Source organism: Campylobacter concisus, from assembly GCF_902460625.1.
GTDB classification, from domain to species: domain Bacteria; phylum Campylobacterota; class Campylobacteria; order Campylobacterales; family Campylobacteraceae; genus Campylobacter_A; species Campylobacter_A concisus_AD.
Genome location: NZ_CABPUT010000005.1, coordinates 15,645 through 71,315 on the forward strand (window position 1 = coordinate 15,645; position 55,671 = coordinate 71,315).

The 55,671-nt window shown below is 37.2% G+C and carries 59 protein-coding genes and 1 tRNA gene; 46 read left to right on the forward strand and 14 right to left on the reverse strand.

The genetic code is table 11. The features are described from left to right. Nucleotides 1–112: 112 nt before the first annotated feature. From obgE to F3G69_RS04245, 24 genes are all read left to right on the forward strand, one after another. Nucleotides 113–1,171 carry a GTPase ObgE gene (gene obgE, locus F3G69_RS04130; RefSeq protein ID WP_103599989.1) on the forward strand — a complete coding sequence of 353 codons (1,059 nt, stop codon included), beginning with the start codon at nt 113–115 and terminating at the stop codon, nt 1,169–1,171. A 46-nt stretch (nt 1,172–1,217) separates the two neighbouring features. Next, nucleotides 1,218–1,553 (forward strand): EF-hand domain-containing protein, encoded by a 336-nt coding sequence (locus F3G69_RS04135; protein ID WP_149714503.1) that lies wholly within the window; start codon nt 1,218–1,220, stop codon nt 1,551–1,553. 16 nt (nt 1,554–1,569) lie between these two features. After that, the gene (gene fmt, locus F3G69_RS04140) at nt 1,570–2,475 is read left to right on the forward strand and encodes a methionyl-tRNA formyltransferase (RefSeq protein ID WP_149714504.1); all 906 of its coding nucleotides are present in this window, start codon (nt 1,570–1,572) and stop codon (nt 2,473–2,475) included. 24 nt (nt 2,476–2,499) lie between these two features. Beyond that, entirely contained in the window at nt 2,500–3,288 is a 789-nt protein-coding gene (gene thiD / locus F3G69_RS04145) for a bifunctional hydroxymethylpyrimidine kinase/phosphomethylpyrimidine kinase (protein WP_149714505.1), read from the forward strand. Between the two features lies 1 nt (nt 3,289). Next, complete coding sequence (locus F3G69_RS04150; RefSeq protein WP_149714506.1) at nt 3,290–3,925, forward strand: biotin--[acetyl-CoA-carboxylase] ligase; 636 nt, start codon at nt 3,290–3,292, stop codon at nt 3,923–3,925. After that, nucleotides 3,922–4,704: a ParA family protein gene (locus tag F3G69_RS04155; protein ID WP_103580395.1), complete on the forward strand. Its 783-nt coding sequence runs from the start codon at nt 3,922–3,924 to the stop codon at nt 4,702–4,704. Before F3G69_RS04150 ends, F3G69_RS04155 begins: the two co-directional genes overlap by 4 nt. A gap of 15 nt (nt 4,705–4,719) precedes the next feature. After that, nucleotides 4,720–5,580 carry a ParB/RepB/Spo0J family partition protein gene (locus F3G69_RS04160; RefSeq protein ID WP_103582421.1) on the forward strand — a complete coding sequence of 287 codons (861 nt, stop codon included), beginning with the start codon at nt 4,720–4,722 and terminating at the stop codon, nt 5,578–5,580. Nucleotides 5,581–5,675: 95 nt separating this feature from the next. After that, nucleotides 5,676–6,098 (forward strand): FoF1 ATP synthase subunit B', encoded by a 423-nt coding sequence (locus tag F3G69_RS04165; protein ID WP_103599994.1) that lies wholly within the window; start codon nt 5,676–5,678, stop codon nt 6,096–6,098. Between the two features lie 9 nt (nt 6,099–6,107). Then, nucleotides 6,108–6,620 carry a F0F1 ATP synthase subunit B gene (locus F3G69_RS04170; RefSeq protein WP_103599995.1) on the forward strand — a complete coding sequence of 171 codons (513 nt, stop codon included), beginning with the start codon at nt 6,108–6,110 and terminating at the stop codon, nt 6,618–6,620. Beyond that, nucleotides 6,620–7,150, forward strand: coding sequence for a F0F1 ATP synthase subunit delta (locus F3G69_RS04175; RefSeq protein WP_103599996.1), 531 nt, complete (start codon nt 6,620–6,622; stop codon nt 7,148–7,150). The genes F3G69_RS04170 and F3G69_RS04175 overlap by 1 nt, the downstream gene beginning before the upstream one ends. Before the next feature lie 14 nt (nt 7,151–7,164). Beyond that, on the forward strand, nt 7,165–8,682 hold the full coding sequence (gene atpA / locus F3G69_RS04180; RefSeq protein ID WP_103599997.1) for a F0F1 ATP synthase subunit alpha: 1,518 nt from the start codon (nt 7,165–7,167) through the stop codon (nt 8,680–8,682). Between the two features lie 9 nt (nt 8,683–8,691). Beyond that, nucleotides 8,692–9,579 (forward strand): ATP synthase F1 subunit gamma, encoded by an 888-nt coding sequence (gene atpG / locus F3G69_RS04185; RefSeq protein WP_103599998.1) that lies wholly within the window; start codon nt 8,692–8,694, stop codon nt 9,577–9,579. An 11-nt stretch (nt 9,580–9,590) separates the two neighbouring features. Next, nucleotides 9,591–10,988: a F0F1 ATP synthase subunit beta gene (gene atpD, locus F3G69_RS04190; RefSeq protein ID WP_085657716.1), complete on the forward strand. Its 1,398-nt coding sequence runs from the start codon at nt 9,591–9,593 to the stop codon at nt 10,986–10,988. An 18-nt stretch (nt 10,989–11,006) separates the two neighbouring features. Beyond that, nucleotides 11,007–11,396, forward strand: coding sequence for an ATP synthase F1 subunit epsilon (gene atpC / locus F3G69_RS04195; RefSeq protein ID WP_084041261.1), 390 nt, complete (start codon nt 11,007–11,009; stop codon nt 11,394–11,396). Then, nucleotides 11,397–11,981: a MotA/TolQ/ExbB proton channel family protein gene (locus F3G69_RS04200; RefSeq protein ID WP_051288435.1), complete on the forward strand. Its 585-nt coding sequence runs from the start codon at nt 11,397–11,399 to the stop codon at nt 11,979–11,981. It begins immediately after the preceding gene. Then, a complete protein-coding gene (locus tag F3G69_RS04205) occupies nt 11,982–12,380 on the forward strand; it encodes a biopolymer transporter ExbD (protein ID WP_021090535.1) in 399 nt (132 codons plus the stop codon). Nucleotide 12,381: 1 nt separating this feature from the next. After that, nucleotides 12,382–13,329: a TonB C-terminal domain-containing protein gene (locus tag F3G69_RS04210; protein WP_149714507.1), complete on the forward strand. Its 948-nt coding sequence runs from the start codon at nt 12,382–12,384 to the stop codon at nt 13,327–13,329. A gap of 24 nt (nt 13,330–13,353) precedes the next feature. Further along, the gene (gene tolB, locus F3G69_RS04215) at nt 13,354–14,610 is read left to right on the forward strand and encodes a Tol-Pal system protein TolB (protein ID WP_103600000.1); all 1,257 of its coding nucleotides are present in this window, start codon (nt 13,354–13,356) and stop codon (nt 14,608–14,610) included. A gap of 64 nt (nt 14,611–14,674) precedes the next feature. Continuing rightward, entirely contained in the window at nt 14,675–15,181 is a 507-nt protein-coding gene (locus tag F3G69_RS04220; RefSeq protein WP_021090913.1) for an OmpA family protein, read from the forward strand. Nucleotides 15,182–15,198: 17 nt separating this feature from the next. Continuing rightward, a complete protein-coding gene (locus tag F3G69_RS04225; RefSeq protein ID WP_149714508.1) occupies nt 15,199–16,041 on the forward strand; it encodes a tetratricopeptide repeat protein in 843 nt (280 codons plus the stop codon). A 56-nt stretch (nt 16,042–16,097) separates the two neighbouring features. Next, the gene (locus F3G69_RS04230; RefSeq protein ID WP_223154487.1) at nt 16,098–16,700 is read left to right on the forward strand and encodes an FKBP-type peptidyl-prolyl cis-trans isomerase; all 603 of its coding nucleotides are present in this window, start codon (nt 16,098–16,100) and stop codon (nt 16,698–16,700) included. Between the two features lie 9 nt (nt 16,701–16,709). Then, on the forward strand, nt 16,710–17,639 hold the full coding sequence (gene fabD, locus F3G69_RS04235; protein ID WP_149714509.1) for an ACP S-malonyltransferase: 930 nt from the start codon (nt 16,710–16,712) through the stop codon (nt 17,637–17,639). Beyond that, the gene (locus tag F3G69_RS04240) at nt 17,636–18,319 is read left to right on the forward strand and encodes a 5'-methylthioadenosine/adenosylhomocysteine nucleosidase (RefSeq protein ID WP_149714510.1); all 684 of its coding nucleotides are present in this window, start codon (nt 17,636–17,638) and stop codon (nt 18,317–18,319) included. The genes fabD and F3G69_RS04240 overlap by 4 nt, the downstream gene beginning before the upstream one ends. Then, the gene (locus tag F3G69_RS04245; RefSeq protein WP_103600004.1) at nt 18,316–19,074 is read left to right on the forward strand and encodes a tRNA 2-thiocytidine biosynthesis TtcA family protein; all 759 of its coding nucleotides are present in this window, start codon (nt 18,316–18,318) and stop codon (nt 19,072–19,074) included. The genes F3G69_RS04240 and F3G69_RS04245 overlap by 4 nt, the downstream gene beginning before the upstream one ends. Nucleotides 19,075–19,347: 273 nt before the next feature. Here the strand turns inward: F3G69_RS04245 and recO are convergent, their stop codons facing one another. The 7 genes from recO to bamA all read right to left on the reverse strand — a co-directional run bounded on the left by recO (nt 19,348) and on the right by bamA (nt 26,016). Continuing rightward, nucleotides 19,348–19,962, reverse strand: coding sequence for a recombination protein RecO (recO, locus tag F3G69_RS04250; RefSeq protein ID WP_103600005.1), 615 nt, complete (start codon nt 19,960–19,962; stop codon nt 19,348–19,350). Next, a complete protein-coding gene (locus F3G69_RS04255) occupies nt 19,963–20,886 on the reverse strand; it encodes a tRNA dihydrouridine synthase (RefSeq protein ID WP_149714511.1) in 924 nt (307 codons plus the stop codon). Beyond that, nucleotides 20,883–21,881, reverse strand: a complete 999-nt coding sequence (locus tag F3G69_RS04260; RefSeq protein WP_149714512.1) for a uroporphyrinogen III synthase HEM4 — start codon at nt 21,879–21,881, stop codon at nt 20,883–20,885. The genes F3G69_RS04255 and F3G69_RS04260 overlap by 4 nt, the downstream gene beginning before the upstream one ends. A 9-nt stretch (nt 21,882–21,890) precedes the next feature. Next, entirely contained in the window at nt 21,891–22,247 is a 357-nt protein-coding gene (gene dksA / locus F3G69_RS04265; protein WP_035167251.1) for an RNA polymerase-binding protein DksA, read from the reverse strand. Nucleotides 22,248–22,257: 10 nt separating this feature from the next. Continuing rightward, nucleotides 22,258–22,713 carry a 23S rRNA (pseudouridine(1915)-N(3))-methyltransferase RlmH gene (locus F3G69_RS04270; protein WP_084041273.1) on the reverse strand — a complete coding sequence of 152 codons (456 nt, stop codon included), beginning with the start codon at nt 22,711–22,713 and terminating at the stop codon, nt 22,258–22,260. Between the two features lie 2 nt (nt 22,714–22,715). Beyond that, nucleotides 22,716–23,630, reverse strand: coding sequence for an acetyl-CoA carboxylase, carboxyltransferase subunit beta (gene accD / locus F3G69_RS04275; protein ID WP_149714513.1), 915 nt, complete (start codon nt 23,628–23,630; stop codon nt 22,716–22,718). A 130-nt stretch (nt 23,631–23,760) separates the two neighbouring features. Further along, nucleotides 23,761–26,016: an outer membrane protein assembly factor BamA gene (gene bamA / locus F3G69_RS04280; protein ID WP_149714514.1), complete on the reverse strand. Its 2,256-nt coding sequence runs from the start codon at nt 26,014–26,016 to the stop codon at nt 23,761–23,763. 89 nt (nt 26,017–26,105) lie between these two features. On the opposite strand from bamA, the gene F3G69_RS04285 reads away from it, so the two are divergent. From F3G69_RS04285 to ribD, 11 genes are all read left to right on the forward strand, one after another. Continuing rightward, nucleotides 26,106–26,936: a prephenate dehydrogenase gene (locus tag F3G69_RS04285; RefSeq protein WP_084108777.1), complete on the forward strand. Its 831-nt coding sequence runs from the start codon at nt 26,106–26,108 to the stop codon at nt 26,934–26,936. Between the two features lie 62 nt (nt 26,937–26,998). Further along, nucleotides 26,999–28,369, forward strand: a complete 1,371-nt coding sequence (gene pgp6 / locus F3G69_RS04290) for a peptidoglycan metallopeptidase Pgp6 (protein ID WP_072594694.1) — start codon at nt 26,999–27,001, stop codon at nt 28,367–28,369. Between the two features lie 62 nt (nt 28,370–28,431). Next, nucleotides 28,432–29,316 (forward strand): UDP-3-O-acyl-N-acetylglucosamine deacetylase, encoded by an 885-nt coding sequence (lpxC, locus tag F3G69_RS04295; protein WP_084108771.1) that lies wholly within the window; start codon nt 28,432–28,434, stop codon nt 29,314–29,316. Between the two features lie 41 nt (nt 29,317–29,357). Then, nucleotides 29,358–29,759 (forward strand): glycoprotease, encoded by a 402-nt coding sequence (locus tag F3G69_RS04300; RefSeq protein WP_149714515.1) that lies wholly within the window; start codon nt 29,358–29,360, stop codon nt 29,757–29,759. Nucleotides 29,760–29,767: 8 nt separating this feature from the next. Beyond that, nucleotides 29,768–30,652, forward strand: a complete 885-nt coding sequence (thrB, locus tag F3G69_RS04305) for a homoserine kinase (RefSeq protein ID WP_103592976.1) — start codon at nt 29,768–29,770, stop codon at nt 30,650–30,652. Nucleotides 30,653–30,914: 262 nt separating this feature from the next. Beyond that, a complete protein-coding gene (gene infB / locus F3G69_RS04315; protein WP_103600011.1) occupies nt 30,915–33,563 on the forward strand; it encodes a translation initiation factor IF-2 in 2,649 nt (882 codons plus the stop codon). Then, on the forward strand, nt 33,560–33,925 hold the full coding sequence (gene rbfA, locus F3G69_RS04320; protein WP_149714516.1) for a 30S ribosome-binding factor RbfA: 366 nt from the start codon (nt 33,560–33,562) through the stop codon (nt 33,923–33,925). Before infB ends, rbfA begins: the two co-directional genes overlap by 4 nt. Further along, a complete protein-coding gene (gene rimP, locus F3G69_RS04325) occupies nt 33,918–34,334 on the forward strand; it encodes a ribosome maturation factor RimP (protein WP_149714517.1) in 417 nt (138 codons plus the stop codon). Before rbfA ends, rimP begins: the two co-directional genes overlap by 8 nt. Nucleotide 34,335: 1 nt before the next feature. Beyond that, the gene (locus F3G69_RS04330) at nt 34,336–35,985 is read left to right on the forward strand and encodes a formate--tetrahydrofolate ligase (protein ID WP_103600013.1); all 1,650 of its coding nucleotides are present in this window, start codon (nt 34,336–34,338) and stop codon (nt 35,983–35,985) included. A 98-nt stretch (nt 35,986–36,083) separates the two neighbouring features. Further along, nucleotides 36,084–36,548, forward strand: a complete 465-nt coding sequence (locus F3G69_RS04335; RefSeq protein ID WP_149714518.1) for a hypothetical protein — start codon at nt 36,084–36,086, stop codon at nt 36,546–36,548. A 15-nt stretch (nt 36,549–36,563) separates the two neighbouring features. Further along, nucleotides 36,564–37,625 carry a bifunctional diaminohydroxyphosphoribosylaminopyrimidine deaminase/5-amino-6-(5-phosphoribosylamino)uracil reductase RibD gene (ribD, locus tag F3G69_RS04340; protein WP_103600015.1) on the forward strand — a complete coding sequence of 354 codons (1,062 nt, stop codon included), beginning with the start codon at nt 36,564–36,566 and terminating at the stop codon, nt 37,623–37,625. On the opposite strand, the gene F3G69_RS04345 is transcribed toward ribD, so the two are convergent. The 3 genes from F3G69_RS04345 to F3G69_RS04355 form a co-directional block, all read right to left on the reverse strand. Further along, the gene (locus F3G69_RS04345; RefSeq protein WP_149714519.1) at nt 37,622–38,485 is read right to left on the reverse strand and encodes a VIT1/CCC1 transporter family protein; all 864 of its coding nucleotides are present in this window, start codon (nt 38,483–38,485) and stop codon (nt 37,622–37,624) included. The two genes, ribD and F3G69_RS04345, sit on opposite strands and share 4 nt — an antisense overlap. A 56-nt stretch (nt 38,486–38,541) precedes the next feature. Beyond that, a tRNA-Leu gene (locus tag F3G69_RS04350) sits at nt 38,542–38,626 on the reverse strand. A 46-nt stretch (nt 38,627–38,672) separates the two neighbouring features. Next, entirely contained in the window at nt 38,673–38,975 is a 303-nt protein-coding gene (locus F3G69_RS04355) for a F0F1 ATP synthase subunit C (protein ID WP_004317263.1), read from the reverse strand. A 205-nt stretch (nt 38,976–39,180) separates the two neighbouring features. Here F3G69_RS04355 and F3G69_RS04360 point away from each other — a divergent pair, with 205 nt between their 5' ends. The 7 genes from F3G69_RS04360 (at nt 39,181) to pckA (ending at nt 48,707) form a co-directional block, all read left to right on the forward strand. Further along, nucleotides 39,181–40,527, forward strand: coding sequence for a sodium-dependent transporter (locus F3G69_RS04360; RefSeq protein WP_149714520.1), 1,347 nt, complete (start codon nt 39,181–39,183; stop codon nt 40,525–40,527). Next, nucleotides 40,524–41,855: a sodium-dependent transporter gene (locus F3G69_RS04365; protein ID WP_149714521.1), complete on the forward strand. Its 1,332-nt coding sequence runs from the start codon at nt 40,524–40,526 to the stop codon at nt 41,853–41,855. The genes F3G69_RS04360 and F3G69_RS04365 overlap by 4 nt, the downstream gene beginning before the upstream one ends. Then, nucleotides 41,855–43,195, forward strand: coding sequence for a sodium-dependent transporter (locus tag F3G69_RS04370; RefSeq protein WP_103629127.1), 1,341 nt, complete (start codon nt 41,855–41,857; stop codon nt 43,193–43,195). Before F3G69_RS04365 ends, F3G69_RS04370 begins: the two co-directional genes overlap by 1 nt. Nucleotides 43,196–43,204: 9 nt before the next feature. Continuing rightward, the gene (locus F3G69_RS04375; RefSeq protein ID WP_149714522.1) at nt 43,205–43,714 is read left to right on the forward strand and encodes a TRAP transporter small permease subunit; all 510 of its coding nucleotides are present in this window, start codon (nt 43,205–43,207) and stop codon (nt 43,712–43,714) included. Next, a complete protein-coding gene (locus F3G69_RS04380; protein ID WP_054196248.1) occupies nt 43,714–45,102 on the forward strand; it encodes a TRAP transporter large permease in 1,389 nt (462 codons plus the stop codon). The genes F3G69_RS04375 and F3G69_RS04380 overlap by 1 nt, the downstream gene beginning before the upstream one ends. A gap of 122 nt (nt 45,103–45,224) precedes the next feature. Further along, nucleotides 45,225–47,027, forward strand: coding sequence for a biotin/lipoyl-containing protein (locus F3G69_RS04385; RefSeq protein ID WP_149714523.1), 1,803 nt, complete (start codon nt 45,225–45,227; stop codon nt 47,025–47,027). 105 nt (nt 47,028–47,132) lie between these two features. Beyond that, the gene (gene pckA / locus F3G69_RS04390; protein ID WP_180997278.1) at nt 47,133–48,707 is read left to right on the forward strand and encodes a phosphoenolpyruvate carboxykinase (ATP); all 1,575 of its coding nucleotides are present in this window, start codon (nt 47,133–47,135) and stop codon (nt 48,705–48,707) included. Nucleotides 48,708–49,042: 335 nt separating this feature from the next. On the opposite strand, the gene F3G69_RS04395 is transcribed toward pckA, so the two are convergent. Genes F3G69_RS04395 through F3G69_RS04405 form a run of 3 tightly spaced genes read right to left on the reverse strand, consistent with a single transcriptional unit; the run spans nt 49,043 to nt 51,623 of the window. Further along, the gene (locus F3G69_RS04395; RefSeq protein ID WP_103600024.1) at nt 49,043–50,398 is read right to left on the reverse strand and encodes a cation:dicarboxylate symporter family transporter; all 1,356 of its coding nucleotides are present in this window, start codon (nt 50,396–50,398) and stop codon (nt 49,043–49,045) included. 11 nt (nt 50,399–50,409) lie between these two features. Beyond that, the gene (locus F3G69_RS04400) at nt 50,410–50,904 is read right to left on the reverse strand and encodes a peptidylprolyl isomerase (protein WP_103559636.1); all 495 of its coding nucleotides are present in this window, start codon (nt 50,902–50,904) and stop codon (nt 50,410–50,412) included. A gap of 11 nt (nt 50,905–50,915) precedes the next feature. Then, the gene (locus tag F3G69_RS04405; RefSeq protein ID WP_021090734.1) at nt 50,916–51,623 is read right to left on the reverse strand and encodes a YebC/PmpR family DNA-binding transcriptional regulator; all 708 of its coding nucleotides are present in this window, start codon (nt 51,621–51,623) and stop codon (nt 50,916–50,918) included. A 152-nt stretch (nt 51,624–51,775) separates the two neighbouring features. Between F3G69_RS04405 and F3G69_RS04410 the strand changes: the two genes are divergently transcribed. From F3G69_RS04410 to F3G69_RS04425, 4 genes are read left to right on the forward strand one after another with little or no spacing between them, the layout of a single operon-like run. After that, complete coding sequence (locus tag F3G69_RS04410) at nt 51,776–52,330, forward strand: GNAT family N-acetyltransferase (RefSeq protein WP_149714524.1); 555 nt, start codon at nt 51,776–51,778, stop codon at nt 52,328–52,330. Beyond that, on the forward strand, nt 52,327–52,530 hold the full coding sequence (locus F3G69_RS04415; RefSeq protein WP_149714525.1) for a heavy-metal-associated domain-containing protein: 204 nt from the start codon (nt 52,327–52,329) through the stop codon (nt 52,528–52,530). Before F3G69_RS04410 ends, F3G69_RS04415 begins: the two co-directional genes overlap by 4 nt. A 1-nt stretch (nt 52,531) precedes the next feature. Continuing rightward, nucleotides 52,532–54,709 (forward strand): heavy metal translocating P-type ATPase, encoded by a 2,178-nt coding sequence (locus tag F3G69_RS04420; RefSeq protein ID WP_149714526.1) that lies wholly within the window; start codon nt 52,532–52,534, stop codon nt 54,707–54,709. Nucleotides 54,710–54,712: 3 nt separating this feature from the next. Further along, a complete protein-coding gene (locus F3G69_RS04425) occupies nt 54,713–55,252 on the forward strand; it encodes an oxidoreductase (RefSeq protein WP_149714527.1) in 540 nt (179 codons plus the stop codon). 2 nt (nt 55,253–55,254) lie between these two features. Here the strand turns inward: F3G69_RS04425 and F3G69_RS04430 are convergent. Further along, nucleotides 55,255–55,671: hypothetical protein (locus tag F3G69_RS04430; RefSeq protein ID WP_223155873.1), on the reverse strand; the 417-nt coding region annotated here is incomplete at its 5' end.

The window sequence follows — 55,671 nt, forward strand, 5'->3', positions numbered from 1 at the left end:
ACTCTATATTTCGAGCTTCATGGTGCTTATATTTGCTTTATTTTAATCAAGATATCACGATTTAATTTCAGTAAAGTTGGATATAATCCAAATAAAAAATTTAAGGTAAAAAATGTTTATAGATAGTGCAAGATTGACTTTAAGTTCGGGACATGGTGGAGCTGGAGCTGTGAGTTTTCGCCGTGAAAAACACGTCATTTTAGGTGGTCCTGATGGCGGAGATGGCGGAGATGGCGGAGATGTTTATTTTGTTTGTGACAACAATACCCATACTTTAGCAAACTATAAGGGTAAAAGAGCCATGAAGGCTGGCAATGGTGAAGCTGGCATGGGTAAGCGAATGACTGGCAAAAAGGGCGAAAATTTAGAACTCATAGTCCCTCCTGGCACAGCTGTTTATGATGCACAGACAAATGAGCTGCTCTGCGATATAGTTAGCGAGGGTCAAAAGACACTATTTTTAAAGGGCGGTAAAGGCGGACTCGGAAATTTCCACTTTAAAAGCTCTATCAATCAAGCTCCAGAATACGCACAAAAAGGCATGCCTGAAGAGAGCATTGAAGTAAGGCTCGAGTTAAAGCTCATTGCTGATGTTGGTTTGGTGGGCTTTCCAAATGTTGGTAAATCAACGCTTATTTCAACAGTATCAAATGCCAAACCGCAGATCGCAAACTACGAATTTACAACGCTTACGCCAAAGCTTGGACTTGTTGAGGTCGATGAGTTTAGTGGCTTTGTCATGGCTGACATCCCTGGTATTATCGAGGGAGCGAGCGATGGACGCGGTTTGGGTGTTAAATTTCTAAAACATATCGAGCGAAATAAAATTTTACTTTTCATGATAGACGGAGCAAACTATAGAAGTATGAGCGAGCAGTTTAGTGTGCTAAAAGAGGAGGTCGCTAAATTTTCAAGCGTGCTTGCTAGCAGAGACTATGCTATCGCTATCACCAGAGTCGATGCGGCGGAAAATTTAGATGAAAACATAAAAGAATTTATAAAATTTTTAAAGCTAAATCCAGAGCAAAACGGTAAATTTATCTACAAACAAGATTTACTCAGCTTTGATCATTCAAAACCATATTTTATTTTGCCGATCTCATCAGCGACAAACGAAAACATTGACGAGCTTAAATTTGCACTGCTTGAGCTGCTAAAAAATGAGCTTTGAGTTGCGACTTTTTAGTGCTTTGGGCATAGAAATTTGAGAGTATAAAATGAAGAAAATTTTTTGCTTTATGCTATTTTGTCTTGGTGTATATAGCTGTGATCCAGCGGATCCGGCATATATGTTTTTGGATTACAATGACATAGATCGTGACGGCATGCTAAATTTAGATGAGTGGACATCTTGCAAAGTGCCATCAGTGCTAAAAATAGCACCAGATCTATGCGCTAGTGAGGAATTTAAGAGGCTGGATCTTGATCGTAGTGGCAAAGTTAGCATTAATGAGCTAGGAAGTTTGATATTTCAAAAGATTGACTGGCAAGAAGATCCATGCGCCTCTTGGCCGCCAAGCAGTCAAAAAGCAGATCAAAATAAAAGTCGTTGAAATTTAAAGGAAAGTGATGAATGTAGTTTTCATGGGGACGCCTGATTATGCCGTTAGGATACTCAGGCACCTAAAAGAAGCTGGCTTTAATATAAAAGCGGTCTTTACCCAGCCTGATAAGCCAGTTGGCAGAAAGCAAATTTTAACCCCAAGTGAGGTCAAAATTTACGCACAAAACGAGCTAGCAGGCGTGTCAGTCTTTACCCCAAATACGCTAAAAGATGAGGCGGTAGTTAGCGAGCTAAAGGCATTTGAGCCTAAATTTATCGTGGTGGCAGCTTATGGCAAAATTTTGCCCCAAAGCGTTTTAGACGTCGCCACCTGTATAAATTTACACGCTTCTATCTTACCAAAATATAGAGGTGCGAGCCCTATACAAAGTGCGATCCTATCAGGCGAGAAGCAAACTGGCGTGACTGCAATGCTAATGGACGCTGGCCTTGATACTGGCGATATGCTGGACTTCATCTACACGCCTTGTGAGACGAAGATGTCAAGCGAGCTTTTTAGTGAGCTAGGCGAGCTTGGCGGTGAGCTAATAGTAAAAGTACTTAAGAATTTTGAAAATTTAAAACCACAAAAGCAAGATGACGCACAAGCTACGCACTGCAAAAAAATAAGTAAAAGCGACGGGCTTTTTAGCTTTGATGAAGATGCGGGGCAAATTTATAATAAATTTCGTGCGCTTACACCTTGGCCAGGGATTTATTTAGAGAGTGGGCTAAAAATTTTATCGCTTGAGCTAAGTGAAAAAAATGGCAAAAGCGGAGAAATTTTAAGCGTAGAAAAAGACCACGTTGTGGTTGCTTGCAAGGTCGGGGCGGTCAAAATTTACGAGCTTCAAGAGCCAAGCAAAAAGCCAACAAACGCAAAAGCATATATAAATGGCAAGCGTCTTAGCGTTGGCGACAAGATAGAGTAATAATCAAATTTAATAGGAGAAAATATGAAAAATGCGCTAAGTATAGCAGGTGTTGATCCAAGCGGTGGAGCTGGAGTTTTAGCTGATATAAAGGTATTTATAGCACACGGCGTCTATGCGATGGGGGCGATTACGGCGGTCACTGCTCAAAACACAAAGGGCATATTTGGCATGCAGCTAGTTGAAACTAAGCTCATCGAGGATCAGATAAGAGCGATATTTGATGATATAAGAGTTGATGTGATAAAAATAGGCGTCGTCCCAAGCGTGGATATCATAAAATGCGTAGCAAAAACGCTAAGAGAGATCAGAAATTTACCGCCAGTCGTGCTTGACCCAGTTATGAGCTGTAAAAATGGCGATATCTGGCTAGAAGGTGCGGCAAAAGATGCGATCGTGGAGGAGCTTTTCCCACTTGCAAGCGTGATCACGCCAAATATCTTTGAAGCACGTGAAATTTTAAAGCGTGAGCTAGAGGGCGAGAGCGAGCTAAAAGAGGCTTGCAAGGAGCTTTTGAAATTTGGCACAAAGAGCGTTTATCTAAAGTGTGGCGAGCTTGACGGCAAGTCGCTTGATATATTTTATGATGGCAGTGAATATGAAATTTTTAGCGATGAGCGCATAAAAACTACTGCGACTCACGGCTCAGGCTGCTCGCTATCAAGTGCGATTGCTTCAAATTTAGCAAATGGTCAAAGCCTAAAAGAGAGCGTAAAAAATGCGCATGATTATATCTTTAACGCTATCAAAAACGCGGTCATCATCGGTGGCGGACAAAATCCGGTAAATCACTTCTATAAATTTAAGGTGTGATTTGAAAGTAGAGTTTTTTCAAAGTCTGCCTTCGACACAGGAATTTTTGATAGACGCCCTAAAAAACGGCGAGATAAAAGCTCCACATATGGTTGTGGCGTATAATCAAACCAAAGGCATCGGCAGCCGCGGTAACAGCTGGGAGGGGCTTGGCGGAAATTTATTTATGTCATTTTGTATAAGCGAAGATGAGTTGCCAAGCGACATACCACCACCTTCGATCTCGATATATTTTTCTATGTTGATGCGTGAAGTCTTGAGCGAACTTGGCTCAAAGTGCTGGTTAAAATGGCCAAATGACTTTTACGTGGACGAGCGCAAAATAGGCGGCACTTTGACAAATAAAGTCGATGAAATTTATATTTGTGGCATGGGGATAAATTTAACGAGTGCGCCTGAAAATGCGGACATTTTGGATATAAAAACTAGCGTAGATGAGCTAGTTTGGGGCTTTGTTAGCATGCTTGATAAAAAGATTTTATGGAAGCCAATTTTTAGCAAATTTAGGATAGACTTTTGCAAGTCAAAAGGTTTTATTACGCATATTGCAAATAGAGCTGTTTCGCTTCAGGATGCTGAAATCTGCGAGGATGGAGCGATCTTACTAAATGGGGAAAAGGTATATTCTTTAAGATGAGCGAGATAATAACAATAGCTAATCAAAAAGGCGGCGTTGGCAAGACCACAACAGCCGTAAATTTAGCCGCATCACTGGCGGTTGCTGAGAAAAAAGTATTATTGATAGACATCGATCCACAAGCAAACGCGACAACTGGACTTGGCTTTAGTAGAAGTGACTATGAGTTTAACATCTATCACGTCTTAACAGATAGAAAAAAGCTCTCGCAAATCGTCTTAAAAACTGAGATCCCAACACTTTTTTTAGCTCCGTCAAATATAGGGCTTGTCGGTATTGAACAAGAATTTAACGATCAAAATAAGGATTATAAACTGATCCTTAAAAATAAAATTTCAGAAGTTGTAAACGATTATGATTTTATCATCATCGATAGTCCTCCAGCACTTGGAAGCATTACGATAAATGCTCTTAGTGCAAGCGATAGTGTGATCATCCCTATCCAGTGTGAATTTTACGCACTTGAGGGTTTGGCACAGATCCTAAATACAGTTAAGATCATCAAAAAAACGATAAATCCAAAGCTTAACATAAAGGGTTTTTTGCCAACTATGTTTAGTTCGCAAAATAATCTCTCAAAAGAGACAATTGCAAATTTAAAACAGCATTTTGAAAACAAGCTCTTTAAAAGTAAAGACAGCAAGGATGAATTTGTGGTCGTTCCAAGAAATGTGAAACTTGCTGAAAGCCCAAGTTTTGGTAAGCCAGTGATACTTTATGATATAAAATCGCCTGGCTCAATCGCGTATCAAAATTTGGCATATTGTATTTTAAACTAAAAAATAAGGAAAAAAATGGCTAAAAAAGGTGGATTAGGGCGAGGACTTAGCGCGATACTTGAAGATGTAGAGCAAGCCTACAGCAAAGAGATTGCAAATTTAAATGACTCTGAGATAGTCGAAGAGATAAATATAGATGAAATTTTACCAAACCCATACCAGCCAAGAACACATTTTGACGAGGAAGCTTTAAAAGAGCTAAGTGCCAGTATTAAAAGGCACGGACTGATCCAGCCAATAATCGTCATCAAAAAAGATGATGGCTATATGTTAATAGCTGGCGAGCGCAGATACCGCGCTACAAAGATGCTTGGAGCAAGCAAGATAAAGGCAATCATCGCTGATATCAAGTCTCAAAATTTAAGAGAGCTTGCGCTTATCGAAAATATCCAACGTGAAAATTTAAATCCAATCGAACTTGCAAAGTCGTATAAAGAGCTCATAAATGAGTATAAGATCACACAAGATGGCTTGGCAAATATCATTCATAAAAGTAGAACTCAAATAACAAATACGATGAGGCTTTTACTTCTTAGCGACTACACACAAAAACTTTTACAAGAAGATAAGCTAACGCAAGGTCACGCTAAAGTTATAGTTGGACTTAGTACTGAAGAAGAAAAGATGGTTGTTGATACGATTATTGGTCAAAAGCTAAGCGTTAGAGACACAGAAATTTTAGTAAAAAAGATAAAAAATAAGGAAGAGATAAAAGACAAAAAGCCAAAAATTTCTGAGGAAATGAGTAAAAAACTATCAAATTTACAAGAAATTTTTAAAAATTTAAAGATAAAGACAAAAGTAAAATCTAGCAATCTAGTTTTAGAATTTAATAATATTTCACAGGTGGAAGAATTTATTGCTAGGCTAAAATAGAATTACAAATTTATTTTTATTTTTAGTAATTTATTGTAAAATCAGACTTTAATTTGAATATTAAATAAAACTTAATGATAAAATAAGGAGAGTGGATGTTAGAAATAGATGTGCCATTGATGCTTTTAACGGCTGTCGTTTTCTTGGTATTGATCGCTATTTTGAATTCCTTGCTGTATAAGCCAATGCTCAAATTCATAGATGACAGAAATGCCTCTATAAAAAATGATGAAGAGAGTACTAGTAAAAATGCAAGTGATCTAAGTGTTCATGAAAAAGAGATTGAAGAGATTATATTAAACGCAAGGACTGAAGCCAATAAAATAAGGCAAGAAGCCTTAAATTTGGCAAAAGAAGAGTCTTTAAAAGAAGTAAATGCTGTAAAAACTAGTTTAGAGGCTGATTACAATGAATTTTTAAATGCTCTAAACTCCCAGAAAGATAACTTAAAGGCAGATCTATCAGCTAAACTACCTGAACTTAGAGCGGCTTTAAATGCCAAGCTCTCTAAAATTTAAAGGAATTTTATGAAGATAAAAATTTTATTTTTTCTAGCACTTCCATTTCTAGCTTATGCTAGTGGGCATGGCGGAACAAATTACGATATAGTAGAGAGAACGCTAAACTTCTTACTTTTCTTTGCTATTTTGGTATATTTTGTAGCTAAGCCACTAAAAGCTCTTTATCAAAGCAGAATTGACAGGATCGCAAATAAGCTTGAAAGTATCCAAGAGAAGCTACGCGATTCTAAAGCCAAAAAAGATGATGCTCTAAAACGTGTTGAGGAAGCTAAACAAAATGCAAATTCCCTAATCGAAACTGCTAAAAAAGAGGCTTTAAATTTAGCTGCTAAGGTTAAAAGCGACGCTCAAAATGATATAGCAAATCTTCAAAAGAGCTACAAAGAGCAAAAAGAATTTGAAGAGCGCAAGATGACAAAAGGCGTTGTAAATGAAATTTTGAGCGACATTTTCTCAAGCGATAGCCTAAAAGTCGATCAAAAAGAGCTTGTAAATATTATACTTAAAAAGGTTAGCTAATGAATGAAGTAGTAGCTAAAAAATACGTAAAAGCGATCTTAAGCGATGTAAAATCCAATGAACTTAATGCATTTGTTGAAAATTTATCAGAGCTAGCTGTTGCTTTTGCTGGCGATAAATTTAAAAGCATTATAAGTTTGCCTACTTTAAAGGCTTCACAAAAGGTTGATTTTGTACTATCTTTGGTTAAAAGTCAAGATGTCAAATTTGCAAATTTTATTAAGCTTCTTGGCGCAAATAAAAGACTGGAGCTTATCCCAGCGATCTTAAACGAGATGAAGATAGAGCAATCTTTGCTTGAAAATACATATCGTGGCGAGGTTATTGGAAATTTTGACCTAAGCGCTGAGCAGCTGAAAGCTTTGGAAGAGAATTTCTCTAAGAAATTTAACTCTAAGATTAAGCTTGATGGCTCAAAGAGCGATTACAACGGCGTAAAAGTTGAGTTAGACGATTTAGGTGTCGAGGTAAATTTCTCTATCGACAGACTAAAAAGTCAAATGAGTGAATATATATTAAAAGCAATTTAAAAAGGAGTGAAAGCGTGAGTGTAAAAATTAAAGCTGACGAAATTAGCACGATAATCAAAGAGCGTATCGAAAATTTTGATTTAAGTGTTGATGTAGAAGAGACCGGTAAAGTCATCTCAGTCGCTGATGGCGTTGCTAACGTTTATGGTTTGAAAAACGTTATGGCTGGCGAAATGGTTGAGTTTGAAAGCGGCGAAAAGGGTATGGCTCTTAACCTTGAAGAGAGCAGTGTTGGTATAGTTATCCTTGGAAAAACTAGCGGTATCACAGAAGGAAGTTCTGTAAAAAGACTTAAAAAACTTCTACGCGTTCCAGTTGGCGATGCATTGATCGGCCGTGTTGTTAATTCACTAGGTGAGCCAATCGACGCAAAAGGCCCAATTGAAGCTACCGAATCTCGCTTTGTTGAAGAAAAAGCAAAAGGTATCATGGCTAGAAAGAGTGTTCATGAGCCACTTCAAACAGGTATTAAAGCGATCGATGCACTTGTGCCAATCGGTAGAGGACAAAGAGAACTAATCATCGGTGACCGCCAAACTGGAAAAACAACAGTTGCTATCGATACTATCATCAACCAAAAGGGTCAAGATGTTATTTGTATCTATGTAGCTATCGGTCAAAAACAATCAACCGTTGCTCAAGTCGTTAAAAAACTTGAAGAATATGGCGCTATGGACTACACGATAGTTGTAAATGCTGGTGCTAGTGACGCAGCTGCGCTTCAATACCTTGCTCCTTATGCTGGTGTAACAATGGGTGAATATTTTAGAGATAGCTCTCGCCACGCATTAATCATCTATGATGACTTGTCAAAACATGCGGTTGCTTACCGCGAGATGTCTTTGATCTTAAGAAGACCACCAGGTCGTGAAGCTTACCCAGGCGACGTTTTCTACCTTCACTCAAGACTTCTTGAAAGAGCAAGTAAGCTAAATGACGCACTAGGTGCGGGATCTTTAACAGCTCTACCTATTATTGAGACTCAAGCAGGCGACGTTTCAGCTTATATCCCAACAAACGTTATTTCTATTACAGATGGTCAAATTTTCCTTGAGAGTGACCTATTTAACTCAGGTATCCGCCCAGCGATCAACGTTGGTCTTTCTGTATCTCGTGTCGGTGGTGCAGCTCAGATCAAAGCTATTAAACAAGTTTCTGGTACACTAAGACTAGACCTTGCACAGTACCGCGAGCTACAAGCGTTTGCTCAATTTGCAAGTGACCTTGATGAGAGCTCAAGAAAACAACTAGAGCGCGGTCAAAAGATGGTTGAAGTACTAAAGCAGCCTCCATATTCTCCGCTTCCAGTTGAGAATCAAGTGGTTATAATATTTGCTGGTGCTAAGGGTTATTTAGATGATGTTGCAACTGCAAATGTAACAAAATTTGAGGCTGAGCTATATCCATATATTGAGGCAAAATACCCTGAAATTTTTGAGCAAATCAGAACTAAAAAGGTTCTTGATAAAGAAGTAGAAGAAATTTTACATAAAGCGTTGAAAGATTTTAAAGCGACTTTTGCCGCTAACTAGGGCTAAGATATGTCAAATTTAAAAGATATAAAACGAAAGATCAAGAGCGTCCAGAACACTCAAAAGACGACGCGTGCGATGAAGCTTGTCTCAACAGCAAAGCTTCGCAAAGCCGAAGAGGCTGCTCGCTACTCTAGAGTTTACGCTCTTAAGATCAATGAGGTTTTATCAGAGATAGCTTATAAGATCAATCAATATGCTTCAGTTATGACTGAGAGTAAATTTTTTAACACAACAAAGAGTGTAGAAAAGGTTGATATTATATTTGTTACCGCTGATAAAGGGCTTTGCGGTGGCTTTAATGTCCAAACTATAAAGACAGTTAGGCGCATGATTGATGAGCTAAAAGCCAAAAAGATCAAGGTCAGACTAAGAGCTGTTGGTAAAAAAGGTATAGAATTTTTCAATTTTCAAGGCCTTGAGCTACTCGAGACTTACGTCGGAGCTAGCTCTTCTCCTACATATGAAAAAGCTCAAAAAATCATAAAAGATGCCATCGATGACTTTACAAATGGCATAACTGATAAAGTCGTGCTAATACACAATGGTTATAAAAATATGATTTCTCAAGAGATTAGAGTAAATGATATTGTGCCTATTGAGCCGTCTAAGATAGTTGCTGTTGAGACAAATTCTTTGATGGAATTTGAGCCAGAAGATAACTATACTAAGATTATGGATGAATTGCTCAATAAATATTTTGAGTATAGTATGTATTATGCCTTGGTTGACTCTTTGGCGGCTGAGCACAGCGCTAGAATGCAAGCTATGGATAATGCAACAAACAATGCTAAACAACGCGTCAAACAGTTAAATCTTGCTTACAATAAAGCAAGACAAGAGTCTATTACCACTGAGCTTATTGAGATCATCAGTGGTGTTGAATCAATGAAATAAAAGGAGTATGAATGAAGGGTGTTATTAGTCAAGTTATGGGCCCTGTGGTCGATGTTGACTTTAATGACTACTTGCCGAAGATCAATGAAGCTATCGAAGTTTTCTTTGAGGTTGAGGGCAAGAAACATAAACTAATATTAGAAGTTGCTGCTCACCTAGGTGATAATAGAGTTAGAACGATCGCTATGGATATGAGTGAGGGCTTGACTCGTGGCTTAGAGGCTAAAGCACTTGGTGCACCTATTAGCGTCCCGGTCGGCGAAAAAGTTTTGGGAAGAATTTTTAACGTCGTCGGTGATTTGATCGACGAGGGCGAGGGAGTAAATTTTGATAAGCATTGGTCTATCCATCGCGATCCTCCTCCATTTGAAGAGCAAAGCACAAAGAGTGAAATTTTTGAAACTGGTATCAAGGTAGTCGACCTTCTAGCTCCTTACGCAAAGGGCGGTAAAGTAGGCCTATTTGGTGGTGCTGGTGTTGGTAAAACGGTTATTATTATGGAGCTTATCCACAACGTTGCGTTTAAACATAGCGGTTACTCTGTATTTGCAGGCGTTGGTGAGAGAACTCGTGAAGGAAATGACCTTTATCACGAAATGAAAGAAAGTAACGTTTTGGATAAAGTTGCCTTGTGCTATGGCCAAATGAACGAGCCACCAGGAGCAAGAAATCGTATCGCACTAACTGGTCTTACAATGGCTGAGTACTTCCGTGACGAGATGGGACTTGACGTTTTGATGTTTATCGATAACATCTTCCGTTTCTCTCAGTCTGGTGCAGAGATGTCAGCTCTACTTGGACGTATTCCATCAGCTGTTGGTTACCAGCCAACTCTTGCAAGTGAGATGGGTAAATTCCAAGAGAGAATCACGTCAACTAAAAAAGGTTCGATTACATCTGTTCAGGCTGTTTACGTTCCTGCGGACGACCTTACTGACCCAGCACCTGCTACTGTTTTTGCTCACCTTGATGCTACGACAGTTCTTAACAGATCGATCGCAGAGAAAGGTATCTATCCGGCTGTTGATCCGCTTGATTCAACATCAAGAATGCTTGATCCTCAAATTTTAGGAGCAGATCACTATAAGGTAGCTCGCGGCGTTCAAGCTGTGCTCCAAAAATATAAAGATCTTCAAGATATCATCGCTATCCTTGGTATGGATGAGCTTAGCGAAGAAGATAAGTTAACAGTTGATAGAGCAAGAAAGATCGAGAGATTTTTATCTCAGCCATTCTTTGTTGCTGAAGTATTTACAGGTAGCCCTGGTAAATATGTAAGTCTTGACGAAAATATAGCTGGCTTTAAGGGAATTTTAGAGGGTAAATATGATCACTTACCAGAAGCAGCATTTTATATGGTTGGAAATATAGATGAGGCTTTAGCTAAAGCTGAGAAACTTAAGGCTTAAATTTAAAAAGGAAGCGTAATGGATAAATTACATTTAGAGATCGTAACTCCTCAAGGTCAGATATTTAATGATGACGTGAGTAGTGTAGTGCTTCCAGGTAGCGAGGGTGAGTTTGGTGTTTTGCCAAACCATGCCTCATTAATATCTCTTTTAAAAGCAGGTATTATAGATATAGAACATAAAAATAAAAAACATGATGTTGTTGCAATTAACTGGGGCTATGCAAAGATTGACGAAGGCAAGGTAGTAATACTTGCTGACGGTGCGATTTATGTCTCTGGCGATAGTGAAAGTGAGCTTGCAAATTCATTGGAAGCTGCTAGAAATTTGATAGAGAGCATGAGTAGTGATACAAATGCTTTTGCAGCAACTATATCTAAAATGGAAAATGTAGTGAGAACTAGATAAGTGGGCGGTATAGATTTATTTTTAAATTACATTCAAAGAAGTAGTTTTATTACAATTATTGTTTTAACTTGGCTGTCAATATATTTTATAGTTAGTTTTACAATTCTTTTTTCAAGAATGGCTGGTATTGGAGCTTGGCAAAAACGTGAGCAAAATGCACTTGAAGCACTGCTTATGGGTGCTAAAAATATTCCAAATGATTCGTCTTTGAGAAAATGTGCAAATGGAAGAATCTCAAGAGAAAAGCTAAATGTATGTATAAGCATAGCCGAGAAAAATGCTACAAGTGGACTAACGTGGCTAAGTGTAATAGCATCTACTTCGCCTTTTATCGGTCTTTTTGGAACCGTTGTTTCTATTTTAGAGACATTTTCACAGCTTGGAAATGGCGGAGGTTCATCACTTGGTATTATCGCTCCAGCTATTTCAGAGGCACTTGTTGCAACTGGTTGCGGAATTTTTGTTGCCATCCCAGCATATACATTTAACTTACTCATAAAAAGAAAAGCTTATGAATTAATGAGTGTTATTGAGCGTCAGGCTGATGTAATGATAGCACTTAAAAAAGATGATGAGATACTATAAATGGCCGTTAAATTTACCGATGAGACACCAGAGCTAAATATAACTCCTCTTGTTGATATTATGCTTGTTTTACTAGCCATTTTGATGGTTACTATGCCAACCATAACATATCAAGAGGATATTACTCTTCCGGATGGTTCAAAGGCAAAAACTTCAACATCTAAGCAAAAAGACCTTATAGTATCTATAAATTCGCAAGGACAAGTTAGAGTTGATCAGAGTACTATGAGCCTTGCTGAGTTTCCTGATAATATCGCATTAATGAGTACAAAATATGATAAAACCTCGCCTATCTATATAAAAGCTGACAAAAATTTAAAATACGATGATGTTATGTTTGTATTAAAGACTTTGAAAGGTGCTGGTTTTAATAAAGTAGCTTTAGAGACAAACGGTTAAAATGTCAAATAAAGTTAAATTTCCAACGCTTAGTTCGTTTCTTGTAGCATCTTGTATTTACGTTATTATTATACTTGTTTTGTTTATAAAGCTTACTTTTTTTGCAGAACCTCCTAAAAAATATACCGATGATAAAGATGCTATTATGGATGTGGTTATGGTTGATAGAGAAGTTGATCAAACCATTAAAGCTCCAAAACAAGCAGATGAAGTAGTTAAGGAGACAAAGCCTGAACCTAAAAAGGAATCTGAAGAAGATAAACAAGAGACTACAAATAAGCCTGTTGTACCAGATGAACCATTGCCTACCCCAAGCTTACCAACTCCTCCAAAAGAGGAACCAAAACCTGAGCCTAAAAAACCAGAACCAAAACCAGAAATTTTAAAACCAAGTGAAGAACCCAAAGAAGATATTAAGCCAGAGCCAAAACCTGAGCCTAAGCCTACACCAAAGCCAGTTGAAAAGCCAAAACTAAAAGAGCCAAATATAAAAGACCTCTTTAGTGACATAGACCCTACAAAACTCAAAAAAGATGATGGTATAAAAAAGGCCGAAAATAAAGTGCAAAGCCGTAAAAAAAGCGAAGCTTCTAGTTCAAAAGCCGCAAAAGAAGCTAGTGATATAATAAAGAGTTTAAAGATAGATCAAAATCCAACTGCTCCAAAATCACAATCTACTGGTACTTACGATCCACTAATGGGTGCGATAACAAAACAAATTCAAAGAAGATGGCAAAGCTATAAGGCTGATTCTGCAAATTTGGCTAAAGTTAAAGTTATGATAGATCAGAGCGGAAATTTTAGCTATGAAATTTTAGAGCTATCATATAATGAAGAATTTAACGCAAAAGTAAGAGAGTGCTTAGAAAAACTTACAATGGAGAAATTTCCATTCAATCCAGACAAAAGCACTACTTTTAATTTAAATTTAGAAGATAAAATAAACTAAAATTTATAAAATTATGGAGTAGAGATGAAGAAAATTTTTCTTTTTTTATGTGTTGCTCTAGGGCTTTATGCTGCTGATGCGACCATATCTGTTGTAAATCAAGGTATTGCCTTGCCAAAGATAGCTTTGCAAGATGCAACAACTGCTGTTAGCGATATGGCTTTTAAAGATAAATTCTTTAAAGTCATGCTAGGAGATCTAAAGGTTAGTTCCGATTTTGAAGTAATCGAAGATCATGTGCCTTCTACCTATGAAGGGGATGCGACTACTAATACAATGAGCGATAAAGGCGTCGAGCTTATCTTTAGATATGCTCTTGAAGGCTCTATGGGCTCACCTCTTACTTTGAGAGTAAAACTGATAAATGCTAAAACAGCAACTACAAGATATGAGAAGGTTTATACTATGCCAGATGGCGCAAAGTATCCGTTTTTGGCGCATAAAAGTATAGTTGAGCTTACTAATGAGCTCAATTTACCACCAGTTGGCTGGATGGAAAAATTTATTATTCTTTCAAAATATACTTCAGCTCGCCAAAGCTCTATCATAGTTGCAGATTATACACTTACATATCAAAAGACCATAGTAAGTGGCGGACTAAATATTTTTCCTAAATGGGCTGGAGCTGATCAAAGTAAATTTTACTATACATCTTATGTAAATAATAAACCAACTTTATTTAGATATGATCTAAATTCTGGCACAAAAACAAAGATAATTGATAGCATTGGCATGCTCATAGCCTCAGATGTTAGTAAAGATGGAAGTAAAATTTTATTAACTATGGCACCAAAAGATCAACCAGATATATTTATCTATAATACAAATAGCAAAAATTTGACGCAGATTACTAATTATCCAGGTATAGATGTAAATGGAAATTTTGTAGATAATGATAGTAAGATAGTTTTTGTATCAGATAGGCTTGGTTATCCTAATGTTTTTGCAACTCCTGCGATTTCTGGCGGAAGCGTTGAACAAATGGTATTTCATGGTAAGAATAATAACTCTGTAAGCACATTTGAAAATTATGTTGTTTATTCAAGCAGGGAAGCAAGCGGTAGTTTTAATATATATCTAATTTCAACTCAAACGGATTTTATACGACAGCTTACAGCAAATGGCAAAAATAACTATCCAAGATTCTCAAGCGATGGGCAAAGTGTTGTCTTTATAAAAGAGCTTGGCGGTCAAAGTTCACTAGGTGTTGTTAGGCTAAATGAAAACAGAAGTTTTCAGTTTCCTTTAAAAGTAGGAAAAATTCAATCTATAGATTGGTAATATTCTGATAAAATTTAAAATTTTTGTGATATAATTCGACCAAATTTCTAAAAAAGGATAAGGAATGAAAAAAGTAGTTCTAGCAAGTGTTGCAGTTGCAACTTTATTGTTGAGCGGTTGTAGCTCAAAAAACCCTGAAGTTGATATGAATTCAAATTCAAATCAATCTGCAGACAATTCAGGTAGCATGAGCGATGCTGATAGATTAGCAGCTCTTATTGCTAATATCGAGAGTCAAGTTAAAAGTGTATACTTTGACTTTGATAAATTTAATATAAAAGCTGATCAACAAGGTGTTGTTAGCTCAAATGCATCAGTATTCAACCAAGCTGACGCTCAAGCTCTTTCTATAAAAGTAGAAGGTAACTGCGATGAGTGGGGTACAGATGAGTATAACTATGCTCTTGGTTTAAAACGTGCTAAAAGTGCTAAAGATGCTCTTGTAAGAAATGGCGTTAGTGCTGATAGAATCGCTGTAGTTAGTTTTGGAGAAAGCAATCCAGTTTGTACAGACAAGACAAAAGCTTGCGATGCTCAAAATAGACGTGCAGATTTCAAAGTACTTCCATAATTTATAATTAAATAATAATGAACAAAAAAATAATTGTAGTGGCTCTGATTGGAGCCACTATCTCCATTACCTCTGGCCAAGAGATTTCAGCTTTTGATGCAGGCAATATGGATAGTGCGAATCCATATGGTCTAACTGATAATGAAAAAGTTACCTTAAATAATAAGCGAAGCGTTCAAAATATTGAAGAGAATATGAATAATGTTTTAGAACAACTTCAAGGTTTGCAAAGCTTGATTGAGAGCATGAGTGCTAGAATGAATAAGCTTGAGCAAAGAATAAATGATATAGAGACGAAGGTAAATGGTGGCATAAGTGATTCTGGTGTAAGTTTGACATCACTGAAGGCTTATGTCGATGAAACTAGAGATATACAAGACAAAAACTACAAAAATATTACTGCTGCCTTAAATAAATTAGGTGCAATAATGGATAAAAATGCTGCCCAACCAAAGCAAAATGCAAATCCAAAACAACAAAGTAAGCCAACTTCAAATTTTAGTGGAAAAAGCGATAAAGATATTTTGGCTGATGGCATTAAACTTCTAAATTCTGGCAATAGCACAGAAGCAGCTGGATATTTTGAATATTTAAATAAAAAAGGCTATAAAACTGGTGCAACAAATTATTATTTAGGTGAAGTTGCTTACAGTCAAAAATCATACAGCACAGCTATACAATACTACAAAAAAAGTATACAGGACGAAGATAAGGCTGACTATACACCAAAACTTCTATATCACACAGCTATAAGCTTTGATAAGATAGGTGATACGCAAAGTGCAAATAGATTTTATAAGGCTCTAAAAGTCGGTTATCCAGATAGCAAAGAAGCCAAAGCCTCTCCCAATAGAAACTAAATTTTAATCTTTTTTAGATATAATCTCACATTAATCAAAAAATCAAATCTAAGGAGATTATTGTGAGTAAAGATCAAGTTATAACTATGTTTTACGAACTAAAAGATGCCAACACTGGTGAAATTCTAGAGTCAAACATGCAAGAAGGTGGACAAATTTCATTTATAACAGGGCATGGTCATATTATAGAAAAGCTTGAAGAAGAAGTAAGCAAATTAAAATCAGGTGAAAGAGCAACTATAAGTGTAAAGGCGGCAGAGGGTTGTGGTGAATATAATAATGAAGCCATTCAGTCGTTACCAAAAGAGCAGTTTGCTGGTATAGATTTACATGAAGGAATGGAGCTCTTTGGTCAAAATGAGGATGGCTCAAGCGTTCGTGTTATTGTTAAAGAGATCAAAGATGACGAAGTAACAGTTGATTTTAATCACCCATATGCTGGTAAAGATTTACTATTTAATGTTGAAGTTTTAGAAGTTAGAGATGCAACAGAAGATGAAAAAGCAACAGGCATGGTGGCTGGGGCTCATACTTGCGGTTGCGGTGGTCACGATCATGAACATGAGCATGAGTGCTGCGGGGGTCATGGACACGGGCATGGACACGGACACGAGGATGGTGGTTGCGGTTGCGGTGGACACGGACATCACCATCACTAAGAAGCTAAAATGAAAAAATTTGCTTTTGTTTTTGCGGGCCAAGGCTCGCAAAGTATTGGTATGGGAAAAGACTTTTACGAAAATTTTTCTACTGCTAAGTTACTTTTAAATGATGCTTGTAATGATACTGGCATTGATTATAAAGAGCTTTTATTCACACAAAACGATAAGTTAGATAAAACAGAATTTACTCAGCCAGCTATTGTTTTAAACTCGTTAATGACTTATTTGGCTTTTTCAAATTTTATTAAAGAAAAATCAGAATTTAGTCTTGGGCACTCACTTGGAGAATTTACCGCTCTTGCAGTTAGTGGAGCATTTAATTTTATTGATGCGATTAGGCTTGTAAATTTACGTGGTAAATTTATGCAAGAAGCCTGCGTCGGCAAAGATGCTGGCATGATGGTAGTTCTTGGACTTAGTGATGAAGTGGTTGAAGAAATTTGTAAAAAAGCAAGAGAAGAAGGTTTGCAAATTTATGCTGCAAACTATAACTGCGATGGACAAATCGTTGTCGCTGGCGTAAGAGCCGATCTTGCTAGCTATGAAGCAAAATTTAAAGAAGCTGGCGCAAAAAGAGCAATGCTTTTAAATATGTCAGTAGCAAGCCATTGTCCGATACTTGAGCCAGCTAGTGTTAGGTTGGCAAGTGAGCTTGAGAGTACTTTGGCTGCCAAATTTTCTCCAGTTGTCTCAAACGTAAATGCTAAAATTTATACCGATAAAAGTGAAGCACTAGTTCTGCTAAAAGAGCAGCTAATAAAACCAGTTTGCTATAAACAAAGCATTAAAAACTATGAAAATAATGTTGATTGTTTTATCGAGCTTGGTGCTGCGACGTTAAAGGGCATCAATAAAAAAATTACTGAAAAGCCAACTTATAGTATTACTGATATGGCAAGTCTTGAAGAAGTTGTGAAAATTTTGGAGGAGAGATGATAGCGATACTAGGAGCTATGCAAGAGGAGATAACACCGATCCTTGAAATGGTTGGTGAATATAAAACTGTTCAATATGCAAATAATAAATTTTACTTAGCAAACTACAAAGGAAAAGAGCTAGTTATTGCCTATTCAAAGATAGGCAAAGTAAATGCAGCTATAACAGCAACTTTGATGATAGAAAAATTTAAGGCCTCAAAATTGCTCTTTACCGGCGTAGCTGGCTCACTTGATGAGAGTTTAAAAATAGGCGATATGCTTTATGCTACTAGCTTAGTGCAACATGATCTTGATATTACGGCTTTTGGCCATCCTTATGGCTATGTGCCAGGCACAAGTATCTTTGTCGAAAGTGATGTAGGGTTAAATGAACTGGCAAAAAAGATAGCTGATAAAAAAGATATGAGCTTAAGTGCTGGTATTATTGCGACTGGAGATCAGTTTATCTGCGATAATGAAAAGAAAACTTGGATTAAAAAGATATTTAATGCGAGCGCAACAGAGATGGAAGGTGCTAGCGTTGCACTAGTTTGCGAAACACTTGGTGTGCCATTTTTTATACTAAGAGCTATCAGCGATGGAGCTGGTGATGCAGCAGAGTTTGACTTTGATAAATTTTTGCAAGATTCAGCAAATGTTAGTGCAAAATTTATACTTGAAATGGTAGAAAGCTTATGATAGAGCTTAGTAAAAGGCTTCTTAGGCAAGTTGGTCAGACAAATGCTAGATACAAGATGATAGAGGGCGGAGATAAGATATTGCTTGGCCTTAGTGGCGGTAAGGATAGCCTTGCACTAGCTCACGTACTAAAGCATATCCAAAACGTTACACCTGAAAAATTTGAGTTTAAAGCAGTAACGCTAAGCTACGGCATGGGTGAGGACTACGCTTATCTTACGAAGCATTGCAATGAGCACGGAATAGAGCACGAAGTAATAGATAGCTCAATCTTTGAAATTTCAAAAGAGAAAATCCGTAAGAATTCTAGCTTTTGTAGTTTCTTTTCTCGTATGAGAAGAGGTTATCTTTATACTTACGCTTTAAAGCATGGTTTTAATAAACTCGCGATTGCTCATCATTTAGACGATGCAGCGGAGAGCTTTTTTATGAATTTTACCTATAATGGTGCACTAAGGACGCTTGCTCCAAAATATACTGCAAAAAATGGCATCACGGTTATTAGGCCATTTATCTTTGTTCGCGAGAGACAGCTTCGCGAAAATGCTATCAAAAATGAATTAAGAGTCATTGGCGATGAAGCATGCCCTGCAATGAGATTTGACGTAAAGATGCCGCATGCTAGGTATGAAACCAAACAGCTTTTAGCAACCTTAGAAAAAGAAAATCCAAAGCTTTTTACTTCGCTAAAAGCATCATTTGAAAATATCCATACTGATACTTTTTTTGCTCTCAATGAAGGCAGTGAAGAGTAAAATTTTACTCGCTTTTTGGGACTAATCCCAAGAAGCAAGCTATAAATATCTCTATTTTAATTAGCTCGTATCAAAATAAATAAAAAATGTATGAATAGATGAAATTCTTGTACTTGTGCATAAATCAAAACTATCATATACAACAAATACAAAAGCATTTAGTGCGAAAAAGCTACTGGTTAGAATTTTATAACTTAGAAAATTGGAGCTTAAAAAATAGTCATATGCTTTAAGAAGTAATATAAAAAATGTTTAAAATAGCAAGTATAGCTCTTAAAGGCCGTCAAGTAAAATTTTATAAAGGCGGTTTATCTCATCGTCATTTAGCTCAATCGTACTTTTTGTATCAAACAAATTTTTTATCTTACCAGCGTCAAATTCGCTCCTATCAAGGCAGTGCTTGTGAGAGGGCAAAAAGCCACGAGTTAGGCAAAGCTCGTTTTCTATCTCCTCGTCGCAGATGAAGCACTCAAGCTCGCTGTGAAGCCTACCTTCATATTCTAAAATTTTAACGTAGCTTTCGATGATAAGGCGTTTTGGATTTTGTAGCTGCATCTGTTTGGCACAGCGATCAAGCTCGTTAAAGTAAATTTCATCGAGCTGCTCGACCTCTTTTAGATGATCATAAAGTAGGCGCATGAACTGCTGCCAAATGATGAGTTTATCACGCTCTAACAGCCATTTAAAGCCAAGATGAAGTATGCTTCTAAGCTTTGGTAGAAATTTTGCCTCTTGCTCTAGCTCAAAGTCGATCTTGTAGCCAGTCATGATATTTGAGTGGCGTGCACCAAAAAATCTATACGACTTTACGAGCAAATTTGGCGTTAGCACAAAGACTAAAAGGTCCTCGTCTCTGACCTTTTGCACACGCAGGATGTAGCCTTGCATCTAGGCAAAAAACTCCCTTATGCGCTCTCTCATCGCTGTCACGTCTTTGATAAAATTTATATCATTTCTAAAGGTTGTTGCGCCGTCGATGCCTTTGCTGTATTGATGCAAGTGCTTTCTAAATATGCAAAGTCCATGCTCTCCGTAGTGCTCGATCATCGCATCAAAGTGAGCTAGGATGATCTTTTGTTTTAGTGCCTTATCTACGCTAGTTTTGGTCTTTATCTCGTGAAATATCCAAGGATTACCAATACTTGCTCTACCAATCATTAGGGCGTCGCACTTTGTAAGGTTTAAAATTTCATCTGCATTTTGCGCATTTATATCGCCATTTGCGATGACTGGAATTTTTACACTCGCCTTTACTCTAGCGATCGCTTCGTAATCAACCTTTGCACTATATCCGCCAGCTCTTGTGCGTCCATGTACTGCGATGTAGTCTGCGCCGGCTTCTTCGCAAGCTTTCGCGATTTTTTCTTCATTTTTATCGTTAAAGCCAAGTCTAAATTTAACGCTTAGGCTTTCCTTGTTTGAAGTGCTTTTTATGGCTGAGATTATACTTTGAAGCTTATCAAGATCGTTTAGTAAAGCAGAACCCGCTCCTTGTCTAACGACCTTTGGCACAGGGCAGCCGCAGTTTAGATCAAGCCCATAAATTCCATCAAATTTATTGATGATCTGCACAGCTTTTTTTATATTTTCTATGTCATTACCAGCTATTTGAACGACATAAGGCTCTTCGTTTGGGGATTTTTTAAGCATTTCAAGAGTTTTGTCACTGCTCTCATAGACCAAGGCATTTGCGCTGATCATCTCGCTAACAGTGACATCGCAGCCAAATTTCTTAACTACGCTTCGTAATGGTAAGTCAGAAAAGCCAGCAAGAGGTGCTAAGAAAAGTGGCTTTTTGCTAAAGTCTATCATTTAAAAAATAACGAGCTAGGCACCATTTTGCCGTTATCTCGTAAAAACAGTAAGACCTTTATCTCTTTAAACTCATCTGGATCGCTACCTTCGATAGCCTCTCTTACTTTATCAAGCATCTGAAGCTCAAATAGCGCATATACGTAGGCTTCATCAGCGTCAGCATGGATGCTTTTTAGTTTTTCAAAGATGCCGATAAATGCATCTGGTTTTAGTTTATTTTTAAGCATTACGGCTGCTTTATCGTATTGAGCTTTTGTTATTTTGGCATTGTTTAAAAGATCAAAAATTTCATCACTGCTTAGATCGATCTCGTCATTTACAAATCGGGTAATAATAAGCATTATATCTTCACTTGCTAGCTCAAAATTTAATCTTTTGATCTCGCTAAAAGAAGCTACTTTTATGAGTTTATCAAATGCAGCTTTTTTAAGGCTCTCGTTTTGATCTTGATTTTTAAGTATGTCAAGATAGTAAGTAGGTAGTTGCTCGATTTTATTTAGCTCATTTAGGATATTTAACTTGCTATCTTTTGCTAATCTAAATTTCTTTAGATCGACGATTTCTTTATTTTTTATACTTTTTATAGTTTGTAAGATATTGTTTATCTCAGCATCATCTACACCGACATCTTTAAACTCGCCTACTGGTGAGATAGAACGAGTAAGCTGTGAGGCGATCTTGTAAGTGTCGGTTTTGAAGTCTTTGTTGCTCTCAAAGCCAAGAAGCGTCTCTTTAGCTAAGTCTTTATAAAGCTGGCTATCTTTTTTGATCCATTTTTTATATCTATAAAAAGCATATCCATGATAAGCGATATGAAGTAGGGCAAGAAGTGCTAAAACAGCTACTGGAAGAGCGACCCAAATAGCAATTGGCAAAGTTATAGTTTGGCCTAAAAGCTCAAATGTGTAATCAGAACTATTAAGAGAATAAGTAAGTCCTGCAACAACTACTATGTAGATTATGCAATAGACGAGAAATTTTCTAGTTTTCATGTTTTCTCCTTAGTTTTTTGCTGTTTTTTCGATTATTTCACGGCAAGTTATGCAGTATTTTGCATGTGGTTTTACCTTTAGTCGCGGTATACTGATCTCCTCTTCACACATATCACAAATTCCATAAGTTTTGTTTGCTATCTTCTCTAGTGCTTCATCTATTTCTGATAGCTCCGCTCTTTGTTGCGTCGAGATCGAATGCTCGATTAGCTGGTCTGTATTCACTGAGGCTATATCAAACTCATCGCTTACACCACTATCTCTTAAACCATTTACTTCAACAGATGAATCATAGATATTTTTTTTGATCTGTAATTTTCTTTCTTCAAGTAATTTTTTAAAAAAATTTAGCTCAGTTTGTGTCATTTATATTCCTTTATTTGTGGTATGGGTGGTTTGCATTTATGCAAAGTGCTCTAAAAATTTGTTCAAAAAGTACAAGCTTGGCAACCTTATGCGCCATAGTCATCTTGCTCAAACTTACGATTTTTTGTGCTTTATTCTTTAAATTTTGGCTAAGGCCATAAGCTCCACCTATGAAAAAGTTAATTTGTGAATTTGAGTTTAAAATTTGTGCGAATTCTTGGCTGTCAAGTTGCAAGCCATTTTCATCAAGCATTACGCAAAAGCCTTTTAAATTTGGCTCGTAAATTTCATCATAAGCTCTTAATGCTTCGCTTTTTCCAGTACTTTGAGCTTTTGCTATTTTTTCATTGAAAAAGACTTTATCGTTTATCTTGGCAAATTTTGCACTCATTTTTATATATTCTTGTATTTCGTTTTCAAAGTTGTCACGTGATGATTTTTGAATGCTAAAAACTGAAATTTCCAAATTTAGCCTTTGGTTTTTAGCTTTAGTTCAAAGTTGTTTTCACTCTCGTCTTGTTTATCTTTTTGATGCATTGTCTTGTTATTTGTGAGAAATTTAACCATATCGCTTATATATTTTTTATGTTCGCTTCTTGGCACGATAGCATCGATTAAGCCATGCTCTAATAAAAACTCAGCTCTTTGAAATCCCTCTGGTAAATCAGCACCAATGGTTTGTTTGATAACTCTTTGACCAGCAAAGCCTATTAAAGCGCCAGGTTCAGCGATTATTAGATCTCCAAGCCAAGCAAAAGAGGCACTAACACCACCCATCGTCGGATCAGTAAGTACAGAAATATATGGTAGCTTCGCCTCATCAAGCAGTTTTAAAGCCGCTGAAGTCTTTGACATCTGCATCAAAGAAAATGTGCTCTCTTGCATTCTAGCTCCACCTGAAGCACTCACTATGACTAAAGCTTGGCGTTTTTCTATTGCTCGTTTTATCGCTCTTACGATCTTTTCACCCTCAACTGAAGCCAATGAACCACCCATGAAGCCAAAATCAAAAACAACTAGCTGGATCTCTTGTCCGTCGCATTTACCTTCGCCGCATATCACTGAGCTTGTGCGTCCTGTTTTTTCTTTATTCTCTGTAATTCTTTTTTTGTATGATTTTTTATCAACAAAATTTAATGGATCTACCGGTTTTAAATTCGCGTCAAATTCTACAAAGCTATCTTCATCACAGATCAAATTTATGCGATCAGTAGCTTTTAATCTCATATGATAGCCACATTTCGGGCATACATTAAAACAAGCTTCAACTTCTTTGTAGTACATCAGTGAGTGACAGTTATCGCATTTTACCCAGTGTGTAGGTGCCTCTTCTGGACGAGGTTGAGCTTTTCTTATCTTTGAAAAAATATCTGAGAAATTCATATTTTTACCCACTTATATTAAAAATTGTGGGATTATATCTAATGTTTGCCTTGCTTTTTCTTATATGACTTAAAGTTTGTTTATTTGTGGAGATTTAAGGGGCAAGCTAGCCCCTTTAAAAAGTATCTTCTTAGAAGCGTCTTCCAATGGTAAATTCAAATGTATTTGTATCATCGCCCTCTTTAGGTTTAAGAGCTTTTGCAAAGATTAGTTGAAGTGGTCCAATAGGAGTTATCCACTCGATGCCAGTACCGACTGATGATCTTTTTATCTCATTTAGGCTATTCTCACCGATCATGCCATAGTCGTAAAATACAACGCCACGCATTTTGACACGATCTATTATAGGGAAGCTTACTTCAGCTGAATTATTAAATGAAGTTTCGCCGCCATATTCGTAGTAGTCGCCATTATATTTTACCTTTGGAGATACAGTTCTGCTCTCGTAACCACGTAAGCTTCTTATACCACCAAGGTAAAGTCTTTCGTTGATTGGAGTATATCCTCTTTCCCAAATTTTGCCAAAGCTTGCTTTGTATCTTAAGATAAGATCGTAGTCGATGTACTCTCTAAGGCCTAGGTAGTAGTTAAAATTTGTGCGATTTTTGATAAAGTCTATATCGCCACCAAGCCCAGCTATCTCAAATGATGTGCTAGCTATGATGCCACGTCTTGGTAAGTAATAATCATCAGTGCTGTTATATGTTAAAGCCGGAGTTATAGCGCTTTTTATAGCTTTACCTTCTCTATAAATTTCTTTTTTGGTTTTTGTGTTGATATCTCTTAGTTCATCATCTTTTAAAGTAATTTTACTTTGCTCAATGTTGTAAGTAAGTGATGCGCTTAAATTTCTAGTTAGTTTTCTACCTAGTGTTGTGCTGAAACCATAGCTTCTCTCTTTATATGTTCTCCAGTCATAGTCATTTGCGTAAAGTGTTCCACCAAGGCTATACTCTGAGTCGAAAATTCTTGGGTTTGTAAGACTTATCTGACCTGAAAGCTCTCTGTCGCTCTTATCTACGCTTACTTGTCCTTGAAGACCAGAGCCAAAGATATTTGTATCAGAAAGTGCTGCGTTTAGTAGTAGTCCGTCACTGCTGCCGTATCCGATACCACCGCTTATTGAGCCAGTTGAAGCCTCTTTTACTTTTACTTTTAGATCGACAGTATTTTTATCAACTGGATCTTCTTCTATCTCAACATCATCAAAGTAGCTTGTTCTTTTTAGCGCATCTTTTGAGTCTTGAAGGTCAGTTCTACTATATAAATTTCCTTCAGTTAGATAAAGTTCACGTCTTACAACGCGGTCAACAGTTCTATCATTTCCTGAAATTTGAACATTTCTTATATATACTTTCTCGCCAGGATCGACTTCATAATCAATATCGACAGTTTTATTTTCATCAAATTTATCAGTCTTTGGATAGACTTTTACAAATGCATAACCTTTGTCAGCAACCATATCATCGAGCTTTTTCATATCTTGGCGAAGTCTTGCTGAGTTCATCGTATCGCCAGCCTCAAGCCTAAAGTCATCTATAATCTTTTTGGTATCAAGCTCTAGCTCTTCAGGTGCTGTAATACTTACATTTGAAACCTTATAAGGCTCACCCTCATGAACATAATAAGTAAGATCAGCTGTGTAGTTATCAAACGATGAATTTAAATAAGGTGACGAAATAGTCGCGTCTAAATAGCCTTTTTGGAAATATTTGTCTTGTATTCTTGCTGGATCATTTTCAAGCTCAAAAAGTTTAACTTTACCGTCATTTCTGCCCCAAAGCCAACCCATAAATTCTCTACTTTTATTTGCAACTACTGGCTCAATGTCGTCATAATCAAACTCTTTTGCACCGACTAAATTTACATTTTTGATTATCATATTTTCGCCGCGGTTTATGTTGAGTGTTATAAAAAGTGAGCTGTCGTTATCTGCAACTGGTTGTTTTTCTACGTCTACAACGGTATCAAAATAACCCTTTGACTCATAATACTGACGAATTCTCTCTTTAGTTTTTTCTATTGTAAGCTCATCATACATATTGCCTGGTTTGATGTTGATTAGCGACTCGATCGCAGTTTTATCATTTGTTACAACACCTTTTAGATCAACTCTCGCAACACTTGGCTTCTCTTTTACAGCTACTAAAAGATTACCATTGCCTGTATCTTCTATGTAGATATCGTCGAAATAATTTTGTTTGTATAAATTTGTGATCGCCTTATCGCTAAGCTTTGGAGTCAAATCCTGACCGACTTTTAGGCCCATTATTTGGCTTGCTACTTCAGGCGAAAGGTGAATTAGGCCTTTAAAATTTATTGACTGGATTGTTTGTGCGCTTAGGCCACTGAAAGCTAATGCTAATAAAAATAATTTCTTTTTCATTAAATTTAACCTAGAGTTTTAGTATGAATGCGTATAATATCATATTTTATTTTTAATAAATTTAAATTTTATAATTTTGAAGGTTTTTTATGAAAATAGGTATCATCGGACTTGGTCTTATGGGTGGCTCACTTGGGCTAGCATTAAAAGATGAAAAACTGATCTCTTGTGTCAGCGGATATGACAAAGACGAAAATCATAGCAAAAAGGCCTTAGAGCTTGGCTTGGTGCATGAAATTTTAAGCATTGACGAGATGAAAAAGAAGTGTGACATCATCTTTTTGGCTGTGCCAGTCGAGGCTATCGTGAGCATCGTGCAAAATTTAACCGATATTAGCGAAGATACAACTATCATTGATTTTGGATCAACCAAACAAAAGATCATCGAGGCTGTTCCAGAAAAAATTCGTAAGAATTTCATCCCAGCTCATCCAATGGCAGGTACCGAGTATTCTGGTCCAGAGGCTGCTTTCAAATCACTTTACACAGGGGCAACTGTTATCGTTTGTGACTTTGCAGAAAGCGCAGAAAAACATGTAAAAAGAAGCGTTGAACTATTTTCTTGCCTTGGTATGAAGATTATTTTTATGAGTGCAAAAGAACATGATCATCACGTGGGTCTTATTTCGCATTTGCCTCATGCGATTGCATTTTCTCTAGCGAGTGGAATTTTAAAAGAAGAGGATAAAAGGCACATCGTAGCACTTGGCGGACCTACATTTAAGGGCATGATACGTGTTGCAAAGAGTTCGCCTTTTATGTGGAGCGATATCTTTAAGCAGAATAAAAATAATGTTGTTGAAGCTATAAATATGTTTGAAAAAGAGCTAAATTTGTGCAAAGATCTCATCAAAGATGAACGCTGGGACGAACTTTTTGCCTGGATGAGCGACGCTAGGGCTGTAAGAGAAATTTTGTAATTAACTAAAAATTTATTGATTTACGTGTAAAATTTTGCAAATTAAATTTAAGGTAAAAATATATGTATAGACGTGGGATAGGCGGTTTTGGTATTGTTGTGCTTTTGCTAATTTTAATTTTAGCCGGTGGTTTTGGCTATGCTTTGATGTCAAAAGATTTTGAGCGAAATGAGCCGATAATCGGTGTTGCTGATAAAGTTTATTGGAATCTTAGAACCCCAATGAATATCAAATTTAAAGATGATAGTGGTATAAAATTTGTACGAATTAGTATGAATGATGGGAAAAATGATCTAAATTTATTAAATCAAATCATACAAAATCCAAGTACCGAGCTTGATGTAAATTTAACCTTTCCAAAGACTGGCTTTTTTGCTCAAAAAGATACTTATGAGATGAATATTGAAGCTGTAGATACTAGTAAATGGAGCTTTTTTACTGGCAATAAAGCTAGCAAAAAGGTTGAGGTAGTGCTTGATACTTCAAAACCTGATCTTTACGTACTTTCGCAGTCATATTCTATCTCAAAAGGCGGTAGCGCGGTTGTTGTCTTTAGAGCGACTGATAATCAGCTAAAAGAGGTCTATGTTCAGACAAATTTTGGTAAAAAATTTAAGGCTGTACCATTTTATAAAGAGGGCTTTTATGCAGCACTTGTTGCTTGGCCAGTTCAGGTTGAAAATTTTAGTGCTGAGGTCATTGCAAGAGACTTTGCAGGCAACGAAAGTAAGTCACATGTTAGGTATTTTTACGAAAATGTAAAGTATAAAACTTCAACTATTGCATTAAATGATAGATTTTTAGATGGTAAGATAGTTGATCTAACTGATCAATATGCAAAAGATCCAAGCGCACTTTCAAGACTTGAGAAAATGAGATTTGTCAATGAAACGCTTAGAAATTCAAACGAAGAAAAAATAACAGCACTTACTACAAATCCTGGCGATGAGATGTTAACTGGCTTTAGTGTGACACCATTTTATCCACTAAGAAATGGTAAAAAAGTGGCTGACTTCGCCGATCACCGATACTATACATATAATAACGAGCAAGTAAGCGAATCTTGGCATATGGGAATAGACTTTGCAAGTGTGGCTGCAGCTCCTATAATAGCTAGTAATGCCGGCCGTGTCGTACTTGCATCTGAAAATGGAATTTATGGATTAAATATTGTGATCGATCATGGATTTGGGCTTTATTCGCTTTATGGACACTGCTCAAGCACTAGAGTAAAAGAGGGCGATATGGTCGCTGCTGGTGATCAGATAGGTACAACTGGAACGAGCGGCCTTGCACTTGGAGATCACCTTCACTTTGGAATTTTGGTCCAAGGCGAAGAGGTAAGACCTCAACAATGGATGGACAAAAAGTGGATAAAAGACAATATCACAAGTGTTTTAGATGCTGCAAAAGCGATGATAGACAAGAACTAAAAAATTTGCAAAATTGATTTTTTAGTGCTATCATAAGCGGATTAAAAATATAAGGAAAATTCTTGAAACAAACTACTATCGCAAGACGCGTTGAGACCGTTGGTATAGGGCTTCATAAAGGTGAGCCGATAAGACTTATACTAGAACCTCTTGATGCAAATTCTGGTATTATTTTGCACCGCGAAGATCTTGGTATTAGTTTTAAAGCCGAACCTAAAAATGTGATAAATACGCAGATGGCAACCGTTGTTGGTAACGAAAAGGGCTTTATTAGTACGATCGAACACCTGATGTCAGCCATAAATGGTTATGGCATTGATAATATTAGAATCTCTGTTGATGCAAATGAAATTCCAGTCATGGATGGCAGTGCAATAAGCTTTTGCATGCTACTTGATGAAGCTGGCATAAGATATCTTGATGCTGGCAAAAAAGTAATTCTTGTTAGGCGCGAAGTTGAAGTCGTTGAGGGTTCTAAATTTGTACGAACTTCACCTTCAAGAAGTCCAAAATTTGACTATACGATAAAATTTGATCATCCAGTTATTGGTGAACAAAGATATGTTTTTGATTTTAGCAAAAGCTCTTTTATAAAAAATATAGCTCGTGCTAGAACTTTTGGCTTTTTGAAAGATTTACAACGTTTACAAGCTCAAAATTTAGCCCTTGGTGCATCACTTGATAATGCCGTGGCAATCGATGATACGCATATCCTAAATCCAGAAGGCTTGAGATTTGAAAATGAGTTTGTAAGGCACAAAATTTTAGATGCGATTGGTGATTTGAGCTTGCTTGGAGCGCCTTTGTTGGGCGATTATACAGCATTTGCTGGAAGCCATGACCTAAATCACAAATTAACTCTTGCTTTGATGTCCGATGAGAAAAACTACGAGATCGCAACTCTAAATGGCGAACTTCTAAAAGAGTATCAAAAGGTATTTGCATAGAAAATATTGAAATTTTAGTTGTCTCTTTATCGACTCCGCTCTTGGTTGGAGTTTATAAAGACGGCGTAAAATTTGATGAAATTACGACTGATGAACATGTCAGTGAAGCTTTGATAAAAATCTTAGAAAATTTATCCTCTAAATTTAATATCACAAAAATTATCTATGCAAATACGCCTGGAAGCTTCATGGGGCTAAAGGTGGCCTATGTAATATTAAAAACATTTTCTTTGGCTAAAGGCTGCAAATTTTACGCCGTTAGTGGCTTTAGTTTAAATGGTCACCAAGCTATAAGAGCAAATAAAAATTTAAGTTTTGTTTTAAAAGATGGCAAAATTTCACTTGAAAAAGTGGAGCCAGTAGGATTTAGGTTGCCTTTAAATTTAGATGAATTAAAACTAAATTCAGATACACTTCCAGATTATATCATCCAAGCAGTTTAGGAGAAATTTTGAACATCTTAGTGCCTGCAACAAGTGCAAATTTGGGTCCTGGTTTTGATGCTTTGGGGCTTAGTTTGAAGCTTTTTAATAGTGTGAAAATCGAGTCAGCAAAATTTAGCTCAGTGTCGATAAACGGCGAAGGCAGTGGAAGTGTAAATTTAAAGAGAAACAATATATTCTTAAGTATTTTTAATGAAATTTTTTTTGAGCTAACTGGTAAAAATGAAAATTTTAGAGTCGTTTTTGAAAATAATATCCCATTTTCAAGGGGGCTTGGCAGTAGCTCTGCTGTTATCGTTGGGGCCATTGCTTCAGCGTACGAAATGGCTGGCTTTAAGGCAAGCAAAGAGACAGTTTTAAATAAAGCTATCATCTACGAAACCCATCCTGATAATATCTCACCAGCAGTTCACGGTGGATTTATTAGCGCGATCGTAAAAAATGGCAATGTTTACGCAAATAAAATAAGTTTAAGCGACGAGATAAAGGCGGTAGTTGTTATCCCAAATAAACCAATGAGTACATCCTCGTCAAGACAAATTTTACCAAAGAACTATACAATGAAAGAGTGTGTGAATAACTTATCTCATGCCGCTTTTTTAACGTCTTGTTTTTATGAAAAAAAGTATGATCTCTTAAAAATAGCAAGCAAAGATTTGATGCACGAAGAGCGTAGAATGCACGCTTTAGAAGAGCTTTTTGAAGTTAGAAAAGTAGCTTATGAAAATGGCGCTTTAATGAGCACGCTTTCAGGCTCAGGTTCAAGTTTTTTAAATATCGCTTACAAAGATGACGCTAAAAATTTACAAGATATTTTAAAGAGTAAATTTAGTGATTTTAGGGTTGAGGTTTTTTCATTTGATAACGATGGATACGAAATTACGCAAAGCTAAAAACAAGTTTAAAAAGATATAATGAACAAAAATAATCCTGTAAGGACATGTGTCGCTTGTAAAATTAAAATTTCTCAGAGCTTGCTAAAAAGATACCGCTTGGTAGGTAAAAATTTAGAGCATGGCAAAGGAAATGGTCGTAGCTTTTATCTGTGCGACAAATGTATACAAAAAGATATAAAAATTTTAAAAAAAATAATTGATAAACAAACTAAAGGTGCTTTTATTTGTGATGCACCGAAGTTAAAGGAGATACTCTTAAATGAGCAATGTTAGGATTTCAGAGATCGCAAACGAGCTTGGCTATCCAAGTAAAGAGATAGTAGAAAAAGCTCAAGAGCTAGGATTAAAAGTCAAAACTCACTCAAATGCAGTTAGCCTTGAAGAGGCCGAAGCTATATATGAATATGTTCAAACTGGCGTGATACCAGATAAATTTAAAAAGAAAAAGAGTGAACCTAAACCAAAAAAAGAGCCTAAAAAAGAAGTAGAAAAAGAGTCAGTAAAAAAAGAAGAAAAACAAAAAAGTGAACCTAAAAAAGCTACTACTAAAACTGAGTCAAAGTCGGTAAAAGCTGAGCCTAAGAAAGAGGCACAAATTTTAGAAGAAAAACAAAAAATTGAGCCTAAAAAAGAAGAAATCAAAGTAGAGCAAAAACAAGTCGAAACTCCAAGGCCAAAAGAGAGCTTGGCCGATGTGACTCAAAAAAGACGTGGTCTTGTGATAGTAAAAAAGAAAAAAGATTATGAAGCGCCAATTGCTACAAAAGAAGAGAAAAAGCCTGAACCAAGCATAGCTAATATAAGCGATTTTAAAAGTATGTTTTCAGCAAATGATGAAAATTTAGCTAAGAAAAAGAAAAAAGATAAAAAAGTAGTTGTTGCAAGTAAAAAAGATAGTACTCAGAAGATGGACCTACTTGGCGGAAGTGACTTTGGTGATATCGTGTTAGAAGATGAAGATGTGGTTGTTCTTCCTGATTTTAGTTTTAAAACCCCAGCACCAGTACCTGCACAAAAGACAAAACAGCCAAATGTTATGAGAACTACGGTCAACAATACGATAAATTCATTTGGCGAAGGCGGCATTCAAAGAAGAGCTAGAAAAAAACACAAAAAGCCTGAAAATAAACAAAATAATGAAGCTGTGACGTCTATAAATATTCCAAAAGAAATTCGTGTTTATGAATTTGCTGAAAAGCTAAATAAGCAGCCAAGTGAGATTATTGGTAAGCTTTTCATGCTTGGTATGATGACAACAAAAAATGACTTTTTGGATGAAGATGCAATAGAAATTTTAGCTGATGAGTTTAATGTAGAGGTTAATATCATCGATGATCAAAAAGAATTTGACTACGTAGCAGCCTATGAGGAAGAGATAAAAGACGATGAAAATCTCCAGCCAAGAGCACCAGTCATAACTATCATGGGCCACGTTGATCATGGTAAAACTTCATTACTTGATTACATAAGAAAATCACGTGTAGCAGCAGGAGAGGCTGGTGGTATCACTCAGCATGTCGGTGCTTATATGGTAAATAAAAACGGCAAAAATATCACATTTATCGACACTCCAGGTCACGAAGCGTTTACTGCTATGCGTGCAAGAGGTGCTGGCGTGACTGACATAGTTATCATCGTAGTTGCAGCAGATGATGGCGTAAAACCACAAACAAAAGAGGCGGTCAGCCACGCAAAAGCCGCAGGCGTACCGATAATCATCGCTATAAACAAAATGGATAAAGAGTCAGCAAATCCTGACCTGGTAAAGACTGGTCTTGCTGAGCTTGATATCATGCCAACAGAGTGGGGCGGAAAGTATGAATTTGTGCCAATCTCTGCAAAAACAGGTATGGGTATAGATGATCTTTTAGAGATCGTGCTTTTACAAGCTGAGCTTTTAGAACTAAAAGCAAATCCAAAGGCAAACGCAAAAGCAACTGTTATCGAGAGCTCACTTCAAAAAGGTCGTGGTCCAGTCGCTACTATCATCGTTGAAAATGGTACGCTTCATGTTGGAGATACTGTCGTAGCTGGTGTTGCATATGGAAAGATAAGAAGCTTGCTTAATGACCAAGGTAAGCCTTTGCAAGATATAAAACCAGGCGAATGCGGTGTGATAGTAGGTCTTAGCGAGATAGCAGAGGCAGGCGAGACATTAATAGGTGTAAAAACTGATAAAGAGGCTCGTGAATACGCGCAGAAAAAGGCTGAATATATCCGCCAAAAAGAGCTTAGTAAGAGTACAAAAGTTAGTATTGACGAGCTTAGTGCTAAGATTGCTGAGGGCGAGTTAAAGACACTTCCAGTTATTATTAAAGCTGATGTTGGTGGTTCACTTGAGGCACTAAAAGCAAGCCTAGAAAAACTAGCAAATGATGAGATCAGAGTAAATGTAATCCACTCAGGCGTTGGCGGCATCACACAAAGCGATGTGGCACTTGCTAGTGCGAGCGAAGACTGCGTAATCCTTGGCTTTAACATAAGACCAACTGGCGAGATAAAAGAAAAGGCAAAAGAGAGTGGTGTTGAGATTAAAACATACAACGTTATTTATAATCTAATCGACGACGTGAAGGCGATTTTAGGCGGACTAATGTCACCTATCATCAGAGAAGAGCAGCTTGGTCAAGCTCAGGTTCGCCAAGTGATCCATGTGCCAAAAGTGGGTACTATTGCTGGATGTATCGTCACTGAAGGCACGATAAACAGAGGGGCAAAAATTCGCCTTATTAGAGAAGGGGTGGTTGTTTATGAGGGCTTGGTAAGTTCGCTAAAACGCTTCAAAGATGATGTCAAAGAGGTCGCTAAAGGTTATGAGTGTGGCGTTGGTATTGAAAATTTCAACGACATCAGAGAAAACGACTATATCGAAAGCTTTAAAGAAGTCAAGGAGAAAGCTACTCTATGAACGCTAACGAAATAAAGCGTATGAGAACTGAGAGTGTGCTAAAAGAGCTCATCCCAGAGGCTCTAGCTACTCTTGAAGATAGCATTTTAAAAGGACTTTGTGTCACTGATGTCGAGTGTAAAAAGGGTAGATATGACGCCTTTGTTTATCTTGATAAGATGGCTTTTGGTGAGCGTGAACAAGAGTATATTTTGGGACATTTAAAGCGAGTTTGTAGGCATTTGCAAAACCACTGTATGGCAGCTGAGGGCTGGTATAGATGCCCAAATTTTCACTTTAAATTTGATGATAGATTAGAGTATCAAAACCATATGGATAAGTTGTTTGATAAAATTTCAAAGGATTTAAACAAAAATGGATAATTTAGACAAACTAGTACGCGAATGCGGTGTCGAGCTTTACGATAGCGAGATCGCAAATGAAAATGGTAGGGCTATTTTTAGAGTTTATATTACAAAACATGGCGGAGTGAGCCTTGATGACTGCGAAAAAGTGAGCCGTCTGCTCTCGCCTATCTTTGACGTGACACCACCAGTTAGTGGGAACTATAACCTTGAAGTTAGTTCGCCTGGCCTTGAGAGAAAGCTTAGTAAGCCGTCTCACTTTAAAGCGAGCGTTGGTGAGCTTGTAAAAGTTCAAACCGAGGCTGAGAAATTTGCAGGAAGGCTCGTAAAAGCGGACGAAGAAAGTATCGCAGTTGAAAACGAAGAGGGAATTTATGAGATCAACATTAGTGAGATAAAAAAAGCAAAAACATATTTGGAGTGGTAAAATGCTAAGCGACATCGAGATAACTCACCAAACAAAATTAGAACACATCAGTAAAGTTGCCGAAAGACTAGGCTTAAATGAAGACGAGCTTGAGCTTTACGGTAAATTTAAGGCTAAAATTTCTCCAAGGCTTGAGCCATCAAAATCAAAGCTCATCTTAGTGACCGCGACTAATCCAACCCCATATGGCGAGGGCAAAACGACTATGTCGATCGGTCTAGCTGACGCACTAAATTCACTTGGTAAAAAGGTTTGCCTAGCGCTTCGTGAGCCATCTTTGGGGCCAGTTTTTGGTATAAAGGGTGGAGCAGCAGGTGGTGGCTACTCACAGCTTGCTCCGATGGAGGATCTAAATTTACACTTCACTGGTGATTTTCACGCGATAACATCAGCAAATAACCTGATTTCAGCGATGATAGATAATAGCCTCTATCAAGAAAACCCACTAAAAATAGAGAAAATTTTATGGAAGCGCTGTATGGATATGAACGACCGCGCGCTTAGATTTATCACTGTGGGTCAGGGCGGTAGAACGGATGGCGTGCCAAGAGAAGATGGCTTTAATATCACCGCCGCAAGCGAGATTATGGCTGTGCTTTGCCTGGCTACGAGCCTCTCTGATCTAAAAGAGCGCGTGGCAAATATCATGGTTGCCTACGATAGCGATAAAAAGCCTATCTACGTGCGTGATCTAGGCTGCCAGGACGCTGTTTGCATACTTTTAAAAGATGCGATCAAGCCAAATTTATTTCAAACACTAGAGCACACACCTACACTCGTGCATGGTGGCCCATTTGCAAACATCGCACACGGCTGCAACTCCGTTATCGCAACAAAAACGGCTCTAAATTTAGCCGACTACGTCATCACTGAAGCTGGCTTTGGCTCAGAGCTTGGTGCGGAGAAATTTTTAGATATAAAATGCAGGGTTGCTGAGATTAAACCAAGCGCTGTGGTGCTTGTAAGTACGATTAGATCACTAAAATATAATGGCGAAGCAAATAAAGACGAGATAACAAAACCAGATATGAACGCTCTTAAAAAAGGTATCGAAAACCTTGGCGGACATATCGAAAATTTAAAAGGTAAATTTGGTCAAAACGTAGTTGTGGCGCTTAATAAATTTGGATTTGACACCGATGAAGAGATAAATTTCGTAAAAGAGTATTGCCGTGAGCTTGGTGTAGAAGTGGCAGTTTGTGAGAATTTCTTAAAAGGTGGTAAAGGTGCGATTGAGCTTGCTGAGCTAGTTTTAAAGGCGTGTGACAAGCCAAGCAAGATAAATTTCACCTACGAGATGAGCGACGATACGAAAACTAAAATAGAAAAAGTCGCTACAGAAATTTATGGAGCTGGCGAGGTGGTCTTTGAGGAGGCTGCTCTTAAAAAGCTTGAGATGATAAAAGAGCTAAATTTGAGCCATTTGCCAGTTTGTATCGCAAAAACGCAGTACTCATTTAGTGACGATGCGAAGCTTTTGGGCAGAGCAAAGGGCTTTATATTTAGTGTAAAAGACATTGATATTAGAACCGGGGCGGGCTTTATCGTCGCAGTTTGCGGTAAGATCATGCTAATGCCAGGGCTTCCAAAAGTGCCAGCTGCTGTCAATATGAAGATAGATGCAGACGGCAAGATCGACGGCTTATCGTAAATTTAGAAAATATGAAATTTGTAAAAATACTCTTTTTAATAGTTTTAAGTGTTTTTTTCGTTGGATGTGGGGGAAGATATAAATATAATGTTGAGCCAATGCCGATACAAAAAGGCGTGGCTAAATACATTGTTAGTGATTTTAACGTAACATTGACGAATCAACCAACTAGATATGAGCACAACACTAACTATAAAAATGAAAGCGAACTTCGTGATGAGTTTGTGGAATTTATAAACAAACATCTAAAAGAGCAGGGAATTTTAGGGGACGAAAATAGTTTCAAGATAAAAATACAAATGGACTATGAAAGATGGTTTAACTGGGGTGGCAAGGCGTTAAACAAGCCACACTTTCGCTATAGCGTGAAAATTTATGATAACGATGATAGGCTTTTGGTCTCTTACTCTATACCAGTTTCTACAACGAAATATAGCTATTTTAAAGAGATCGCGGTTTTGGCAGAGATCGCTGCTTTTAGGTGGGACGCAGAGGATGAGCCGACCGATATCGACTTGATCTCAAAAACTCTTGTTGATGAAATAAAAGATATAGGAAAATAAAAATAGTCTGTTAAGATGAACGACGAATTTTACATGGATCTTGCTTTAAGTGAGGCTTGGAAATTTCAGATATTAACCTATCCAAATCCAGCTGTTGGATGCCTTATCCTTGATGAAAATGGTCAAATTTTATCTTGCAAGGCTCATGAAAAAGCTGGATATTTACACGCTGAACCAACGGCGATATTCTTTGCGCTTTGCAAAAAAAGTGAAAAATTTAAAGATGATTTTATAAAAGTGTATAACGATAAATTTAGCTCTAATATAAAAGAGGGCGAATTTGGCCTTTTAGAGCCAAAATTTACCTACGAATTTATACTAAACAACCACTCAAATTTACTAAAAAATGCAAAAGCTTACGTCACACTTGAGCCCTGCTCTCATCATGGTAAAACGCCACCTTGTACAAATTTACTAAAAGAACTTGGCTTTAGTGAGGTGATAATAGGCAGCCACGATGAAAATAAAATAGCAAGTGGCGGTGGTGATTTGCTTCAAAGTGTTGGCATAAAAGTTAAATTTAGCGTTTTAAAAGAGCGTTGTGATAAGCTACTTGAGCCATTTTTGGCCTATCAAAATGGTGGCTTTAGCTTTTTAAAAATCGCAATTAGTAAAAATGGCGTGGCAAGCGGTGGCATCATCACAAATGAACTTAGTCGCACGCATGTCCATAAACTAAGAAGCGTCATAGATATGCTAGTGATCGGCGGCAACACAGTGCGAGTTGATCGCCCAAAGCTTGATAGTAGGCTAGTAAGTGGCGGCAAAAATCCAGATGTCATAATCTATTCAAGAAGTGATAAATTTGATAAGACAATACCACTTTTTAGCGTGTCAGGGCGCAAAGTTAGCATTCAAAAAAAGCTTAGCTTAAAAGGACTTAGCATGTTTGAAGGCGCTGGTGAGTTTTTAAAACTTGCAAAAGATAGCAAACTAGCAAACGTAAAGTGGCTACTTATCTATCAAAGCTCAAATTTTAAGGATGGTAAAAATTTAAGCCTCGATCTAAATTTAAAACCACTATTTAGTGGGAATTTTGGAGACGATAGCTACACCTGGTATGAAATTTTGGATTAAATATCTAAGCCAAAATAGTGCTTGACTAAAAAGCCAATACCAAACGAAATGATCGCAACACCAAAAGTTATCACGCACATCTCAATCACTCTTGGTAAAAATTTAAGCTCTTTTGCCACGCTTATGTAAAAGTTGTAAGTGATAATGGCAATAAAGGCAAAGAAAAACATCGATAAGACAGCGTAAAGACCACTTGAAAAGATGAAAAATGGAAGTATCAAAAACGCCGTTGTTATGATGTATGAACCACCTGTGTAGAGCGAATAGGTAAGCGGTTTGATCTCGTCACTTGGATTTTCTTTTGACTCAAGATATGCTGAGCCAGCCATAGAAAGAGCAGCTGCAATACCCATGATAAGGCCCGTCGCACCAACTGATTTTGTATTTGAAAAAGCTAGAGCGATGCCACTTAGCGTGCCAGTTAGCTCAACTAATGCGTCATTCATACCAAGAACAATACCGCCGGCATTTACGAGCTTTGTGTCTTTTAGCATAGAGATTAAATTGTTTTCATGATTTACTTCTTCTTCATAAATATCTTTAGCTTCAGGATACTCATCAACGATACCAAGATAAAATTGCTCTGCATCTTCTTCACGTGACTCCATAAATTTTAAAGTAAAAGAGGTTCCAAAAATTTTAACAAGTATCGTATAGAAGATGACTTTGAATAAATTTGCAGTTCTACTCTCACCTGTTATCTTTTGGCAAAAAGCATAGTGTCGTTTTTCTTCAGTGATTAATTTACGAAGTATTTTTTTATTTTCTTCATTTTTTTCACTAGCTTCGAGTAACGTATAGATAGCGGTATCATCTGCTTCATTTTGTAGCTGTTTTAAAGCACGCTTTTTATCTAGCATAAATTCCCCTTTTTTTTAATTTTGTAAGATTTTGGATTTTGAAGTGTAAGATTAGATGGTGCGATCAGCGAGACTCGAACTCGCACACCTAGCGGCACTACCCCCTCAAGATAGCGTGTCTACCAATTCCACCATGATCGCAAAAAGAGTAAAAGCCCCAAAAAGGGGCTAAATTTAAGCTTTACGCTTAGCCAAGCATTGGGTTTGCGTAAAGAACGATAAGCGTAATAACAAGTGCATAGATAACTTGTGCTTCAATCATCGCAAGAGCGATAAACATTGTAGTCATAAGTTTGCTACCAACACCTGGGTTTCTAGCTGTTCCACTAATTGTTGCAGCAGCTGTATTACCCATACCAATGGCACCACCAAGAGCTGCAAGGCCAAGGCCAATACCGCCAGCGATAACTGAATATGATCTAATCATCTCGCCATCAGCGCCAAATGCAAATGCAGCAAGACCAAGAATTAAAAACACGATTTTTTTCATCGTTGCTCCTTTAAAATTTTAAAGCTCTTTCGGATCTGTCCCCTACTTAAACTTTATGAGCCGTAATATTACAAAAACAAAACTTTGTTTCAAATAAAAACACTAAAAATTTAAATTGCCCATAAAAAATTCTTGGCTTAGAAAAATAAAAGTTTTTTTATGTTATCTTTGAAAAAATTAATTTATTCTTAATCTCAGGTAATCAATGATAAATGAAAAATTTTCAAAAATAGGCTTTGTTCTTGCGATGGCTGGTTCTGCTGTTGGACTTGGTAATGCATGGAAATTTCCAACAATGGTGGGAAACAACGGCGGTTCAGCGTTTATAGTTTTATATTTGCTTCTTACGTTTGCTATCGCTTTTGTAGCGTTTTTAGCAGAGCTTAGCATTGGTAAGCTTGGTGAGAGTGACGTTGTAAGCTCCATTTATAAACTTGCTCCAAAACACAAAAAAATATGGTCTTTTTCAGGCTTTTTTATGATAGGAGCGATACTTATTGCTTCGTTTTATATGGTTGTCATTGGCTGGATATTAAAGTATATTTATCTTGGCTTTTCGCCACTTTTAAGCAATCAAGAAGAGGCAGCCCAGCAGTTTAATACGCTTTTATCAAATGATTTAAGTAGCGCTATTGTTTGCTTTAGCTTGGTCTTTTTGATGGTATTTTTTGCTGTTTCAAAAGGTGTGAAAAGTGGCATTGAAAAGCTAAATATCTGGATGATGCCGGGTCTTTTTATACTGCTTGTTTGTATACTTTTTTATGCAATTAGCATGGGTGATGGCTTTGTTAAGGCGGCTAAATTTTTATTTGTACCAAATTTTAGCGCGATCACGCCAGATGTTGTTTTGCAAGCTCTTGGACTTGCATTCTTCTCGCTATCTATGGGTGTTGGTGTAATACCAACATACGCTGCAAATTTACCAGAGCAGACAAATCTTATAAAATCAACGCTTTCTATCATCTTTATAAACATATTAATAGGCGTTATGATGGGACTTGTGGTCTTTACATTTATATTTGCTTATGGAGCTGATAGTACGGCAAGTGGACCAGGGCTTATTTTTATCTCACTTGTTACGCTTTTTGCAAAGCTTGGGATAGTTGGCAATGTTATGGCTATCGCATTTTTTGTTTCACTTTTATTTGCTGGTGTTACAAGTGCTGTTTCGATGATAGAACCATTTGCTTATTATTTGGTTAGAAAATTTGAAATTTCACGAAAAATGGCTCTTGTTTATATTGGAATTTTTGTCTATATTTTAGGCCTTTTTTGTATTTTTTCATATTATGCACAGACGGCTAATATCTTTAGTATTTTTGGTAAGCCAGTCTTTGATGCACTTGATTTTCTTACTTCAAATATAATGATGCCAATAGGTGCCATAATTTTTAGTTTTTTTGTTGGCTATAAACTTAAAAAAGAGAGCCTATATCTACTCTTTGGCGAATTTATGGGAAAAGTATTTTTTAAAATTTGGTATTTTGCTTTAAGATACATCGTACCAATCGCAATTTGCGCCATCATGATCTATCAAATAGCAGGTAAATGATGGATAGATTTAGTAAAGTTGGTTTTGTTCTTTCTATCATTGGAGCGGCTATTGGCCTTGGTAATGCATGGAAATTTCCATATATGGTCGGTAGTAACGGCGGTTCAGCATTTATTCTTATATATCTATTTTTTGCTTTTGTTGTTGGGCTTAGTATATTTTTTGCTGAGATGGCAATGGGCAAAATTTCACGCCTTGATACGGTTGGAGCGTTTAAAAGTCTAGCTACAAAAGATGAAAATTCTTGGAAATTTGCTGGTGTTGTGATGGTGACAGGGTTATTCATCGCATCTTTTTATACGCTCATTATCGGCTGGGTTTTAAAATACGTTATCTTAAGTCTTGGTGAGCTTCCAAAAGATATGGCAAGCTCAGAGACGCTTTTTGTAAATTTTACTTCAAAGGGCATAGAGGAGCAAATTTTATATTTTAGCATCGCTTTTTTTGCCTACTTTTTTATACTTACAAAAGGTATAAAAAGTGGAATAGAGCGTATAAATGTATTTCTTATTCCAGCACTTTTTATTTTACTTTTGCTCATGCTTGGCTACTCTTTTGGCATGAATGGATTTGATGAGGCGGCTAAATTTTTACTTGTGCCTGATTTTTCAAAGATAGATCAAGGCGCTATCTTAAATGCTCTTGGGTTAGCTTTTTTTACGATGTGTATTGGCATTGGCTGCATTTTAACTTACTCATCAAGCCTAGGCAATGATACAAATTTGTTCACTTCATCGCTTTATGTAGTCTTTGCAAATATAATTATTAGCGTAATTATAGGGCTTATAGTTTTTACATTCACCTATGAATTTGGCTCAGAGCCATCAAAGGGTGCAGGGTTAGCATTTATCTCGCTTCCAACGCTTTTTGCAAAGCTTGGTTTGCTTGGAAATTTCTTAGCTTTTGCATTTTTTACATCTTTATTTTTTGCTGGTATAACATCGGTTATTTCACTAGTTGAACCATTTATATTTTTCTTAAATAAAAGCTTGGGATTTAGTAGAAATAGATCAATTATCATTGTCGGTGCCGTAGTTTATCTTTTGGGAATTTTATGTGCGTTAAGCGGCATTGGCGATTTTAAGGAGTCACTTATATTTTTTGGTAAGAGTTTTTTTGATTTGCTTGATTATCTTAGCTCAAACATTATGCTCCCACTTGGTGGCATTATATTTGCCATTTTTGTTGGGTACTTTATGAAATTTGAGCTTTTAAAAGAACTATTTTTGCCTTATATGGGTGAGATTGTTTTTAAAATTTGGTATTTTTTAATAAGGTTTGTAGCACCAATTCTAGTTTTTGTGGTGCTAGTAAGGGAGATTGCATAATGGCAAAAGAACAGTTTTCTAAAATAGGTTATGTTTTAGCAGTTGCAGGGTCAGCTGTTGGACTTGGCAATGCATGGAAATTTCCATATATGGTTGGTGAAAATGGTGGATCGGCATTTGTTATTTTATATCTTTTGATAACGTTTTTAGTTGGCATACCTATCTTTATGGCAGAGCTAAGTATCGGCAAACTTAGTGAGAGCGATAGTGTAAATGCCTTTAGAAAGTTGGCGAATAAAAATAAAAATTTATGGCAACTAGTTGGAATTTTAGCTATGGTAACCGCAGCTATAATCTCATCTTATTATATTGTGATCATCGGCTGGGTCTTTAAGTATTTCACACTATCTTTTGCCGGTCTTCCAAACGATATAGAAAGTTCAAAAGTAATATTTAACGAGCTTCTTACGCATGGTCTTGGCGAGCAGACGCTTTATTTTGTTATAGCATTTGTAGCTTGCTTTTTTATCCTTTCAAAAGGAGTGAAAAGTGGCATTGAAAAGCTAAATGTTTGGATGATGCCAAGCCTATTTATTATGGTTTTAATCATGCTTATCTTTTCTATGACAATGAATGGCTTTACAAAATCTGCTGAGTTTTTACTTGTTCCCGACTTTAGTAAAATTTCATTTAACTCGCTCTTGCTTGCTCTTGGGCTTGCTTTTTGGACACTATCTCTTGGTATGGCAGCGATCATTACATATTCAGCTAGCCTAAGCGATGATACAAATTTAGCCACTTCTACACTAAGTATCGTTTTTATAAACATCGTCTTAGCCATCATGATGGGTCTTGTTATCTTTACATTTATATTTGAATTTGGCGCAGAGCCGTCTCAAGGACCAGGACTTGTCTTTATCTCGCTTCCAACGCTCTTTGCTAAGCTTGGCGTGATAGGTCAAATTTTAGCTGTAGCATTTTTTGCTGCACTTATCTTTGCTGGCATTACTTCAGCCATCTCTATCGTAGAGCCGTTTGTATTTTTCTTGATCAGAGAGTATGGCATTAGCAGGATAAAAGCTCTTAGTATAGTTGGAGCTGGTGTTTTTGTTTTAGGATTTTTATGTCTTTTATCAAATATAGAAAATGTTGGCGACAAATTTATGCTCTTTGGTAAAAATTTCTTTGATTTTCTTGACTTTACCGCTTCAAATGTTCTGCTTCCAATTAGTGGTATTGGTGGAGCGATATTTGTTGGATATTTTATGAAAAGAGAGGCACTTTATGTGCTATTTAGTCCATATATGAGCGACTTTGTATTTAGTGCATGGTATTTTTTATTAAGATATGTGGCGCCAGTTTGCGTCTTTATCATTATGATAAATAAATTGTTTTTTTAAGGGTTGTTTATGCAAAAAGTTGAGAAATTTTTTGATAAGGTTGGCGATATAGTCGGCTATATTTGCATGTTTGTTATGGCTTTGATGATAATAGACGTCTTTTTTAACGTTGTGGCAAGATATTTTTTCTCTTATGGAAACGTTGCATTTCAGGAGCTTGAGTGGCATTTTTTTGCTGTAATATTTTTGCTTGGCATGAGCTATGCATTAAAAGAAGATGCACACGTTAGAGTTGATATCTTTTATGCTAAATTTTTACCAAAAAATAAAGCTCTTGTAAATATGATAGGAACTGTTATTTTTGTAATCCCATTTGCACTTTTGGTTTCAAATTTATCGTTTGAATTTGTGAGTGATGCTTATACTTCAGCTGAAGCTAGTGCAGATCCAGGCGGTCTTACTCACAGATGGATCATAAAAGCACTTATTCCTTTTTCTTTTTATCTACTTGTATTTTTTGCGATTGGCTTTTTTATAAGAAATTTTAATCTTTACAAAAAAGCTAAAAAGGGGGAATAATGGCTGGCTTGATAATGTTTATAGCTGCACTTTTGATGCTAGGTATTGGCTTTCCGGTAGCCTTTACCTTTGGTGCGGTTTCGATGATATTTGGCATGATTGGCAGTATTGTTGAGAGCATTGGAGACGGAGATGGTCTGCTTGGAAGTATCGAAGTTTTCAAAGATATGTTTAACTTCATGCCTTATAGAATTTTCTCTATCATGGAGAGTAGAATTTTTATAGCAGTTCCACTTTTTGTCTTTATGGGTGTTGTTCTTCAAAAGTCAAAACTAGCTGAGAGATTACTTGAGAGCATGGGTATGCTTTTTGGAGAAATTCGCGGAGGTATTGCTATTAGCACTATCTTGGTTGGAGCACTTCTTGCAGCTTCAACTGGTGTTGTTGGTGCAAGTGTCGTTGCAATGGGTGTTATAAGCTTGCCTGTTATGTTAAAGTATAAATACGACCAAGCGCTAGGTTGTGGCACTATATGTGCTGCTGGTACGCTTGGACAGATCATTCCACCTTCTATCGTGCTGATTATCTTGGGTGATATATTTTCAGTGCCAGTTGGTGAGCTTTTTCATCAAGCCATCATCCCAGGACTCACGCTAGTAGCAGTTTATATCATTTATATTTTGATTGTTGCTTATTTGAAACCAGATACAGCACCTGTAGTAAAAGATGAGAGCGGTGTTAGTAAATTTAAGCAGATCATGAGAGCACTAATCGCTATCTTTCCACCGCTTTTACTTGTTATTTGCGTATTGGGCTCTATATTTGCAGGTATCGCTACACCAACTGAAAGTTCAGCTTTTGGCTGCGTAGGAGCCATTATTTTAGCTATTTTTTATAGGACATTTTCATTTTCTATGATAAAAGAGGCATTGGCTGAAAGCGTAAAAACCACAGCACTTGTCTTTGCCATACTTGTTGGTGCGACAGCCTTTTCTATGGTATTTAGTTACACTGGTGGCGATGAGATTGTTGAAAAATTTATGACAAATTTGCCAGGCGAGAAGTGGGGCTTTATCATTTTTAGTATGGTTGTCATCTTTGTGCTTGGCTTTTTTATCGACTTTGTTGAAATTTCATACATTGTGCTTCCTATCTTGGTGCCAATAGCCGCAAAGCTTGGTATAAATCCAATTTATCTAGCAATCTTAGTTGCGATGAATTTGCAAACTTCATTCCTAACGCCGCCATTTGGTTTTAGCTTATTTTTCCTAAGATCAGTCGCACCAGCTGAGATAAAAACGACTGCTATTTATAAAGGCGTTGTGCCTTATATTTTTATTCAGCTTGCTGTACTTGTATTTTTCTGCGTCTTTCTAATGGAATTAAAGCCAATGCTTGATGCGAGCCACGGCGGATTATTAAACTTCTTACTCTCACTTTTTAAATGATATAAAAGTTTTTGGTTGTAAAATACCAAAAAACAAGCAAAATGGCTAATTTGAGTTTCTAACCAATTTAGCCATTTTCTATGAATTCTTTAAATAAATTTATAAAATTAATGAGGTGGGTGATGGCGAAGAAATTTATCGATGTTATGGATACGACCTTTAGAGATGGCTTTCAGTCGGTTTATGGCGCTAGAGTGCTTATGAACGACTTTTTGCCCGCGCTTGAAGCAGCCAAAGAGGCTGGCATAGAGCATTTTGAATTTGGCGGAGGAGCGAGATTTCAAAGCCTTTATTTTTACCTAAATGAAGACGCTTTTGCGATGATGGATAAATTTAGAAGCATCGTAGGACCAAAAGCTAACCTTCAAACCCTAAGCAGGGGCGTAAATACCGTCACACTTGACACCGGTAGCCGCGAGCTTATCGACCTTCACGCAAAACTTTTCAAAAAACATGGAACGACTACTATTAGAAATTTTGACGCACTAAATGATGTTGAAAATTTAAAATATTCAGGCGAGAGGATCGCTCATCACGGGCTAAAACACGAAGTCGTCGTTACTATGATGGACTTGCCTAGTGGCTGTGTGGGAGCACATGATGTTAAATTTTATGAGAAAATTTTAAGAGAAATTTTAGATGCAAATATCCCTTATCACAGTGTTTGCTTTAAAGATGCAAGTGGCACAAGCAGCCCACAAAAGGTCTATGAAACCATAAAAATGGCTAGAAAGCTGCTTCCAGAAAAAACTCATATCAGACTTCACACGCATGAAACCGCAGGCGTAAGTGTAGCTTGCTATCTTGCAGCGCTTGAAGCTGGCGTCGATGGCATAGATCTAGCTGCAAGCCCAGTAAGTGGTGGCACAAGTCAGCCAGATATCCTAACCATGCTTCACGCAGTAAAAGGCAAAAACTACGATCTTGGCGGCCTTGATGTGGAGAAAATTTTAAAATACGAAAGCGTTTTGAATGATTGTTTAAAAGAGTATTTCTTACCGCCTGAAGCTGTACAAGTAAGCCCGCTCATACCATTTTCACCTATGCCTGGTGGCGCACTCACTGCAAATACTCAGATGATGAGAGATAACAATATATTAGATAAATTCCCAGAGGTCATCCTTGCTATGCGCGAAGTGGTGCAAAAGGGTGGATACGGCACTTCAGTGACTCCTGTTAGCCAGTTTTACTTTCAACAAGCCTTTAACAACGTAATGTTTGGCAAGTGGAAAAAGATCGCTGAGGGATACGGCAAAATGGTGCTTGGCTACTTTGGCAAGACCCCAGTTACGCCTGATAAAGAGATCATTAAGCTTGCTAGCGAGCAGTTAGGACTAAAACCAACTACAAAACACGCTGTTGATATAGCTGATAAAGATGAGAGCAAGTCACTTGCGCATGTTAAAGAAATTTTAAAACAAAACAAGATCAAAGTTACCGAAGAAAATGTCTTTATAGCAGCAGCTTGTAAAGAAAAAGGTATTGCATTCTTAAAAGGCGAAGCCAAAGTAAATGTAAGAAAAATCGATCCAAATGCTAAAGCAAACGAGGGCAGACAAACTCAAAGTGGCAGATATAGCGTCGTCGTAAATGGTAGCCGCTACAATGTCGAAGTAAGCGAAGGTTTTAACGACAGCATCCAAGTAAAATCAATCACCGAAGTTGAAGGCAAGAGCGTAAAAAATGCCAAAAGTGCAGCAGCAGGCGCAACAGAAAATGACATCGTTGCAAGCTTGCCAGGCGCTGTGCATAAAATTTTAGTAAGCGTAGGAGATCATGTCAAAAAAGGTCAGGCCATAGTCGTGCTTGAAGCGATGAAGATGGAGATAGATGTCAAAGCCCCAAAAGACGGCATCATAGGCTCTATCGAGGTTAGCAAAGGTCAAAGTGTCGCGAACAATCAAGTGGTGGCTAAATTTAAATAAATTTGCCCATTTTAAAAAGATAGTGTTAAGCGAAATTTGATTAACATTTTGATGACTTTTAGGTCAAATTTATAAAGAAACGAAAATTTAAAAGGAAACAACATGATAAATAAGCTAGACGAGCTAGGTCTAAAAGAGATCAAAAAGATAAATCATAATCTAAGCTACGACGAGCTTTTTGAGCTTGAAAAGGCAAACAACGAGGGCAGAGTCTCAAGTAACGGCACATTTATGGTTGATACTGGAATTTTTACTGGTAGAAGCCCAAAAGACAAGTATTTTGTCAAGCAAGATCCAAGCCAAAAATACATCGCTTGGGGCAAGATAAATCAGCCTATCACAAAAGAGCTTTTTGACAAGCTTCTTAAAAAAGCAAAAGATCAGCTAAGTGGTAAAGAAATTTTTATCCAAGATGCATTTTGTGGAGCTAGCAAAAAGAGCCAAAAATCAGTCCGCTTTGTCACTGAAGTAGCGTGGCAAGCGCACTTTGTAAAAAATATGTTCATCCGTCCAAGTGAAGCAGAGCTGGCTAAATTTGAGCCTGATTTTGTAGTATATAACGCTTGCAAGACAAAAAATGAGGACTACAAGGCTGATGGGCTACATTCAGAGGTCTTTGTTATCTTTAACGTCGAGGAAAATGTCGCAGTGATCGGCGGCACATGGTATGGCGGCGAGATGAAAAAGGGCATTTTTTCTATGATGAACTACTGGTTGCCACTTGAGGGCAAACTAAGTATGCACTGCTCTGCAAACGTAGGTGAAAAAGGTGATACAGCGCTGTTTTTTGGCCTATCAGGTACTGGTAAAACTACGCTTTCAACCGATCCAAAACGCAAGTTAATAGGCGATGATGAGCACGGCTGGGACGATGATGGCGTGTTTAACTTCGAGGGTGGCTGCTATGCAAAATGTATCAACCTTGATCCAAGTAGTGAGCCAGAAATTTATGCAGCGATCAGGCGTGATGCGCTACTTGAAAATGTTGTGGCTGACGAAAATGGCGTGGTTGATTACAAAGATGGCTCAAAGACTGAAAATACGCGTGTAAGCTATCCGATCTATCACATCGACAACTACGAGCCAAGCTCAAGCGCAGGACATCCAAAAAATATCATCTTTTTAAGTGCTGATGCTTTTGGCGTGCTTCCTCCAGTCGCAAAGCTCACAAAAGAGCAGGCGATGTATTATTTCTTAAGTGGCTACACAGCAAAAGTTGCTGGCACAGAGCGCGGTATCACCGAGCCAGTCGCTACTTTTAGTGCTTGCTTTGGCGAGCCATTTATGCCACTTCACCCAACTGTCTATGCAAAACTGCTTGGCGAGAAGATCGATAAGCACGGCGTTAATGTCTATCTTGTAAATACAGGCTGGAGCGGCGGTGCTTACGGCGTTGGCAAGCGTATGAGCATAAAAGCAACACGTGCTTGCATAAATGCGATCCTTGATGGCAGCATCACAAAATGTGAGTTTGAAAATTTTGATAAATTTAACTTCGCTATCCCAAAAGAGCTTGATGGTGTCGAGACAAAACTGCTAAATCCTATAAACACATGGGCAAATCCTGCTGAGTACAACGCTTCACGCGACAAGCTCGCTAAAATGTTTGTTGAAAATTTCAAACGCTACGAAGATGTAAAAGAGGGCGTTGAGTACGCCAAAGCTGGTCCAAAAGCTTAATTTATATGGCCTTGCAAAGCTTCTTGCAAGGCTGTTCCTAATATCTTACAAGAATTTTTAGTTGATATTTTTTATATGACTAAATTTAAAGTACTTTTTTCTTTTTAAATCTAAGACTAAGCATTGCATTTATAAATATGTTGTTATCAAACTAAGCCTAGTTTTTTCTGTGTTTGAACTAGTACTAAATATCATTTATTGTGTTGCTATTTTTTAAAATTTTTATATTTTTATTTGATTTTTTTGTAGGTCTAGCTTTATAAGATTCTTAATAAAAATTTGAAATAAAAAAGAGAAAAAAAGGGCAAAGTTGCCCTTATGGTTATAAAGTTATATTATGAGTGGAAGTGAAATTCCTCTGGATGATCTAGTGCGTATCTAAATTTATCCATATCGACTTTTTTATCCCAGATAGAAACTATCATGCAACCAACGGCATTGCCGCAGAGATTACCAACTGCACGCATCTCTGACATAAATTTATCAACGCCAAGTAGCACAGCCACGGTGACGACTGGTATGCCAGTGCTCGGAAGTGCGCTTAGTGTTCCAGCAAGGACGACAAAGCCTGATCCTGTCACGCCAACAGCGCCTTTGCTCGTGATCATTAGTACGATTAGTATACTTATTAGATGCTCAAAACTTAGCGGGATATTAAATGCTTGAGCTAGGAAAATAACGCTTAGGCTTAGATAGATGTTGGTGCAGTCGAGGTTAAATGAGTAGCCAGTTGGAATGATAAGGCCAACAGCACCTCTATTTATACCAGCTGATTCTAGCTTTTGCATAAGTGGCGCAAGAGCTGTTTCGCTCGAGCTTGTCGCAAAGACTACCAATACCTCTTTTGAGATAAAGCGCATAAATTTAAAGACATTGATTTTTGCAAAATAGCAAATAACGCCAAGCACGACAAAGATAAAAAAGCAGCTTGCAAGTGCCATAACAACCAAAAGCTCCATCATGCCAAGAAGCGTTCCGATACCAAATTTGCCGATTAGATAAGCCATAGCCGAAAATGCAGCCACTGGGCTAAAGAGCATAAGCCAGCTAAGAAGTTTTAAGACATAGTGCTGAATAAATTCAAGTGGCTTTAGGCAAGCTTGTTTTTTATCATGAGCTAGCAGCGAAAGTACGATGGCAACGATAATAGCCATGAAAAGTACTTGAAGTGTGTTTGATTTTATAAATGGATCAAGTATATGCACGTAAGGAAAAATGTCATCTACTGGCACAGCACCTCTTAAAAGATGAAGTGTATGTGCTACAAATCCGCTATTTGCGTCCATATTTGCAGCTTGAGATGTAAATTTAGCTACACTTGAGGCATCAAGCTGAGTGTAGTCAAGATTCATGCCATGTCCTGGACGAAGTGTCTCGCCAAAGATGATACCGACAGCAAGTGCAAGTGTGCTAACTATCTCAAAATAGATAAATGCCTTTAATCCAATAGACCCAAGATCTTTTAGACTCTCGAGCCCAACGATACCTGAAACGATCGTTAAAAAGATAATAGGGCCGATTAAAATTTTAAGTGCTTTTATAAAATAATCAATGCCTGGCTTGCTTGCTATACCAAGCTCAGGCGCGACCATGCCAACAACAACACCACCAACAATACCGATCACAACCCAAAAGGCAAGATTGGTAAATAATCTTACAGCAAGATTTCCTTGCTTTTTAGTATTATTCATAAAATTCCCCTTTACAGGCTTTCTCTGATCTTAGCAGAGATGATCTTATCGCCTTGTCTTATAGCGTCAAGCACCTTTAGGCTCTCTTCATCAACGCACTTTCCAAAGACTGTATGCACGCCATCAAGATGAGGTTGTTTGCTATGACAGATGAAAAACTGTGATCCACCAGTATCACGCCCTGCGTGAGCCATGCTAAGGCTACCGCGCTCATGTTTTACCTTTTGGTTGCCACATTCACATTTTATTCTCCAGCCAGGACCGCCCGTGCCCGTGCCATTTGGGCAGCCACCTTGGATTACGAAATTTGGTATAACTCTGTGAAAATTTAGACCATTATAAAAGCCTGATTTTATCAAATGGATAAAATTTGCGACAGCTTGTGGAGCTTCTTCTGCAAAAAGTTCAAGTCTGATCTCGCCTTTGTCTGTCTCTAAAACTGCAAATTTATCTTTTTTAAGCTCGTCTAAATTTATATCATAAACTTTTAATTCATCAAAACGCATGTATTTCCTTTTTATTCGATATTTGTATAAACTGCTTGGACGTCATCATCGTCTTCTAGCTTATCAAGAAGCCTCTCAACCTCAAGCATTTGCTCTTCGCTTAGATTCACGGTTTGATTTGGTAAGTATTGAAGTGAAGCTTTTTTAACTACTAAATTTAGCTTTTCGATACCTTCATGAAGTGTGCCAAAATTCGCATAATCACCATATACAAATAGCGTCTCATCGTCAGCCTCGATATCGCTTAGACCATAATCAATCAGCTCAAGCTCGATCTCTTCGATGTCTGCGCTTGGCTTTTCAAGCTCAAAAACGCTCTTTCTTGTAAACATAAAGCTAAGGCTACCACTTGGCAAAATTTCTCCGCCGTTTTTGCTAAATATCGCTTTAACATTGGCAACTGTTCTCGTTGGATTGTCAGTCGCACACTCAACGATGATCTGCACGCCGTGAGCTGCTTTGCCGTCATAAAAAATAGTCTTGATATCGGCGCTATCTTTGCCATTTGCTCTTTTTATAGCTGCGTCGATGTTGTCTTTTGGCATATTTTCAGCTTTTGCTGCTGCGATAGCTGCACGAAGTTTTGGGTTCATATCTGGATCACAACCACCATCTTTTGCGGCTACTGTTATAGCTTTTGCAAGTTTTGGAAATACCTTGCTCATCTTATCCCATCTAGCTTCTTTTGCGGCTCTTCGGTACTCAAATGCTCGTCCCATAAATATCCTTAAATAAATTTTTTACGGATTATAACTAAAAAAATTTTATACTTTTTTAAAACATTTTTAGTTTGCATATTGCGGGTTATTAATTTGTAAATCGCAGATTGATATTTGGTAAAAATTTAAGCTAGAGTTTTATAATGACGCACATGATACAAAATGCTCAAAAACAAGATGCAAAAAGCTGCATAAAGCTACTAAATCTAGCAATGGAGGATATCGCCTACAAGCTAAGTGGCTATGACGATCCTATTAAAAGTGATGAAATTTTAGAAATTTTTTTCAAAAGTGAGATAAATAGACTAAGCTATAAAAATATCTTTGTTTATAAAAACAACGAGGAAATTATCGCAGCGATGTGTGCTTACTTTGGTGGCGACGCGGAGCAGCTTGATAGAGAAATTTCACAGCATCTAAAGGCTCTTGGCAAAGACACTCAAGTAGAAAAAGAGTGTTTTGACGATGAGTTTTATATAGATAGTATCGCTGTTGATGAAAATTTTAGAGGCCAAGGGCTTGCAAAAGAGCTCATAAGGCATTCATTTGTCAAGGCAAAAGAGCTAGGGCATAAAAAGGTTTCATTAATAGTAGATACAAATAAGCCAAAAGTTCGTAAATTTTACGAGAGTTTGGGCTTTAAATTTAATGTCAAGAAAATTGTAAATTTACATGAATACGACCATATGATAAAGGAGATAATATGAAAACATTTGAAGTAAACAATATCCACTGCCAAAACTGCGCAAACACTATAAAAAACGCACTTGAAGATGACTTTGGCAAGATAGAAGTTGATCTTAGCAAAGAGCCAAGACAAGTTAGTCTTGATATAAAAGATAGCGATGTTGAGAAATTTAAGTCTGAAATGGCTGATTTGGGATTTGACATAATAAAAGAGCTCTGATATGTCTTTAAAAGTCAAACTAAATATAGCAGGAATGAGCTGCGTAAACTGCTCAAATGCTATCGAGAAGGTTTCTAAAAAGATAGATGGAGTACTTGAAGCAAATGTAAATTTTGCAAACGCAAGCGGCGAGTTTATCTTAAAAGACGCGAGTGTGCGTGAAATTTTAGAGCAAAAGATAAAGAAGCTTGGCTACTTTGTAGCAACTGATATTGATGAGTTTGAAGCAAAAAGAAAAGCTCACATTAGAAATATTAGAAATAAATTTATATTTGCATTTATCGCAAGTATCGTAATAATGGTACTTGAGATGTTTGCACCTCACAGCATGCTAGTAAATTTAGCTATGCTAGCTTTAGCTTTTTTAGTTCTTATTTTTAGTGGCAAAGGCTTTTTTACTCATGCCTACGAAGCGGTAAAAAATAGAAATTACGATATGAATGTGCTTGTCGCTCTTGGAAGCGGTAGTGCGTTTTTATACTCGCTTTTTGTAGTGCTTTTTGAAAAATTTCTACCAAATGATCTAAAAAATATCTATGTTTCAGGCGTAGCGATGATAATAGCTTTTGTGCTTCTTGGCAAGTATCTTGAAGAGCGTTCAAAGGCAAAAGCAGGGGATTATCTAAAGAGACTACTTAAAATTTCTCCAAAAACCGCATTTTTACTTATGCCAGATGGAAGAAGTAAAGAAGTGCCAGTAAATGAGCTAAAAATAGGTGATATCGTCGTTGTAAAGAATGGCTACAATGTTCCATGTGATGGTGTGATAGTCCAAGGTGGAGCCGAAATCGATGCTTCGATGCTAACGGGCGAGAGCCTGCCAGTTTATAAAGAAGTGGGCGACAATGTATTTGCAGGCACGCTAAATACAAATGGCTACATAAGCGTCAAGATGACAAAAAGCTCGTTTGAAAGCTTGTTGTCTCAAATTTTAAGCTTACTAAATGACGCTAGTACGAAAAAAATGCCAATAGGCAGGCTCGCTGATAAGATAGCAAATATCTTTGTGCCAAGCGTGGTGGCAATATCAGTGCTTACGTTTTTGGCTTGGATCATTTTTGATGGAAATTTTGCTTATGCGATCTCTTGTGCGATTTGTGTTCTTATCATATCATGCCCATGCGCTCTTGGACTTGCTACGCCAATAGCAATCGTAAGCTCGCTTGCACGTGGTGCAAAAGCTGGAATTTTAGTAAAAAATCCAGAAGTTTTAGAGCTAATAAAAGATGCTAAATTTGTAGCATTTGACAAAACTGGCACACTTAGCAAAGGGCAAATCAGCGTCAAAAGCTCAAATTTAAGTGAGCAAGATTTAGCGCTTATCGCTTCTGCTGAAAATTTAAGTGAGCATCTCATCTCAAAAGCTATCGTGAGATATGCAAAGCAAAAATGTATAGATTTACAAAAGCTAAATGGCAAATTCCAAAATGTCGTCGGGCAAGGCATCATCTATGAAGATGAGAATAATCAGATAATAATCGGAAACGAAAAGCTGCTTTTGGCAAATGAAGTTAGTTTAAATCCGGATGAAAGTAACGCTGTAAAAGATGCTACAAATGATGGAAGTGGCGTCATACTTTGTGCTATAAATAAAAAATTTGTTGGTTTTTTAACGCTTAGTGATGAGCTAAAAGACGAAGCAAGTGATGTTATAAATGAGCTTACACATCTAAATTTACAAAGCGTGATCCTCTCAGGCGATGACGAGAAAGTAGTTGCAAGCATCGCTAAAAAGCTAAATGTAAGCAAATATCACGCAAATATGTTGCCTGAAGATAAATTTAATGAGATAAAAGAGCTTGCAAGCCACGGTGGCGTTATCTTTGTTGGAGATGGCGTAAATGACTCACCATCGCTTAAAGAGGCAAGTGTTGGTATCGCTATGAACTCAGGCTCAGATATAGCAAAAGGTGCTGGAGATATCGTGCTTGTTAAAAATGATTTGCGTGGCGTGACCGGACTAGTTAGACTAGCAAATGCTACCATGGCAAACATAAAAGAAAATTTATTTTGGGCGTTTATGTATAACGCGATTTGTATTCCAGTGGCTGCAGGCGCGCTCTACCCTGTCTTTGGGCTACTTTTAAGCCCAGTTTATGGCTCAATGGCGATGTGTTTTAGCTCTGTTACTGTCGTTTTAAATGCACTTAGACTTAGATATCTACGACTTAAGGATTAAAATTTGAAACTTGGAGAACTTTATAGCGTTGTAGCGGCTGCGCTTGCTACAAATTTTAGTGGCATTTTAGATGTTTCATCTTTTATGCGTATCAAAAAGACAAATGCGTGGATAACGCAGACAAATAGCGAAGCAAATAAAAAAGGTAACGAGCTTTATGCCAAATTTATCAAAGATGAAAGTAGTGCTGCTTTATGTGACGATTTTGTCATTTTAAAGTCAAAATTTGAGGCAGGCTACTATTTTTCGTCTGCAAAAGATGATCTAGCTCAATTTTATAAGGCTATAAATTTTCAGCCAAAAATGGGCGAGGTTGATAGCATCTCAAATCAGCTAATTTTAATAGCAAATATTTTAAAAAGTGAAGCATCTAAGGAGTCTATGAAGCTTCTTGCAGCTTTTAGTGTCTCATTTTTCTTGCCTTATACTAAACAGCTTTCAAAAGATATCCAAAAAGACGCGACTAGCAATTTTTATAAATCAATGGGATATTTTTTAGAGGATTTTTGCTTGGTTTTAGAAACTATTATTGGTAAGGCTTAGTTTTAAGCCTGTGCCATTTCTATCATTTGAGTTTTAATGCTTAAAATGTTATTTTGGATAGCTGACTGCTCTAAATTTAAGTAATGAAGCATTTGCATAGAATTACGATCTTTTAGGCTTTGGATGCTTGAAATTTTATGTGAAATATCTAGCTTTTGATCTTGTAATTTTTCTAAGTCTTTTTGTAACTGTATGGCACTCGCTTTATTAATAATTATAGGGGAAATTTTAGCATCTTCTCTTTGTTCTACATGTACTTCATTGCTTCTAACAATATCTTTCTTATCATAGCCAGAAGATACTAACAAGCTTGTTTTTGAGCTATTTGAAGAGATAGATGTATAGCCGTCATGATAGAAAATGTTTGAGTTCATATTCGCATCTATTTGCATATCATCTTTCCTCTTATAGATTATTTT

Excerpts from the sequence above, each read along its gene's own strand:
- accD (WP_149714513.1), bottom strand. The coding sequence starts at position 23,630 with ATGAATTTCTCAGATATTTTTTCAAAGATAAGAAAAGCTCAACCTCGT.
- rimP (WP_149714517.1), top strand. The coding sequence starts at position 33,918 with ATGGATAATTTAGACAAACTAGTACGCGAATGCGGTGTCGAGCTTTAC.
- fabD (WP_149714509.1), top strand. The coding sequence starts at position 16,710 with ATGAAAAAATTTGCTTTTGTTTTTGCGGGCCAAGGCTCGCAAAGTATT.
- bamA (WP_149714514.1), bottom strand. The coding sequence starts at position 26,016 with ATGAAAAAGAAATTATTTTTATTAGCATTAGCTTTCAGTGGCCTAAGC.
- F3G69_RS04395 (WP_103600024.1), bottom strand. The coding sequence starts at position 50,398 with ATGAATAATACTAAAAAGCAAGGAAATCTTGCTGTAAGATTATTTACC.
- F3G69_RS04225 (WP_149714508.1), top strand. The coding sequence starts at position 15,199 with ATGAACAAAAAAATAATTGTAGTGGCTCTGATTGGAGCCACTATCTCC.
- F3G69_RS04400 (WP_103559636.1), bottom strand. The coding sequence starts at position 50,904 with ATGCGTTTTGATGAATTAAAAGTTTATGATATAAATTTAGACGAGCTT.
- rbfA (WP_149714516.1), top strand. The coding sequence starts at position 33,560 with ATGAACGCTAACGAAATAAAGCGTATGAGAACTGAGAGTGTGCTAAAA.
- F3G69_RS04380 (WP_054196248.1), top strand. The coding sequence starts at position 43,714 with ATGGCTGGCTTGATAATGTTTATAGCTGCACTTTTGATGCTAGGTATT.
- dksA (WP_035167251.1), bottom strand. The coding sequence starts at position 22,247 with ATGACACAAACTGAGCTAAATTTTTTTAAAAAATTACTTGAAGAAAGA.
- recO (WP_103600005.1), bottom strand. The coding sequence starts at position 19,962 with ATGCAAGGCTACATCCTGCGTGTGCAAAAGGTCAGAGACGAGGACCTT.
- F3G69_RS04240 (WP_149714510.1), top strand. The coding sequence starts at position 17,636 with ATGATAGCGATACTAGGAGCTATGCAAGAGGAGATAACACCGATCCTT.
- thiD (WP_149714505.1), top strand. The coding sequence starts at position 2,500 with ATGAAAAATGCGCTAAGTATAGCAGGTGTTGATCCAAGCGGTGGAGCT.
- pgp6 (WP_072594694.1), top strand. The coding sequence starts at position 26,999 with ATGTATAGACGTGGGATAGGCGGTTTTGGTATTGTTGTGCTTTTGCTA.
- F3G69_RS04245 (WP_103600004.1), top strand. The coding sequence starts at position 18,316 with ATGATAGAGCTTAGTAAAAGGCTTCTTAGGCAAGTTGGTCAGACAAAT.
- tolB (WP_103600000.1), top strand. The coding sequence starts at position 13,354 with ATGAAGAAAATTTTTCTTTTTTTATGTGTTGCTCTAGGGCTTTATGCT.
- F3G69_RS04335 (WP_149714518.1), top strand. The coding sequence starts at position 36,084 with ATGCCGATACAAAAAGGCGTGGCTAAATACATTGTTAGTGATTTTAAC.
- F3G69_RS04385 (WP_149714523.1), top strand. The coding sequence starts at position 45,225 with ATGGCGAAGAAATTTATCGATGTTATGGATACGACCTTTAGAGATGGC.
- F3G69_RS04415 (WP_149714525.1), top strand. The coding sequence starts at position 52,327 with ATGAAAACATTTGAAGTAAACAATATCCACTGCCAAAACTGCGCAAAC.
- atpG (WP_103599998.1), top strand. The coding sequence starts at position 8,692 with ATGTCAAATTTAAAAGATATAAAACGAAAGATCAAGAGCGTCCAGAAC.
- F3G69_RS04175 (WP_103599996.1), top strand. The coding sequence starts at position 6,620 with ATGAATGAAGTAGTAGCTAAAAAATACGTAAAAGCGATCTTAAGCGAT.
- F3G69_RS04260 (WP_149714512.1), bottom strand. The coding sequence starts at position 21,881 with ATGAAAACTAGAAAATTTCTCGTCTATTGCATAATCTACATAGTAGTT.
- F3G69_RS04410 (WP_149714524.1), top strand. The coding sequence starts at position 51,776 with ATGATACAAAATGCTCAAAAACAAGATGCAAAAAGCTGCATAAAGCTA.
- atpD (WP_085657716.1), top strand. The coding sequence starts at position 9,591 with ATGAAGGGTGTTATTAGTCAAGTTATGGGCCCTGTGGTCGATGTTGAC.
- F3G69_RS04360 (WP_149714520.1), top strand. The coding sequence starts at position 39,181 with ATGATAAATGAAAAATTTTCAAAAATAGGCTTTGTTCTTGCGATGGCT.
- F3G69_RS04220 (WP_021090913.1), top strand. The coding sequence starts at position 14,675 with ATGAAAAAAGTAGTTCTAGCAAGTGTTGCAGTTGCAACTTTATTGTTG.
- infB (WP_103600011.1), top strand. The coding sequence starts at position 30,915 with ATGAGCAATGTTAGGATTTCAGAGATCGCAAACGAGCTTGGCTATCCA.
- F3G69_RS04365 (WP_149714521.1), top strand. The coding sequence starts at position 40,524 with ATGATGGATAGATTTAGTAAAGTTGGTTTTGTTCTTTCTATCATTGGA.
- F3G69_RS04165 (WP_103599994.1), top strand. The coding sequence starts at position 5,676 with ATGTTAGAAATAGATGTGCCATTGATGCTTTTAACGGCTGTCGTTTTC.
- F3G69_RS04405 (WP_021090734.1), bottom strand. The coding sequence starts at position 51,623 with ATGGGACGAGCATTTGAGTACCGAAGAGCCGCAAAAGAAGCTAGATGG.
- F3G69_RS04205 (WP_021090535.1), top strand. The coding sequence starts at position 11,982 with ATGGCCGTTAAATTTACCGATGAGACACCAGAGCTAAATATAACTCCT.
- F3G69_RS04420 (WP_149714526.1), top strand. The coding sequence starts at position 52,532 with ATGTCTTTAAAAGTCAAACTAAATATAGCAGGAATGAGCTGCGTAAAC.
- fmt (WP_149714504.1), top strand. The coding sequence starts at position 1,570 with ATGAATGTAGTTTTCATGGGGACGCCTGATTATGCCGTTAGGATACTC.
- obgE (WP_103599989.1), top strand. The coding sequence starts at position 113 with ATGTTTATAGATAGTGCAAGATTGACTTTAAGTTCGGGACATGGTGGA.
- F3G69_RS04330 (WP_103600013.1), top strand. The coding sequence starts at position 34,336 with ATGCTAAGCGACATCGAGATAACTCACCAAACAAAATTAGAACACATC.
- F3G69_RS04355 (WP_004317263.1), bottom strand. The coding sequence starts at position 38,975 with ATGAAAAAAATCGTGTTTTTAATTCTTGGTCTTGCTGCATTTGCATTT.
- ribD (WP_103600015.1), top strand. The coding sequence starts at position 36,564 with ATGAACGACGAATTTTACATGGATCTTGCTTTAAGTGAGGCTTGGAAA.
- F3G69_RS04160 (WP_103582421.1), top strand. The coding sequence starts at position 4,720 with ATGGCTAAAAAAGGTGGATTAGGGCGAGGACTTAGCGCGATACTTGAA.
- F3G69_RS04135 (WP_149714503.1), top strand. The coding sequence starts at position 1,218 with ATGAAGAAAATTTTTTGCTTTATGCTATTTTGTCTTGGTGTATATAGC.
- F3G69_RS04255 (WP_149714511.1), bottom strand. The coding sequence starts at position 20,886 with ATGATAGACTTTAGCAAAAAGCCACTTTTCTTAGCACCTCTTGCTGGC.
- atpC (WP_084041261.1), top strand. The coding sequence starts at position 11,007 with ATGGATAAATTACATTTAGAGATCGTAACTCCTCAAGGTCAGATATTT.
- F3G69_RS04285 (WP_084108777.1), top strand. The coding sequence starts at position 26,106 with ATGAAAATAGGTATCATCGGACTTGGTCTTATGGGTGGCTCACTTGGG.
- F3G69_RS04370 (WP_103629127.1), top strand. The coding sequence starts at position 41,855 with ATGGCAAAAGAACAGTTTTCTAAAATAGGTTATGTTTTAGCAGTTGCA.
- F3G69_RS04375 (WP_149714522.1), top strand. The coding sequence starts at position 43,205 with ATGCAAAAAGTTGAGAAATTTTTTGATAAGGTTGGCGATATAGTCGGC.
- F3G69_RS04155 (WP_103580395.1), top strand. The coding sequence starts at position 3,922 with ATGAGCGAGATAATAACAATAGCTAATCAAAAAGGCGGCGTTGGCAAG.
- F3G69_RS04210 (WP_149714507.1), top strand. The coding sequence starts at position 12,382 with ATGTCAAATAAAGTTAAATTTCCAACGCTTAGTTCGTTTCTTGTAGCA.
- F3G69_RS04345 (WP_149714519.1), bottom strand. The coding sequence starts at position 38,485 with ATGCTAGATAAAAAGCGTGCTTTAAAACAGCTACAAAATGAAGCAGAT.
- F3G69_RS04170 (WP_103599995.1), top strand. The coding sequence starts at position 6,108 with ATGAAGATAAAAATTTTATTTTTTCTAGCACTTCCATTTCTAGCTTAT.